This is a genomic window from Rhodococcus sp. 114MFTsu3.1, assembly GCF_000383555.1.
GTDB lineage: Bacteria > Actinomycetota > Actinomycetes > Mycobacteriales > Mycobacteriaceae > Rhodococcoides > Rhodococcoides fascians_E.
Window position 1 is genome coordinate 1 of the sequence record NZ_KB911555.1, and the last position, 56,282, is coordinate 56,282.

Genomic DNA, 56,282 nt, shown 5'->3' on the forward strand with positions numbered 1-56,282 from the left:
ACCCTTGAAGATCGTGTCCAACCGATCGATCGTCAACCCCAACTCCTGACCACGACCACTCAGACCCTGCGCCAACGCACCCAACGTGCTCGCCAGATCCTGCGGCGGAATCGCATCGAGCAACGGCAGCAAGTTGTCCAACAACTGACCGACCTCGATGGCACTGCCACTGGTGTCCTGCCTGAGCACGGTCCCGTCGGTGATCGGCGACGCCGTGTCGTTCTCGGGAATCTGCAACGCCACGTACCGCTCACCGAACAACGTCTTGGGCAACAACCGCGCCGTCGCGTTCGACGGAATCAGATCGGCCTTGTCCGGATCGATCGCCAACTTCGCCGTCACCACACCGTCGACCGACGACGCCGACCGCACTTCACCGACGATCAAACCGCGAACCTTCACATCCGCGTTGCTGGGCAACGCATTACCCACCGAATCGGTCACCAGGTCGATACTGACGACTTTCTTGAAGGTCTTGTTGTACGAGGTGACCGACCATCCGAGGAAGAGGATCAACACCAGAAAGAACGCGAGGCCGAGCAGAAGTCGCTTCAGCCGCGACGGCGAGTCGATCATCCTGCAACCCTCACTGTCGTCGTGGTTCCCCAGATTGCGAGGCTGAGGAAGAAGTCCAGTACCGCCACCGTCACGATGGCCGTTCGCACGGCGCGGCCCACGGCTACCCCGACGCCTGCAGGTCCGCCCGATGCATGGAATCCGTAGTAGCAGTGGATCATGATCAGCACGAACGCGAAGATCAACACCTTGAGGAACGAATAGAGAACATCCTCGGGCGGTAGGAACAGATTGAAGTAGTGGTCGTACGACCCACCCGACTGCCCGTTGAATATCGTGCTGATTCCGCGTGATGCGATGTACGACGCCAGGAGTCCCACGATGTAGAGCGGGATGACGGCGACGAATCCGGCGATCATGCGTGTGGTGACGAGGAACGGAACGCTGGGCACCGCCATCACTTCGAGCGCGTCGATCTCCTCGGAGATTCTCATCGCGCCGAGCTGTGCCGTGAATCCGGCCCCGACCGTCGCGGACAGGGCGAGACCTGCGACGACAGGCGCGATTTCACGCGTGTTGACGTACGCGGAGAGGAAGCCGGTGAGGACCGAGCTTCCGAGCTGCTCGAGTGCGGCGTATCCCTGCAGACCCACGACCACACCGGTGGCACCGGACATCATGACGATGACGCCGATGGTGCCGCCGATGACCGCGAGGGCTCCCGAGCCGAAGGTGACCTCGGCGAGAAGTCGCAGAACTTCCTTCTTGTAGTGAACGAGCGTGCGCGGAATCCATCCGATGGCACGCACGTAGAACGACATCTGCTCGCCCGCGTTGTCCAACACGGTGAGCGGAGCACCGGCGATGCGCTTCGCGCGCATGAGAGTACGGTCGCCGCGACCTTTGGCGATGGTCATTGCGCGTCAGCTTCCCTTCGCCGGCACGACCTGGAGGTACACCAGGGTGAGAATGAGGTTGGCGAAGAACAGCAGCAGGAAGGTGATGACCACCGTCTGGTTCACTGCCTCGCCGACGCCCTTGGGGCCGGGGTTGGGATTGAGTCCCTTGTAGGAGGCGATGATGCCTGCGATCAGCCCGAAGATCGCTGCTTTCAGTTCGGCCACATACAGATCCGGCAGCTGCGCGAGCGCCGAGAACGAGGCGAGGTAAGCGCCGGGGGTACCGCCCTGCAGCACGACGTTGAAGAAGTAGCCGCCCGCGATTCCGACGACGGACACCAATCCGTTCAAGAGCAGCGCGACGAGGATCATGGCGAGCACGCGCGGTACGACCAGACGATGAATCGGGTCGATTCCGAGTACTCGCATCGCGTCGATCTCTTCACGAATGGTTCGCGAACCGAGGTCGGCGGTCACAGCCGACCCGGCAGCACCGGCGATCAGCAGCGCCGTCACGATCGGGCTGCCTTGCTGGATCACCGCCAGGACGCTCGCCGCGCCGGTGAACGACTCGGCGCCGAGCTGCTTGATCAGAGAACCCGTCTGCAGCGAGACGACCGCGCCGAACGGAATGGCGACGAGCGCCGTCGGCAGAATCGTGACGCTGGCGATGAACCAGGCCTGTTCGATGAACTCGCGAAACTGGAAGGGCCGTCTGAACGTGTTCCGAACGACGTCGACCAGTAGTTCTACGATGTTTCCGGCTTGCGCGAGTGCTGCGCCCGCCGGAGCAAGAGCGGACTTCTTCGATCCCCCCATGGTGCTTATTGTCCCCGCCCCTGCGCAGGACCGTGGCCCTGATCGCTACGTCCTGAAGTGTCATAGCCTGAATTGTCGTACCCGGATTGGTCGTAGCCGGAGTTGCCGTAGCCGGAGTTGTCGTACGCGGCGTTGTCGTAGCCGGCGTTGTCGTAACCGGTGTGGCCGTCGTTCTCGTACGTCTGGCTCCCCGCGTACGCGGGTGTCTGGCTGCCGGGGTCCGTGGTGTCGAGGCTTTCCTGAATGGCGACCTGAGCGCTCTGCGGAAGGGTGTGCATGATCTGACGCACCCGCTCCTGACGGCGACCGACTGCCTGCCGAACCGGCGTACCGGGAGTCGCTTTCATCTGCGGCACGATACCTTCCACGTCGTCGACACCACCAGCATGATGCCCGGCGTCGACAAGAGCTTGCTCGTGCGCCATCTGCGCCTCGTCCTTCTCCTCCGACATACCGATCGGCCCGATCATCGTGCCGTTCAGGAACTGCTTGACCACAGGTTCGTCGGAGGTCAGCAGCACCTCACGCGGACCGAACATGACCAACTGACGGCGGAACAGCATCCCGATGTTGTCCGGCACCGTCCGAGCCAGGTTGATGTTGTGCGACACGATCAGAATGGTCGCATCGATCTCGGCGTTGATGTCGATCAACGTCTGCGAAATGTAGGTCGTACGTACCGGATCCAACCCCGAGTCCGGCTCGTCGACCAGGATGATCTCCGGGTCCAACACCAACGCACGGGCCAAGCCGGCGCGCTTGCGCATACCTCCGGAGATCTCGCCGGGCAGCTTGTCCTCCGCGCCGATCAGGCCCGTCAGTTCGAGCTTCTCCATGACGATCTTGCGGATGTCGGACTCGGACTTCTTGGTGTGCTCACGCAGCGGGAACGCCACGTTGTCGTACAAGTTCATCGACCCGAAGAGAGCACCGTCCTGGAACAGCACTCCGAACAGCTTGCGGATCTCGTACAGCTCCCGCGAACTGCACTGCAGAATGTCGGTCCCGTCGATGAAAATCTTGCCCTGCTCGGGGCGAAGGAGACCGATCAGCGACTTCAGGAACACCGACTTACCGGTTCCCGACGGTCCCAGCAGTGCACTGACCTCGCCCGACGGCAACGTCAAAGTGACGTCCTGCCAAATCTTCTGGACACCGAAAGACTTGGTCAATCCCTCGACCGAAACCTCGACTCCCACGCTGACCTCCACAGTTCGTTCACATCGACCCGGATGTGGGTTGGGTCACTCTATCGCACACGAGTGTCCACACCGACACCGGAGCTTACTGCCCAGTAATAACTTCCCCGAGTCGGGCTGCGGTCCTTGCATCAGTGTGGCTCATCTCACCACGACACGCGTGCGACTCGCCCGATTTGTGATGAAACCCAACGGCACAGCGTTGTGAGAACGAACAGAACCGAGGCGAAGACATAGGTAACAGACCCGAACACGACACGACGAAGGGCCACCCCCGAGTGGGGATGGCCCTTCGTGTGTACGAGCTACGCCAGAATTACTTGACGGAGATCTTCGCGCCGGCTGCTTCCAGCTTCTCCTTGGCAGCCTCGGCTGCATCCTTGGCGACCTTCTCCAGGATTGCCTTCGGAGCGCTCTCGACGAGGTCCTTGGCTTCCTTCAGGCCGAGGCCGGAGACGACCTCACGGACGACCTTGATGACCTGGATCTTCTTGTCGCCGGCCGACTCGAGGACGACGTCGAACTCGTCCTGCTCCTCGGCAGCGTCAGCGCCACCGGCAGCCGGTGCGCCAGCAGCGGCGACGGCGACGGGAGCGGCTGCGGTGACCTCGAAGGTCTCCTCGAATGCCTTCACGAACTCGCTGAGCTCGAGGAGGGTGAGCTCCTTGAACTGGTCGAGCAATTCTTCGGTGCTGAGCTTCGCCATGGTGGCGGTCCTTCCTTTAGTACCGAGTCGCTGATCCGCGACACAGGTTGGTTGTGTAGCTGTCGCTGTGAGTGCGGATCAGCTTTCGGCGGGAGCTTCTGCTTCTGCCGGTGCCTCGGCTGCAGCAGCTGCGGGAGCTGCAGAACCTTCGGTGGCCTTCTTGTCTGCCAATGCCTGAGCCAGACGTGCAACCTGCGAAGCAGGTGCATTGAACAGTCCTGCAGCCTTCGACAGGTTGCCCTTCATGGCACCTGCGAGCTTTGCAAGCAAGATTTCGCGGGACTCGAGGTCCGCGATCTTGTTGATCTCGTCCACGGACAGCGTCGCGCCGTCCATGTAGCCGCCCTTGACGACCAAGGCCTTGTTGTCCTTCGCGAAGGCCTTGATGGCCTTCGCAGCGTCGACCGGCTCGCCCTTGATGAACGCAATGGCGGTCGGTCCGACGAACAACTCGTCCAGCCCGGTGATGCCGGCTTCGGCAGCAGCGCGCTTGACCAGGGTGTTCTTGGCGACGGAGTAGGTGGCACTGTCGCCGAGCGCACGCCGCAGCTGGGTCAATCCGGATACCGACAGGCCACGGTATTCCGTGACGACGGCAGCCGTCGAACCCTTGAACTGCTCGGTGATCTCGGAAACCGCTGAGACCTTTTCGGGCTTTGCCATACTTCGCCTCCTCTCGTGGAAGTTATGTCGATCGCGAGAGGTCCTGCAGAAACGACGAACGCCCCGGTGCAGGAGGCACACGGGGCGTAGACATGATGGCGGCGTGGAGTGACCCTAACCGTCGAACAGGTCCCTTACCTCGTTCTCCTGCGTGGGCCGTCCGAGTGTCTCGGACCTTCAACCGCAATCTCGTGAAAGAAATCCCCCGAGAAGGCGGTGACCAACGGTCTTGGGTAGAACTTGTTTGGGCGGATCCGAACCGAAATCCGATTCAGAGCCGTCAACCAGACTACAGCGCTGCGCCGCAAAGTCCAAAACGCGCTGCTGTGACGACGCACCGGCGACGCTGTCATCGTGAACAACAATCGGCGCACGCAGGACAAGACGGTACTCGGGGCTGTTGAATCGAGAACATGACGGCAGCGCAGCCACGCCCACTGCTCCTACCGGACTCCGCCGGATCGAGCCCGGAGCGCGACCCGAGCGGCGGCGACGCAGCTGCCGCCTGGCGCAGCCTCGTCGAATCACCACCGTTGTACCCGCGGATCGCACGCGCACGGAACGTCCCGGTCACGATGAGCGACGGGACGGTGCTACGCGCGGATGTCATGCGTCCGGCCGACGCGGCGGGTCGGGCCGTGGAGACCGCACTGCCCGCGGTCCTCAACATCACCCCGTACAACAAGCGGTTGATCACCGGCATCGACACACTCCTCGGGGCGCCCGTCCTGGGACGTGCCCTTCGCGGTGCGTCGCGTCGATTCGACCTGAGCAACACCGCGTTCGACGGAATCACCGAGATCACGCGCATCGTCGACGGCGGTGCCGCCGATCTGCTGTCGGTCAACCGGCATCTGATTCGAAGCGGCTACGTCCAGGTCATCGTCGACGCACGTGGTACCGGCTCGTCGAACGGCACGTGGGACATCCTCGGGGATCGCGAGCAGCTCGATTCCGTCGAGATCATCGACTGGATCACCTCCCAGCCCTGGTGCAACGGCCGCGTCGGCATGACCGGTATCTCCTACTCCGCCATCAACGCATTGCAAGCAGCATCCAAGCGGCCCGACGGCCTGCACGCAGTGTTCGCCGTGGAGGGCTCCGTCGACATCGTTCGGGAGATCTTCGCGACGGGAGGTGCACCGTCACTGTTCATCCCGTTGTGGCTGACGGCGGTGAACGCGCTCAAATGGTTTCCGACGCTCCGCGGCGTCGACGCCCTGACGTGGCTTCGCGACCGAGCGGCATCCCCCGCGACCCACATGTTCGACCTTGCCAAAGGTTTCCTGACCGGTGGCGACACCCGGATCTACGACGACCCGTACTACGACAACATCGACGCGGACATCGAAGAGATCGACGTCCCCACGTTCGTGTACGGATGCTGGCACGACATCTTCGGTGGATCCGCACCCGACATCTACAACCGCCTGGCCCTCGAACGCGGCCGGAAACAACTCCTCGTCGGAGACGGCTATCACGGCAACCCCGGAATCGGCTTCGGCCGACCGGGTTTCCCGCCACGGCTGGACGTACTGGAACGAGCATGGTTCGACCGCTGGCTACGCGACGAGGACAACGGTATCGAGCGATTCGGGCCCGTCACGCTCCGCAGCCAGGGCGGATCGTGGACGGCCCACGGCCGCTTCCCCGCACCCCACGCCGTACCGCAACGGCTCTACCTGTCCGCCGCCACGTCGGGAACGGCGCGGCACGCAGCAGCCGACGGCACACTCGGCGGCCGATCCGACGGCAGCAGTGGAACATTCACCGTCCGCCCCTCGCTTCGAGCCGTCGTCTCACGGGACACGACGCAGGTGCTCGCCGGAGTCACCGCCGTCCTCGGCGGTGGCTTCACCTACGACAATCGATTCGCCGAGGGCGCCGCGGTCAGTTTCACGACGATGCCGGCCTCGGTCGACACGGTGATCTCGGGACCGATGAATCTGCATCTGCGCGTCGTATGCCGTGCACGAGAAGCACTCTGGGCCATCATGGTGTGCGACGTCGCACCCGACGGCACGTCCACCGTCGTGACCAACGGGGCCCTGCTCGCATCGCGCCGAGCCGTCGACGACGAGAAGTCCTTGTTCGCCCCCAACGGTGACTACACCCGCCCGCACCACCCATTGACCGAAGCCTCGATGCTTCCGGTACCCGTCGGTGAACCGTTGACCCTCGACATCGACTTGCTCACCACCGAAGCCGCGATCTCCGTCGGACACCGCCTGAGAGTCGACGTATTCGCCGCCGACCCGCCCCGATTCATGCCCATCCTCCCCGACCTGCTTCGAACCCGAGCCCGCAGCCAGGACATCGTCATCGATCCCGAGAACCCCAGCTTCCTCGTCGTGCCCATGCTCGACGACCCAGGCTGGTGAAGGAGAACCAATGCAGACCCGCACCGGCTTCGCACCGTCGAACGGCATCGAACTCGCCTACGAGGACATGGGCAACCCCGACGACCCGGTAGTCCTGATGATCATGGGGCTCAGTGCCCAGATGACGCTGTGGCCCAAGGAATTCTGCGAGCGAATCGTCGACCTGGGATTCCGGGTCATCCGATTCGACAACCGCGACATCGGACTGTCCACCAAGATGGACGGGCTCCGCATCGAAGGCTCCGCCTTGCTCCGGCTGATCCGCACGGGCCTCGGCGCGTCGAGCACCGTCCCGTACACCCTGAAGGACATGGCACTCGACACCAAAGGCCTACTCGACCACCTCGACATCGAACAGGTACACGTCGTCGGCGCATCCATGGGCGGAATGATCGCGCAGGTCTTCGCCGGGCTGTACCCGAATCGCGTACTCAGCACCGCGATCATCTTCTCCAGCACCAACGAGGCCTTCCTGCCGCCGCCCGACCCGCGCGCACTCCTCCCCCTCATGAAAGGCCCTGGCCCGGGCGCCACCCGCGAACAGATCGTCGCCCACTCCGCCAACACCCGACGAATCATCGGCAGCCCCGCGTATCCCACGCCCATGGAAGAACTCCTCGTCACCGCAGGCGAAATGTACGACCGCAACTACAACCCCGCCGGCGCACTTCGCCAGATGGCCGCCGTGACCGGGACAGGCAGTCTCCGCCGGATCGCCGCGCAGATCTCCGCACCCACCGTCGTCGTCCACGGCCGCGCCGACCGCCTCATGCGCCCCTCCGGTGGCAAAGCCGTCGCCCGAGCAGTCCCCGGATCCTCACTCCACCTCATCGGCGGAATGGGCCACGACCTCCCCCGTCCACTGTGGGACGAAATCCTCGGCGAACTGTCGTCCAACTTCGCGCGAGCCTGATCGGTTCCGCGAGACGCACGAAATACGAAAGAGGGCCGACCCCCGGTGGGGTCGGCCCTCTTCCGGTACTACTGCTTACGCTTCTGCGTCGTCCTCGAGGAGGTTACGCGTGCGGTTCGGGTCCACGGGGATTCCCGGTCCGGTCGTCGTCGAGACGGTGATCTTCTTGACGTAGCGGCCCTTGGCGGAGGACGGCTTCGCACGGAGGATCTCGTCGAGTGCCGCACCGTAGTTCTCTACCAGCTTGGCGTTGTCGAACGATGCCTTGCCGATGACGAAGTGCAGGTTGGCCTGCTTGTCGACGCGGAAGTTGATCTTTCCGCCCTTGATGTCGTTGACGGCCTTGGTGACGTCGTTGGTGACGGTGCCCGTCTTCGGGTTCGGCATGAGGCCACGCGGTCCGAGGACGCGGGCGATGCGGCCGACCTTGGCCATCTGGTCCGGGGTGGCGATCGCGGCGTCGAAGTCCAGGAAACCGCCCTGGATGCGCTCGATCAGATCCTCTGCGCCGACGACGTCGGCTCCTGCTGCCTCTGCTTCTGCAGCCTTCTCACCAGCGGCGAAAACGATGACCCGAGCGGTCTTGCCGGTGCCGTGGGGAAGGTTGACGGTGCCGCGCACCATCTGGTCGGCCTTACGAGGGTCGACGCCGAGACGAACGGCGACCTCGACGGTGGCGTCGAACTTGCTCGACGCGGTGTCCTTGGCCAACTGTGCTGCCTGAAGCGGCGAGTACAGGTTGTCTGCATTCACCTTTGCGGCCTGCTCGAGGTAGGCCTTGCTGCGCTTTGCCATTTCTTACTGTCCAATCATGAGTTCAGTGTGGTTGACAGGCCTGGCAGGCCCTCCCACGTGACGCTTCGTGTGTGACGAGGCCTAGGTCAGCCTTCGACCGTGATGCCCATCGAACGAGCAGTACCGGCGATGATCTTCGCGGCCTGGTCGATGTCGTTGGCGTTGAGGTCTTCTGCCTTGGTCTTGGCGATTTCGCGCACCTGGTCCATGGTCACCTTGGCGACCTTGGTCTTGTGCGGCTCGCCCGAACCCTTGGCGACGCCTGCAGCCTTGAGCAGCAGCTTGGCGGCGGGAGGAGTCTTGAGCTTGAAGTCGAACGTACGGTCTTCGTAGACCGAGATCTCGACCGGCACGACGTTTCCGCGCTGCGACTCGGTCGCTGCGTTGTACGCCTTGCAGAACTCCATGATGTTGACGCCGTGCTGACCCAGTGCGGGGCCGACGGGAGGAGCAGGGTTGGCCTGTCCTGCCTGGATCTGAAGCTTGATGATCCCGGCTAGCTTCTTCTTCTTCGGGGGCATTTCTTTTTCCTTGTATTCGCTCGGGTTTCTTGCGGTAACTACTGCAAGTTCTGTGTGGGCTCGCCCACGCGGCGCCGACTAGATCTTGGCGACCTGCGTGAAGCCCAGTTCGACCGGAGTCTCACGGCCGAAGATGGACACCAGCACCTTGAGCTTCTGCTGCTCGGCGTTGACTTCGCTGATGCTGGCCGGGAGTGTCGCGAACGGGCCGTCCATGACGGTGACGGACTCGCCGACCTCGAAGTCGACCTCGATGGCCGGCTTCGACGTGGTCTCGGTGGTAGCGCCCTCGGCTGCAGCAGCCGTGGCCTTCGCGTCCTTCTTCTGCCCGTCCTGCGGCATGAGGAACTTGACGACCTCGTTGATGGTCAGCGGCGACGGACGCGACGTGGCGCCGACGAATCCGGTGACACCGGGGGTGTTGCGCACCGCGCCCCACGACTCGTCGTTGAGTTCCATCCGGACCAGGATGTAGCCGGGCAGAACCTTGCGGTTGACCTGCTTGCGCTGGCCGTTCTTGATCTCGGTGACCTCTTCGATCGGGACCTCGACCTGGAAGATGTAGTCGCCGACGTCGAGGTTCTGCACACGAGTCTCGAGGTTGGTCTTGACCTTGTTCTCGTAGCCTGCGTACGAGTGGATGACGTACCAGTCACCGGGTGCGCGTCGGAGAGCTGCCTTGAACTCGGCGACCGGATCCTCGACCTCGGCGGGCTCGGCCTCTGCCGTCTCGTCGGCTACCGCGTCGTCACCGGCGGCAGCGGCGACGTCGGCAGCGATGGCCTCGTCGGTCTCGCGGTCCAGAGCGGCCTGCTCCGCTTCGAGGCCCTGTTTGGTCGCCTCGACATCGGCGTCGAATGCGGCCACTTCGGTGGCGTCGTTGTGCGGCGTGCTCACAGCAGGCACCCTTTCTGTCGTTTCATGCATGTCGTACTACTCATCGGACTCGGCCAGCGGATCGGTGTCAACCGAACAGCCACTCGACGCCTTGCGTGAATGCCAGGTCCAGACCGCTGATGTACGCGACCATGAACGCCACGAACACGAGCACGACGCTGGTGTAGGTGACCATTTGCTTGCGGTTCGGCCAGATGACCTTGCGCAGCTCTGCGACGACCTCGCGCAGGAACTGGATCAGACGCTTGAAGATGTTCGGGCGCTTCGCCTCGCGGGACTTCGGCGGGCGGGTGGCAACGGATGCCTTGCCTGCCGGCGCGGTGGACTTGCCGTCCGACGACTTGGAGATCGATACGGGCTCGGACGCAGCGCCTGCGGTCCGTGAACGTCGCGCGGTGCGCTTGCCGGAAGGCTTGGCGACAGCGGCGGAGGAAGTGTCGTTCTGGGATACAGAGGCATCCGGCGTCGACGAATCGGGCGTTGACGAATCCCCGGACTCGTCTTCGCGCTTGCCGCGCTCCTCGCTCACCCGTCGTTCCTCTCAGTAGCTGACACCGTCGCTCTCCTCACCGGAAATGCGGTGAGGGAGCCACATGGGCAGGGGCGACAGGACTTGAACCTGCAACCTACGGTTTTGGAGACCGTTGCTCTACCAATTGAGCTACGCCCCTTCGGTCCAACCCGATTGGAATCGGACCGTTCTGGAGTCACACACGACGTACGCGCTACCTCACACCCTCGAAAGAGAGTCTTGGCAGCGCGCAGCGCTGAACAACCCCAGAAATCTCAGTGTACTGCACAGGCTATGGAAGTTTGAAATCAGGCAGGTCAGGCCAGACGGACGGTTGCCGTCGCCCTACCGAAGATCTTCTTGCCCTCGGACTTCGCTGTGATCGCGATGACCGCGGACTTGGATTCGGGGTCGACCGACTTCACCTTGCCGGTGTACTCGACCGACGCGGCCGAATCCGCGGGCACGTACACGGAGCTGGTGAAGCGGACGTTGTACTCGGTGACCGCACCCGGGTCGCCGAGCCACGACGTCACGAACCCAGCGCCGAGACCCATCGTCAACATGCCGTGGGCGATGACGTTGTCCAATCCCGCGAGCTTGACGACCTCGTCGCTCCAGTGGATCGGATTGGGATCACCGGACACGCCGGCGTAGTTGACCAGGTCACCGCGGGTCAGCTTGACCACGCGCTCGGGCAGCTCGTCGCCGACCGCCACATCCGCAAAACTACGAAGCGCCATGCATGATCACTTCCTTGACTGCGTGGGCGATGTTCTCATCGACTTCGCCGCCGGTTCGGGCGACCAGCGTCGTCCAGGTCGTCTGGACCAGCTCGCCGTTCTGATCGGTCACGATGTTCTTGGTGGTGATGATGTCACTGCCGCTCATCTGGCGGAACGATTCGAGGTAGACCTCGCAGGACAACTCGTCACCGACCTGAATGGCCTTGTGGAATTGCAGCCTCTGATCGGTCTGCAGAATCTGACTCGGGTCGTACCCGGTGATGAATTCCTTGAACATCCGCGACTGCGCGATGATGCCGACCAACGAGATGAACGTCAGCGGGGCAAGCAGGCCGTCGTATCCGAGGCCTTTGGCTGCATCCTCGTCGTGGTGGGCGGGGTGCCAGTCCTGGACGGCACGGGCGTACTCACGCACCTTCTCACGACCGACCTCGTAGGCGTGGTCCACCTTGTAGTGGTGGCCCACCATCGCCGCCGCATGCAGAGCTGGATCTTGCACCAGCTCTGGGTCCTGCACTGACTCGGTCACGCTGAAAGAACCTTTTCTACCCAGGACGCAGATGCGGTTAGGGCACGAAAAGTAAGCCTAACGCGTGGCGTCGACTCCGAACGAGAACCAGCAGCCGATGAGGCTCGCGACTAGCGAGACTCGCGGTGCGCGCGATGCGTGCCGCAGTTCGAGCAGAACTTCTTCAGCTCGAGGCGGTCGGGATCGTTGCGGCGGTTCTTCTTCGTGATGTAGTTACGGTGCTTGCAAACCTCGCAGGCCAAGGTGATCTTGGGCCGCACATCGGTGGAGGAGGCCACTGGATGCCTACTTTCGGGTAAATCTGATCCGGTTAATCAGGACTGTGCATTCTTCTTGTGTAGCGGTGACCGGACTTGAACCGGCGACGCAACGATTATGAGTCGTTTGCTCTACCAACTGAGCTACACCGCCTCAGGTGCTCACCCCTACACCATCTCACTAACAAGGGTGTGGACGCGAACCATCCAATCCAGCGAGCCCCCTAACGGAATCGAACCGTTGACCTTTTCCTTACCATGGAAACGCTCTACCGACTGAGCTAAGGGGGCGTTCGCTTCTCTACGCGGCAAGCCGTGCGTCGAAGCCTTCAAGAGGTTACACAGTCCGAGCGTCGAGTACCAAATTGCGTGCTCGCCGCGCCTTCTGCGGATCCTCTTACAGTAGAAACCCCAGCGAGAATTTCTCTCGCCGGGGCATCTGTGTGGCAGATGTAGGATTCGAACCTACGTAGGCATAAGCCGACGGATTTACAGTCCGCTCCCATTGGCCGCTCGGGCAATCTGCCGGGTGCTCGACGAGAACTTTCGCTCTCTTCGACGCGGAGAGAAGAATACAACGAACGTCCCCCGGAAACGCAAACCGGGTGGATAGCGCGGGTGCGAACGAGCTAACGTCGTCAGGACGAGCCTCACGGATCGGCTCACAGAAGCCGATCGAAACCGATTCGAGTACAGGAGTTGCACGTGGCTGATTCTTCCTTCGACGTAGTGAGCAAGGTCGACCGTCAAGAGGTCGACAACGCTCTGGGACAGGCTGCGAAGGAGCTCGCGACGCGGTTCGACTTCCGCGGTTCCGGCACCGTGATCGAGTGGTCGGGCAGCGGCGACAACGAGGTGATCGTGATCACCTCCGAGAGCGAAGAGAAGGTGAAAGCCGCCCTCGACGTCTTCAAGGAAAAACTGATTCGCCGCGATGTGTCGCTGAAAGCGTTCGAGACCAACGAGCCGGCGGCGTCGGGCAAGGTCTACAAGGTGACCGGGAAGCTCGTTCAGGGCATCTCGAGCGAGAACGCGAAGAAGCTGACCAAGAAGATCCGCGACGACGGCCCCAAGGGCGTCAAGGCGCAGATCCAGGGCGACGAGCTACGCATCAGCAGCAAGAAGCGGGACGACCTGCAGGCTGTGCAGCAGCTGCTCAAGTCCGAGGACTTCGGCCTCGCGCTTCAGTTCGTCAACTACCGCTAGCTCTACTCCCCCCTGGCCATTCGTTCGAGGCGATCGATGCGGTCCGCCATCGGCGGGTGCGTGGAGAACAGTTTGCCGACCTTGTCTCCGGCCCGGAAAGGGCTGGCGATCATCAGGTGGGACTCGGCGGCGAGGCGCGGTTCAGGCGGCAGCGGTGCCGCCTGAACGCCTCGCTCCAGTTTGCGCAGCGCCGACGCCAGAGCAAGCGGATCGCCCGTCAGCTCGGCTCCCGACCGGTCCGCCTGATACTCGCGAGAACGCGACACCGCCAGCTTGACGACGGTGGCCGCGATGGGCCCCAGCAGCGAGACGAGCAGCAGCGCAAAGGGATTGGCGCCGCCGTTGCCGCGGCCGCCGAACATGGATGCGAACATCGCGAAGTTCGCGAGCCCGGAGATCACCGCGGCCATCGCGCCCGCCACCGACGAGATCAGAATGTCGCGGTTGTAGACGTGCGACAGTTCGTGGCCGAGAACGGCCCGCAACTCACGCTCGTCCAGGATCTGAAGAATGCCGGTGGTGCAGCACACCGCAGCGTTGCGCGGATTGCGGCCGGTGGCGAACGCATTCGGGTTGTTCGTCGGGCTGATGTACAGCGCGGGCATCGGCTGGTGCGCCGTCGTCGCCAACTCGCGCACGATGCGAAACATCGCCGGCTGTTCCACCTCGGTGACCGGCTGGGCGTGCATCGCTCGCAGTGCGAGCTTCGCGCTGTTGAAATAGGCGTAGCCGTTCATCCCGACGGCGAGCGCGATCGACACGAACAAGATCGTCGGACTGTTGAACAACGCCCCCACGAAGACGATGAGCGCGGACATACCGACCAACAGGCCGAACGTCTTTGCGTTGTTCGCGAAACCCATTGCAGCGCCTCTTCCCGAAGTTCTCTCGTTACCCACGGGAAGAACGATCAGCGCACCCCACGAAGTTCCCCGTGGGTAGCGCGCCGGAGACGAGCGGGATCTAGCCGACCCGCTCGACGGTATAGTCCACCAGTCGACCCAGCGCATCGTTGGCTGCACCCTGCGGGAGCTTCTCGAGCTCGGCGTGTGCTTTCGCGGCGAACTCTCCCAGAGTCTCCTTGGCCCGAACCATTCCCGGTGAGCGCCCCAACAGTTCGAGCGCCTCGGTGACCGACGCGTCGTCGGTCACGGGGCCGTCGAGCAGTACCCGCAATCGATCGCCGTCGGCGCCGTCCTCCCGAAGCGCGAACAGAACAGGCAGTGTGTGCACACCTTCACGAAGGTCGGTGCCCGGCGTCTTGCCCGATTGCTCCGTCGCCGACGAGATGTCGATTATGTCGTCGGAGATCTGAAACGCCGTACCGACAGCGTCGCCGAGACGTTCCAGCGACGCGACGTGATCAGCGTCTCCGCCGGAGAACGTACCGCCGAAGCGTCCACACGCCGCGATCAACGAACCGGTCTTCTCCCAGACGACGCGGAGATAGTGTGCGACGGGATCCTCGTCCTTCTTGACGCCGATGGTCTCGCGCATCTGGCCGGTGACCAACTCGGCGAACGTCTCGGCGATGATGCGGACGGCCTCGGGACCGAGCGTCGACACCAACCGCGACGCATGGGCGAACAGGTAGTCGCCGGCGAGAATGGCGATGCTGTTGCCCCAGCGCGAGTTCGCCGACTCGGCACCGCGCCGCATCGTCGCCTCGTCCATCACGTCGTCGTGGTACAGCGTCGCCAGGTGCACCAGTTCGACGACGGTCGCTGCGGTGACGATCGACTCGTCCGTCGGGTTGGGTCCGAGCTGAGCCGTCAGCACGGTGAACAGCGGACGGAATCGCTTACCGCCCGCTTTCGCCAAGTGCAGCGCGGCCTCGGTGAGAAAATCCTCGCCGTCGGACAATTCGGCGATCATCAGCTTCTCGACGCGTTCCAGCCCCGCGGCGACGGTGTCTGCAAGCTGCGGATCGACGAGGTCGACCCCGGCAACGACCGTCGATCCGGCCGCGTCGAAAGTGCTCACGATTGTTCGTCCTGTCCTCGTCGGGGGCGTCGTTTCGTCTCTACCGTAGTGAACCTGGCGCGGGCGAGCGCCGGAAGGTGCCACACACCACGCGAGAGGGGGCCGAAACCCCGCGGGAGCAGGCCCGTCGGCGCCACTGCTTTACTGGACGGGTGAGCGCTGTGCGAAGCACCGACGTCCTCGTCATCGGCGCGGGCCCTGCCGGGTCGTCCGCCGCGGCGTGGGCGGCAAGAGCAGGCCGGGATGTCGTCCTCGCGGACGCGGCGACCTTTCCGCGTGACAAGACGTGCGGCGACGGACTTACACCGCGCGCGATCGCCGAGCTGAATCGTCTGGGACTCGGCGACTGGGTTCGCGGACGAGCGGAGAATCGCGGCCTGCGGCTGTCCGGTTTCGGTCAGGAACTTCAGCTGGAATGGCCGGGCGGGTCCTTGCCGACGGTCGGGAGCGCAGTCCCGCGAACCGAACTCGACGACCGAATCCGTGTTGCGGCGGTCGATTCCGGTGCCACGATGATCGAGGGCGCGAAGGCCGTCGACGCAACCGGAGACGGCGCGAAAGTCACCTCGGTGACGTTCGCGAACGGTGAGGAGATCCGCTGCGAGAAGCTGATCGTCGCCGACGGTGTGCGTTCCACACTCGGTAAGAAACTCGGTCGACAGTGGCATCGCGACACCACGTTCGGGGTCGCTGCCCGCGCGTACATCGACTCCGACAGGTCGGACGATCCGTGGATCAGTTCCCACCTGGAACTGCGTGACGCCGCGGGCACCGTACAGCCCGGCTACGGCTGGATCTTCCCGCTCGGCACCGGTCAGGTGAACATCGGCGTCGGTACATTGGCGACAGCCAAGCGCCCCGGCCCCGGAGCGTTGCGGCCACTGCTGGATCTGTACACCTCGCAGCGTCGACAGGACTGGTCGTTGACGGGTGACCTTCGCGCAGTGGCGTCGGCTCTGCTTCCCATGGGCGGCGCGGTCTCGAACGTGGCCGGAGTCAACTGGGCGATCATCGGCGACGCCGCCGCGTGCGTGAACCCGCTCAACGGCGAAGGAATCGACTACGGCCTCGAAGGCGGCCGGTTCGTCGCCGACATGCTGAGCGAGAACGACCTCACACTGGCATGGCCGACGCTGCTGCGTGAGCACTACGGACAGGCCTTCTCCATCGCCCGACGCCTCGCCGGGCTCCTGACCGTCCCTCGCTTCCTGCCCGCGACGGGACCGATCGGTATGCGCTCGCGTGCGTTGATGACCGTCGCGGTGCGCGTCATGGGAAACCTGGTGACGGAGGCAGATTCGGACCTCGTCGCCAGGGCATGGAGAGCGTCGGGCACCGCGTCACTGAAGGTCGACAGCCGGCCGCCCTTCACCTGACGATCAGCGCACGGCGCGGTGCAGCGCGACGATTCCGCCGGTGAGATTGCGCCACTGCACTCCGGACCAGCCCGACTCGGCGATGGTGGTGGCCAACTGCTCCTGCGTCGGCCAGGCGCGGATCGATTCCGCCAGGTATACGTAGGCGTCCGGATTCGACGAGACGGCCCGCGCCACGGCAGGGAGCATCTTCATCAGATATTCCATGTACACCGTGCGGAACGGGGTGAACGTCGGCGTCGAGAATTCACAGATCACGAGGCGACCGCCGGGCTTGGTGACACGCGCGATTTCCTTCAGACCCGCCTGGAAGTCGGAGACGTTCCGCAGCCCGAAGGAGATGGTCGCGGCGTCGAAACTGGCATCGGCGTACGGCAGGTGCATGGCGTCGCCTGCCACCATCGGCACCGGCCGGGCAGCGCCCGCCTGCAGCATCCCCTTCGAGAAATCGGTTGCGACGCACCACGCGCCGCTACGCGCCAGTTCGACCGTGGAGACCCCGGTTCCAGCCGCGAGGTCCAGGACCTTCTCCCCCGGCTTCAGGTTCAACGCAGCGCGGGTCAGCTTCCGCCAACTGCGATCCTGACCGAACGACAGAACGGTGTTGGTGATGTCGTACCGACGGGCGACGCCGTCGAACATCGAGGCGACCTCGTGCGGTTCCTTCTCGAGGGTGGCACGTGAACTTGTAGGCACACGATCGAGTTTAGCCGCCGCCGGGATCAGGCCGTTCTCAGCGACCGCTCGCGCTGCCACCCGAGGACGTCGCCGTAGTGGCCGAGCAACTCGTCGCAGATCGCGGGCCAGGTGCGGTGCAGCACCGACGTGCGGGCGGCCTCACCGAACCGGGCACGCATGACAGGCGAGGCCAATGCCGCCACGGCGCTCGGCAGCAACTCGCAGAATCTGTCGACGGGCAACAGGTAGCCGTTGCGGCAGTGCGCCACCAGGTCGCGTGGGCCTCCGGCGTCGGGACCGATCACCGGGACCCCGCTGGCGAGTGCTTCCTGGACGGCTTGGCAGAACGTCTCGTGCTCGCCGGGGTGCACGAAGACGTCGAAGCTTGCGTACGCCTGCGCCAACTCGTCGCCGCCGAGCTGGCCGGTGAAGACCGCCGTCGGCATCAGCTTCTCGAGAGCGCCCCTGTCCGGACCGTCGCCGACGATCACCACCTGCACGTCGTCGGGCAGCGCGGCGAGTCGTTCGACGTGCTTCTCCGGAGCGAGACGCCCGACGAACCCGACGATCAGCCTGCCGTCGGGCGACCACTGCGTACGCAGCGCCTCCCGGCGCGACGACGGCGCGAAACGGACGGCGTCGACACCTCGGGCCCAACGGTGGACCCGCGGAACACCGTGCAGTTCGAGTGCCTCGACGGCCGAGCTCGACGGGGCCAACGTCCGTGCCGCTCCGCGGTGAACCCGACGTGTCCACCGCCATGCCGCACGGGATGTCAGACCGAGGCCGTAGCTTTCGGCGAACCCTGCGACGTCGGTCTGGTAGACCGCCACCGCGGGCACACCGAGGCGGCCGGCCGCTGCGAGTCCGCCCGCACCGAGCAGAAACGGAGACGCGAGATGAACGACGTCCGGAGCGAATTCACGGATCGTCGCCGTCAGGCCCGGGCCGGGCACGCCGACAGGAAGCGAGCTGATCCTGGGGACCATGACGGCCGGTACTCGATGGACCGGTACGCGATCGTGCTCGATCGAGGCTCGCGGTTTGCCCGCTGGATTGTCCGGAGCGACGACCATGGCGTCGTGGCCGGTGCGCTGGAGATGTTCGAGAACTCGAAGCACCGAATTCGTGACGCCGTTCATGTTGGGTAGGAACGATTCCGCAACGATGGCTACTCGCACGATCCTCAGTGTGGAGTCGCACTCGGACCATCCGGCAGCGCCGACGTTACGAGCGGGCGAAGTTCGCGCTAATGCTGCGCGGCGTCACACAAGAGTCCCGGCGCGAGACGACGATGGATCCGCGAGAGCCGTCGTCCACCGCCTGACCCACGATCGCCCATGATGCGATGAATTGCCCGATACTTTCTTCGATTGCCGCATTCCCGTCGATGCGCGGAGTATCGGACAATGCGACCCGCTCGGCCGATCAGGAAGCCGACGTCTCCCGCCGCCGGAGAAGGAACAACACTCCACCCGCAACGATCCAGGTCCCGCCGATGACCGAGCCGGCGGGAACGAGCGCGACGCTTGCGTCACGGCCGGCCACACGGACGAGATCGGGATCTTCACGCGCGTACTCCACGTCGATGCGTTGTCCTGCAATGAGATTGGTTGGGTACAGCACACCCAGTTGGGGATTGTGGGTGACACCGTCCGGGGTCACGAAGCTGACTGCGGAACGCAACTTTCCCGCCGACAGCACTTCCGCCGTCGCGCGTCCCTCGTCCGAGGTGATGGTGCGATCGTTCTGCCACGCCGCGACCACCAACAGGAACGCCAGAACGGAAATCCCGGTAGCGACGATCAGGACGGAGATCCGCGCTCGATGCGTGACTTTCGGGGTGCTCACGCCGATAAACGTTACTGTGCGCCCACCGGCTCGCCTCTTTAGGTAGCGTCTGCTGGCATGTCTCGCGACTTCGAGTTCACGATCGTCTCCGAGTACCCTCCCGCCGACGTCCACGAAGCACTGACCAGTGAAGATCAGTGGCTGGCACGGTTCGAGAAGGCCAAGAAGACCGACGGATACGAAATGATCCGCCACGAGGACGGCGCCTTCACCGTCGACATCTCCGAGGAGGTCGGCACGTCCGAGCTGCCGGGGTTCGTCAAGAAGGTCATCAAGGGCAAGTTGCTGATCACCCGCACCGACCATTGGGGGCCACTCGACGGCGATGCAGCCGACGGCACCCTCGCGGGCGGCTCGTCATCGTTGCCTGCGAAGGTCGAGGGCACGTTGGCGCTTCGACCCGACGGTGACGGGTCGATCCTGACGGTGCGCGGCCGCTCGACCGTCAAGATCCCTCTGATCGGCGGCAAGATCGAGTCGCTCATCAACGACATGATCAAGGACATGGTCGACCAGGAAACCCGCGAGACCGTCGAGTGGGCCGAAGCGAGAGACACCGACTGACCGAACTCCTACAGCCGAGCGCGAATCCCGGCGTGCAGTTCACGTAGGCCGGAGCGTTCGGTCGTCACTTCGAGTACCCGGATGCCGGCAGGAGTGGAGCCTGCGGAACGACCATGGGGAGCAGGAGTGGAGCCTGCGGAACGACCAAGAGGGGCAGGAGCGGGGCCGGCGAGCGCGTCGGCCAGTTCGGTCACGTCGACGCGGGAGTGCGGAATTCGGTAGGCCGCGCAGAGGGCAGCGAGATCCATGCCGTGCGGGGTTCCGAAGACACGCTCGAATGCACCGGCGTACTGCGGATCGCCCTGTTCGAGCAGTTCGAAGATGCCGCCGCCGTCGTCGTTGGCGACGACGATCGTCAAGTCCTCCGGCCTCGGCTCACCGGTACCGATGAGCAGGCCCGACGCGTCGTGCAGGAACGTCAGGTCACCGAGCAACGCGATGGTGCGTCCGGGGCTCGTCAGTGCCGCACCGACCGCCGTCGACACGGTGCCGTCGATTCCGGCGACGCCGCGGTTGGACCGGACCCGGACTCCCGGCGTCGGATACGCCACGAGTGCGGCGTCGCGCACCGGGTTGGATGCTCCGAGCAGCAGTTGGTCACCGTCCCGCAACGAGGACATGACCGTTGCGGCGACGTGGAGGCCGGTGGGTTTCGGGTGCGCCGCCAGCTGGTCCCGCACGGCGATGTCGGCGCGCGCGGACAGTTCGCCGCAGCGTGCGAGCCATCCCTCGCTCGGGTTTCCCGTCACCACAGCCCGCGTTCCGGTGGCCAGAACGTTGCCGGAGACGTCGGGCCACCGCGGACCCGTCGTGATCGCGAAGACGTCGACATCGGGGTTGGCGAGGAGGGCGGAGACCGGGCGATGAAGCGTCGGGCGGCCGGTGATGATCGCCTGCTTCGGCCGCAGTTGTGCCAGCGCGAGCGGATGCAGCGGCAGCCCGTGCAGCGGAGCTGTGGGTTCGGCGACGGTCGGCAACCCCGCCAACTCCGGCCGCAGGGCCGCGCCGTGCCCGGAGACGACGACGGTGTCGATCGACAGATCGATGTCGACGGGTACGTCGAGCGTCGCCTGCTGGGTCGTCGTCCAGGCGGACCCGTCCACACGGCCCGCGGGTGCGGCGGTGGCGTCGGCGAGATCGGGCACGAGGGGCTCGCGCAGTGGGATGTCGAAGTGGACGGGGCCGGCGTTTCCCGACCTGGTTCCGCGGGACGCGGCAAGGACACGGCACACGGCGCTGCGCCACTGACTGTTCTGCGAATCGGTCTCGGCGAGCCCGAGGCTGATGGTCGCGCGCACCTGACTGCCGAACAGCCCGAGTTGTTCGACGGTCTGGTTGGCGCCGGTCCCGAGCATTTCGTACGGGCGGTTCGCGCTGAGCACGATCAGCGGTAGGCGGGCGTAGTTGGCTTCGAGTACCGCGGGGCCGAGGTTGGCGACGGCGGTGCCCGACGTCATCACCACCGGTACCGGGGCACCGCTGCCGAGAATAAGGCCGATCGCGAGGAACCCTGCAGTCCGTTCGTCGATGCGCATGTGCAAGCGAAGCCGTCCGTCGGCGTCGGCTTGCTGCAGAGCGAACGCGAGCGGCGCGTTCCGCGAGCCCGGGCAGAGCACGACGTCTCGAACACCACCGCGGACGAGTTCGTCGACGACAGCTGTGGCCTGAGCACTGGACGGGTTCACCACTTCAGATTGTCAGATTCTCGCGTCGGCGCCCTAGTCGGCCCGCATGTGTCCTGTTTGACACCATGGAGCAGTGAGAACTGTCTTCGATCCGTCCGAGATGCCGCCCGGTGGCTTCTATCCCCTGCTCACAGCGTCCGTGGTGCCGCGTCCGATCGCCTGGGTCTCCACGGTGTCCGCCGACGGTGTGGCCAATCTCGCGCCGTACAGCTTCTTCTCGGTGTCCTCGTCCAACCCGCCCGTCGTGCAGTTCACGTCCGTGGGCCGCAAGGACAGCCTGCGGAACATCGAGGCGACGGGCGAGTTCGTGATCAACGTGGCCACCGACGCGATGGTGGAGCAGATCAACGCGTCCTCGGCCGGCTACGAGCACGGCGTCAGCGAGCTCGAGGAGCTCGGTATCGCGAGCGAACACAGCGAGAAGGTGGCCCCGCCCCGCGTCGCGGACTCACCCATCGCGATCGAGGCGACGCTGCACCGAATCGTCGAGGTCGGGGACTCCTTCGTCGTCATGGGCCGCGTCGTCGCCCTCGCCGTCCGGACCGATGCCCTGGCCGACGACGGGCTGCCGTCGTTCGCCGCCGTCGCCCCGGCCAGTCGACTCGGCCGCAACGAATGGGGTCTTCCTCCCGAGGTTCGTCTGCTCGATCGACCCGGGCGTCCCGCGACCACGGACTGAGGCACAGGTCATACAGTTCTAGTCATGCCCGATGCTCGAAAAGGTCATGCAGTGCTTCCCGAGATCGGCGAGATGGGTCGTCAGGCCTACGCCTCGCTCCGATCACGGCCGACGCCACGTGCCGAACGCTACGAACTCGGCAAGCAGTTGCGTGACAAGGTCTCCCGCGAGTCGATGGGCGACTGGACTCCGCCCGCGGATCGCTACGACCCGATCCGCCAGATCGAGTTCTCCCACGACGGTCGAATCGACTGGCTGATCCCGGTGCGGGCCGAACGGATGGTGGAGTCGCCGTACGGGTTCCTGCGCGGCACCGCCATCGTCATGGCCCGAGACGTGGCGCTGCTGCCGTCGACCGGCATCAATCCGGTGATCAGCGGAGACTCACATCTCGGCAACTTCGGTTTCTACGCATCTCCCGAGCGTGATCTGGTGATCGACCTCAACGATTTCGACGAGGCGCACCCCGGCGGCTGGGAATGGGATCTCCGACGCCTCGTCGCGAGCATCTGGGTGGCGGGCCGCCAGAACGGGCGCACCGAGGCCCAGTGCGAGGAAGCCGTCGCGGCATGTGTGCGGGCGTACCGCGTCGAGGTGTCACGCCTGGCCGACGAGCCGCTGATGTCGCGGTCGTTCCAGCGGCTCACTGCGGAGAAACTGCAGGCCGACGCCACCGAGGGTTCGCTGCGCAAGGAGATCAAGCGGGCCACGAAGAAGGCTCGCCGGCGCACCAGCGACCGCGTCCTTCCCCGGTTCACCGAGGAACACGAGGGCACCCGCAGGCTGGTCGAGGAGCCCCCGATCACCACCCGCATCTCGGCCCGCGACGAGGATCTCCTGGCCGAGGGGCTGGACGAGTATCTGACGACGCTCTCCCCGCACTGGCGTCGGGTGCTCGGTGGGTACACGCTCATCGACGTCGCGCATCGAGTCGTCGGCGTCGGAAGCGTCGGACTGCGGGCGTACGTGGCGCTGCTCGAGGGATCGAGCCCGGACGACGTGGTGTTCCTGCAGCTCAAGCAGGCGAGGCGTTCGGTGTTGGCGCCGTACGTGCACGGCAAGGATGCGTGGCACGCGCATCAGGGGCAGCGGGTGGTGGAGTACCAGCAGGATCTGCAGACGGTGAGCGATCCGCTGCTGGGGTGGACGACCATCGACGGCAGGCAGTACTACGTGCGGCAGTTCCGGAACATGAAGGGCACGATCGACCTGGGTTCGATCGATGCTCCGGCCCTCGTGGACTACGCGGGAGTGGTCGGTCGGCTGCTGGCCAAGGGCCATGCGCGTACCAGTGGTGCGTCGATGATCGCCGGTTACGTGGGCACGTCCGACACGCTCGATGTCGCTCTGTGCAGGTTCGCCCGGCTGTACGCCGATCAGACCGAGGCCGATCACGCGTTGCTCGTCGACGCCGTTCGCCGGGGCCGCTTCGCGTTGTGAGTGGAACTGTTCTGAGTGGAACTGTAGGCCCTGGCCTACTGGGAGCGGAGCCTGCGGAGTGACCCGCCGGTTCCGCTCCACTCACGTGAGGCTCAGGCGGCGTACTTGGTGACCAGCGCGCCCAGACGCGGGAGTGCCTCGGCAACGTTCTTCTGCGCAGAACCGCGCAGGCTGCCGTAGAACTTCTTCACGACGCTCTTGTCGGTGTCCTCGATGCGCGAGTCCGTCACCGACAGCAGCGCGTTCGACACCTGGTCCGAGTTCGCGACGAGGTAGTCGGAGAACGTCCCGGTGGGCGCGGCGTTGTAGGACTGCCAGAACGGCTCGAGCTGATCGACGAAATCGGGCCACAGTGTCTCGACGGCCTTTTCGATGTACGACGGTCCGACCTTCTTGACGGCTCCGTAGCCGCCCTTGACCGCCAGGCCACTGGCGCCCTTCTTGTCCGACACCTCGGCGTCGATCAGCGCCAGGACGTCGGGCAGCAGAACATCGCGCTTCGACTCGTCGAGCAACGATTCCCTGAGTGCAGCAACCACTTCGAATTCCTCCCGGAGGTTCAGTTTCTTCCTTCGAACCGGGGAAGACTACCGCAGGTAGGTGTATGTTCGCCGAACTCGCTCGTGCCACCACTGCACCCGCTCGGGTGCGGCGGCGAGTGCCGTCAACCTGTCCGGATCGGGTTCGACGGGCACGGCCGCGATGGTTCCGTCCACGATGTCCTGCCCGTCCGCGACGTCACCGGTGAACAGGCTTCCGGTCCCGAGGCCACACGCGAACTCCAGCCTGGGGATCGCGGCCGCAGCGGCGAGACCCGACGCCATCCCCACCGCGGAGTCGAGTGCACTCGACACCACGACGGGCACCCCGTACTCCTCGAGTTCACCGGCGAGCTCGAGGAGCGCCCGCATGCCACCGAGCGGCGCGACCTTGACGACGGCGACGTCCGCTCCGCCTGCGCGGACCACCCGCAGCGGGTCCTCGGCGCGTCGGATGCTCTCGTCGGCCGCGATGCGCACTCCGGGAAGAAGGCGTCGTAGTTCGACGAGCTCGGCGACCGTCGCGCAGGGCTGTTCCACGTACTCGAGGTCGCCGTCCTCCAGCAGCGCCGAGATGGCAGTCACCGCCTGCGGGACGGTCCACCCGCCGTTGGCGTCCACTCGGACGTGTGGAACGAGCGCGCGGACGGCTCGAACCCGTGCGACGTCGCCTGAGACGCTCGTCTCGAAACCGACCTGGCCTTTCTCGGCGACCTTGACCTTGGCGGTGTCGACGCCGGGGTACCGGGCCAGGATGCCGGGAACCTCGTCGGGGGTGACGGCGGGGACTGTTCCGTTGACGCGGACGCGTTCGCGATACGGCTGGGGAGGTCCGTCCCACGCTGCTTCGACGGCCGAGCGCAGCCAGTTCGACGATTCGGCGTCGTCGTATTCGACGAAGGGTCCGAACTCGCCCCAGCCGGCGGGCCCGCGGAACACCACCACTTCGCGTGTCGTGATGCCGCGGAACTTCGTGCGCATCGGCAGGGACAGCACGTGTGAGGACGCGAGAAGCTCCTCGAGAGGCGGTGTCACGGCTGGCCCTCGAGAAGTTGCACCATCAGGGCGTCGGAGTCCGCGAGTACGTTTCCGTCGAGGTCACGCAGGACGGCACTGATGAACGTCTTGCGGCCCTCCACTCGGTCGACGCTGCCCTCGACCACGAGTTCGGTGTTCAGTGGGGTGATCTTGCGGTAGTTGATGTGCAGGTATGCGGTTCGGCTGATCGGGCGTCCGTACGCGTGCTGGATCAGCCCGAACATCTCGTCGAACAGCAGCGGGAGTGTTCCTCCGTGCGCGGCGCCGTTCCCACCCAGGTGATAGCGGCGGAACACGCCTCGGCTGCGCACGCCTTCCGCGTCGAATTTCTCGATGCGCCACGGCAGCATCAGCAGTGATCCGCGGCCCGGCAGACGGATGGCCCGCCCCGCCGGAGATTCGCCTTCGGGAACTTGGAACGGGGCAAGTTCGGCGTTCATCGCCTCGACCTGCTCGGCGAGCTTCTCGGTCAGTTCCGGAGTGGGAGCGGTACTGACGGCGAGGTCCTGCAGCGTCCGCAGCGCCTCGACGAGGCGTCCCCACTCGGGGCCGACGTTCGCGGGGGTGAACTTCGGGAATCCGCCGTGGTGGGAGTACTCGTCCTGGCGTGCGTCTTCACTCATCTCTGCACCGTATCGTGCGGTCCGAAGCACTGGCTCTATCGTGGCCCAGGTGACCTTTACTCCTTCGCTCTGGCAGCCGGTTCCCGGGTTCGACGACCTCACCGACATCACCTATCACCGCCACGTCACCGACGACACCGTGCGGATCGCGTTCGACCGTCCCGAGGTCCGAAACGCGTTCCGGCCCCACACCGTCGACGAGCTGTATCGCACGTTGGAACACGCGCGCGTCAGCTCGGACGTCGGCACGGTGCTCCTCACCGGCAACGGACCGAGCCCGAAGGACGGTGGCTGGGCGTTCTGCTCGGGCGGAGATCAGCGCATCCGTGGACGCAGCGGCTACCAGTACGCCGAGGGAGACACGGCGGACACCGTCGACAAGGCCCGGGCCGGACGGTTGCACATCCTCGAGGTGCAGCGCCTGATCCGGTTCATGCCCAAGGTCGTCATCTGTCTGGTCAACGGCTGGGCTGCGGGCGGAGGCCACAGCCTGCACGTCGTCTGCGACCTGACGCTCGCGAGCCGCGAGCACGCGCGGTTCAAGCAGACCGACGCCGACGTCGGCAGTTTCGACGGAGGTTACGGCAGTGCGTACCTCGCGAAGATGGTGGGACAGAAGTTCGCTCGCGAGATATTCTTCCTCGGCGACACGTACACGGCCGAGGAGATGCATCGAATGGGCGCAGTCAACCGCGTCGTCGATCACGACGAACTCGAGAACGTGGCCATCGAGTGGGCCGCGAAGATCAACGCCAAGTCTCCGCAGGCGCAGCGGATGTTGAAGTACGCGTTCAACCTTCAGGACGACGGCCTGGTCGGCCAGCAGCTCTTCGCCGGTGAGGCGACGCGTCTGGCGTACATGACCGACGAAGCCGTCGAGGGCCGCGATTCGTTCCTTCAGAAGAGGGATCCGGACTGGTCGCCGTTCCCCCGCTACTTCTAAAGGTTTCATGTCCGTTTCTCGAAATCCCCTCACGCATCGACGCCGCGCACCGGACAGTGCGTGGTCGTCGGTGACGTCGTGGTTTCTGCAGAAGCACGACTACGAGTGGATGCGCGAGTTCCAGAACTCGCGGCCGTCGGGAAAGATCGTTCGGATCATCGTCGCCCTGTCGATGATCAACATCAGTGCGATGTCGTTCACGTCGCTGTTCGCGATCGGCGGCCCGACGGGTACTGCGGCGACTGCGCTGACGTTGACGCTGTGCACCGTCAACCTGATCATCGCTGCACTGTGGGTACTGCGGCCGTTCCCCGGGCGTCTCGGCGTGGTGTCGTTCGCGATCTACTCCGACCTGGGCGTCGCCGCCGCGCTGTCGGTCCTCGATCTCCGTAACGCGCTGCTCGGCTGTGTCCTGTACGCAGTGATCGGTGCGTTCGTGACGTTCTTCCTCAGCCCGCGCTGGGTGGTGGCGCACCTGATCTTCGCCTCCGGAATCGCCATCGGCTTCGCAGTCGCGATCTACGTGCGCGGCGACATGGACACGATCACCCTGCTCGTCCAGACCGACGTGGTGCTGCTCGGCATCATGAGTGTGCCCGTCACCTCGCACATCTTCCTGACGACGCTGTCCGCCGACGCGCGGAGTTCCAAGCTCGACCCACTGACGGGCCTGCTCAACCGTCGGGGTCTCGACGCCGCCCTCGAGGACCTGTGGCCGCGGGGACGCCGCGAAGGTCAGTGCGCTGCGGTGATCGTCGTCGACATCGACAACTTCAAGTCGGTCAACGACATCCACGGCCACGACGAGGGTGACGCGGTGATCTGCCGCGTCGCCGAGCGCCTCACCATGCACGTGTCGCGGTACGGAGCGCTGGGACGCACGGGCGGTGAGGAGTATCTGGCTGCGGTGGTGACGTCGAGACTGCACATCGACGCGCTTATCCACGGAATCAGGCGTGCCCTGCACGGTGAGGGCGATTCCGTTCCGGTCACCGTCAGCGTCGGCGCCGCGATTCTGTACGCCGAGTCCCCGCTGTGGACGACGAGCACGGACACGGTGAACACTGCGTCGAGAGTGGCCGACTCGATGATGTACGAGGCCAAAGCGTCCGGGGGCAACCGAGTGGTCACCACCCTCATCTGACCGTGTGCCGATCGACACCGTGCTTGATTGACACCGTGCCTGATTGAAACCTGACGAAGCGGCAATACACCGATCATGACGACCGACCGCCAGACCCCGTCTCCCGAACACCGACGACCGGACGGACTGTCCGACGACACCGTCGCTGCCGTCGGCAAGGTCTCCGAGGCACTCGAGACGATCGAACGCGCCCGCGGTCACCTGTACTCGTTCCACCAGCTGATGGGACACGCGGACCTGCAGCTCGGCGAGGCCGTCGATGCGCTGCGAGATGCCGGCAACACGTCGGCAGCCGACCGACTGTCGGAGGAGATGATCGGTCGCAACGCGATCGACGGCAGGTGGTCGTTCCAGATCGTGGAGGAGTTCGACGATCTCTACTGGTCGGCGTTCCGGCAGCACGAGAAGCAGACGAGGGACGAACTGCAGGAAGGGAAGCGACACGTCTTCGAGGCGGAAATGAAGGAGTCGCGGCGCACACACGAAAAATCGGGCCACGAAGCAACGCCCTGATGCTCACACACGTCGTGCAGGCTGTGGTATCGATGAGGCTGTGGTATCGATGAGGCGTGGAGATACTCAGCGGCCGAACGATCCTGCGTCCAGTCGACTACGAGAAGACTCTCGCGTTCTACCGAGACGGCCTCGGGCTCGCCGTGCATCGCGAGTACGGGGCGGGGACGGTGTTCTTCGCCGGGCAGTCGCTGATCGAGATCGCGGCTCACGGTAGTTCGGGCTCGGCGCAGGTGTTCGACGGGGCGCTGTGGCTGCAGGTCCGCGACGCAGAGGCCGCTGCCGACGAGCTTCGAGGTCGGGGCGTCCCGATCGAGCGTGACGCGAAGCAGGAGTCGTGGGGCCTGATCGAGATGTGGCTTCGTGATCCGGACGGGGTGCCGATCGTTCTGGTGGAAATTCCCGCGGACCATCCGCTCAGGCGGGACACGCGGGGCTGACGCCGGGAAGATCGCCGGTTCTCACGACCGTGTCGCGGCGACGACCCTGCGCACGGCTGCTGCCGACTGGGGCCGCGACCACAGAAACCCCTGTGCCAGAGTGCAACCCAGCTCCAGTGCGACGTCTGCCTGAGCTCGCGTCTCGATGCCTTCGATGATCATGACCAGACCGAGGTCGAGGGCGACGGTGGACAGGGCACGCAGCAGTGCCCGCCCGCGGGGAGTGTCGATGTACTTCGTCAGGTGTCCGTCGATCTTGATTCCGTCGGGCTCGAACGTGACGAGGCGTTCCAACGAAGACCAGCCGGAGCCGAAATCGTCGAGCAGCACCCGGAATCCGAGCGCGTGCACATCGTCGATGTGTCTGCGGATGAGCGGTCCGTCGCTGACGGACGACGTCTCGGTCAGTTCCAGCGAGATCGAGCTCGGCGCGACGGAAGACATGGCGACGGCGCTCTGCAACTGAGCGACGGCGTCGGGGTGCGCGAGGTGGCGACCGGACAGGTTGACGCTCAACCTCAGGTCCGGTCGTGTCGTATGCCAGGCTTCCGCTTCTTTCACCGCGAGGCGCAGTACTTCGAGATCGATGTCGATGATCAGTTCACTCGACTCCGCGAACGGCACGAAGTCGGCGGGCGAGACGAGGCCTTTCCGCGGGTGGTGCCAGCGTGCCAGTGCCTCGAACCCGATGATCTCCCCGGTGCGCAGATCCACGACGGACTGAAACCACGGCACGATCTGGCCCGCATACAGCGCACCTGCAAGGTCGTGGTCGTTGTCGAGCTTCGCGGCCGTCGACCCGACTCTGCGATGCAGATCCAGCTGTTCTTCCAGGACGGACCCGTACTGCTCGAGCTCCTGCAGCTGACTGTCGCTGAGCTCGCGGGGCATCCTGTCGAGCAGACACAAGGTGCCGATGACCAATCCTTCACGCCCGCGCAGCGGAACCGACGCGTAGGACGCGACCCCGTTCTGGTCGAGAATGTTGCGTTGCCGCACCGTGGCGTCGACGCGATTGCGGGTGAACACGGCGGCCTTCTCACTGCGGACGACGTCGTCGCACAGGGTGTCCGAGCGTTCGACCGTCGACACCGGCGGCCCGCCGATGTTGACGAGCGTGTACTGGGTTGTCTCGTCGAGGACGTTGAGCTGGGCGATGGCGAAGCCGACACTGCGTGCCGCGAGCTCCACCGTCGACCGCAACGCCGGGGTGGTCGCCTCGAGATCGAGATACCGGCGGGCGGAATCGCTCTGCCTGCGAGCCTGCGGCCGACGGGCAGCCGAGGACGGATCGTGCTCCATCGTCGTCTCCTGTCCCGCAGTCCCGGCCCTGCTGTTCGAGCCTTCTCGAAATCCGGCCGCACGTCAGCTTAGCGTCGGATTCCGGTCACACCGCCCGAACCCTGCCGATCACACCGACGGAATTCGGGTGTGAAGCAGTCTCCGCCGCAGAACAGCGGCCGCGAGACGCATCCCATCGGGCGTGGGAGCGGGATCGTCGCCGTAGACGAGGAGGCCGAGCGCCGCCAGATCCTGCAGAACGTCGTCGCCGAGGGGTAGATCCTTGTCGGCAGCGTCGGGGCCGCAGACGTGCGACCACCCCTCGGCGGCCAACAGCTCGGTCACCAGAGGAGACGGATCGTCCGAGCAACTGCCTCGAGCGACGTCCGCCAACACGACCTCGGCCGCGATGGACTCCGGGTGGTACTCGGCGCCGACGAGCCGTTCGACGAGCGTCGACCACAACCGATCCGCGCTCATCTCCTTGGCGCGTGCCGTCGGCAGCAGGCGACCGTGGCGTTTCCGGACCAGACCCAACCGGAGCAGGAGTCGTCGGACACGGAGGACGGGCTCGGTTCCTCGTTCGTCGCCGACGGGAAACGGCCATTCCCGCGGTGTCCACAGTGTCCCGAGTGCCTGTTCGACGACCGGAGCGGGGAGATACCCCTTGTCGGTCAACGTGATTCCGTCGCCGACGATGGCGAGCATGCCTTCGAGTCGCCGGACGCAGCCGTAGGCCGGGGCGATCGCGTCGTGCAGCGCGGTGTTCAGGTCTCGGTAGAGCTCGACGCGCGGCGGGCTGTACCTCGTCCAGAGTGCGATCCGATGGTCGAGCAGTTGCTCGAGCAGAACACCACCGGCACGCTCGGATCGGAGGACCGAGTCGGTGATCCGTCGACGTTTCGCGGCGACCGCCGAGTCCCGCAGAGGCTTGCCGTCGATACCGGAGGACTGGAATTCTCCTGCGACGGAAGCGACTTCGAGGGTTTCTCCGATGAGGTCGACCATGGCGCGTTCGGCCCCTTCCGGAACGTCCTGCCAGGTGATCAGGTCGCTGTCCTCGGGTGCGACACCCGAGGCGTTCACGGCGCGTTCGACGCGTTCCTGCCGACTGCCTTCGTCGGTGGTCGTCAGTAGCTCGCGCGTCCGTTCGCTGCGCGCGATGTCGGCGTACCGGGCGTGCCCGAGCCGATCGAGAAGTTCTGCGAGCGCTTCCGCGATGTCCCACGCACGATCCGGGTCCCCCACCGATTCGCCGAGGTAGGACCACAGAAACGTCTGCACCGAGATCTGCGTCGGACCGCCGGGTGGCGAGACCGCACGCAGCCCCTCCCATCCCAGCGCCGCATCCGCTGCCGACGCAGGGTCGACGGAGTCCAGATACGACAGGGCTGCGGCCACTGCGTCGTCGATCTGCATGCCGTCCACTGTCCCACAATCGCGCGGTCCGACCCGCCCTCGGAGCCGAGTGACGCACGCCTCTCACAAATCGGGCAATTAGTGCAAAAAGGTGAACGGAAGATGAACCAGAGGCGTCGTCGAAGAACCCGAGAAGAACACTCTGAGCAAAATTATCCGAACGGGCACTCGGTACCCCACACTTTCAAGACGTGAGCGCAGAATTCCTCGTACTTCTCGTGGTGGTCGTAACGGCACTGGCCTTCGACTTCACCAACGGTTTCCACGACACCGCCAACGCCATGGCGACGTCCATCGCGACCGGGGCACTCAAGCCCAAGGTTGCCGTCACGTTGTCCGCCGTCCTCAATCTCGTCGGCGCCTTCCTGTCCGTCGAGGTGGCCGCCACCGTGGCCAAGGGCATCGTCAACCTCGGCGACACCGGCGGACAATCCCTCCTGACCATCATCTTCGCCGGCCTCGTCGGCGGCATCCTGTGGAACCTCGCGACGTGGCTCCTCGGAATCCCCTCGAGCAGTTCCCACGCTCTGTTCGGCGGCCTCATCGGCGCCACCATCGCCGGCCTCGGCACCTCCGGTGTCGTGTGGGACGGAGTCTGGAGCAAGATCGTCCTTCCGGCCGTCCTCGCGCCGGTCGTCGCAGGCCTCGTCGCCGCCGTCGGAACCTGGGGTGTCTACCGCATCACGAACGCCATCCCGGAGAAGAACAAGGAACGTGGATTCCGTTGGGGCCAGATCGGTTCCGCCTCACTCGTGTCGCTGGCCCACGGAACCAACGACGCACAGAAGACCATGGGGGTCATCTTCCTGGCGCTCGTCGCCTACGGAACCGTGACGCCGGACTCGGAGATGCCCCTGTGGGTCAAGGTCACCTGCGCACTCGCCATCGCGCTCGGTACTTATCTGGGCGGCTGGCGTGTCATTCGCACGCTCGGCAAGGGACTCGTCGAGATCGCGTCACCGCAGGGCATGGCGGCGGAGTCGTCCTCGGCAGCAATCATCCTGACCTCCAGCCACCTCGGACTTCCTCTGTCGACGACGCAGGTCGCGACCGGATCGATTCTCGGATCCGGCATCGGCAAGCCGGGAGCTCAGGTCCGCTGGGGTGTCGCCGGCCGCATGGCCGTCGCCTGGGTCATCACCCTTCCTTCAGCGGGCATCGTCGGAGCCGTCTGCTGGTTCCTCGCTCACATCGTCGGCGGCCTGCCCGGAATTCTGCTGGTGTTCGCCATCCTCGTCGCACTGTCGGCGCTGATGTACATCCGCTCGCGCCGCCAGCCCGTCGACCCCGACAACGTCAACGCCGAGTGGGACGGCGGCCTGATCCCGGCCGACGAGAACACCCCGAGCAAGGTTTAGGACTGACATGGAAACCCTCACCCACACCCTCGATTCGCTCTGGCAGGTAGTACTCGTCGGACTGCTGCTCGGTGCAGGACTGCCCGCCATCTTCGCTCTGGGGCTCAGAGCACTCTCCACCGGCGACATCGCCGAGGACGGCACCGTCCGCGCTCGCCCGGCCGCGGCCACCGCAGCCGGCATCCTGTGCTTCGCCGTCGTCGTCGTCGCCATCGTCGCGGGAATCCTCTTCATCATGAAGAACTTCCTGGACAGCACCTTCGGCATCTCCGTCTTCTGAGAGGCATGACCATGACCGAGACAGCAACCTTCCCGGCGTCGGTGCTTCAGTGGCTGCGCGCGGGCTACCCGGAGGGCGTTCCACCGAAGGATCGTTTTCCTCTGGTGGCGCTGCTTCGCAAGGCGGCACTGACCGATGCTCAGGTCCACGAAGTCGTGCTCGGCCTCGTCGCACCCAACGGCGGCGCGCTCGAGGACGGTGCCATCACCAACTCCGAGATCACCGACTACATCCGCGAACTCGTCGACCACGAGCCGACGGCAGACGACATCGCCCGCGTCTCGGCGAAGTTGGCGTCGGGCGGTTGGCCTCTCGCGGAACGCCCCGGGTTCACCCCAGAGTGACGGACGGTGGGGTGTGATGGCTGTGCCCTCGTTTCTCCAGTCGATTCTGGAGTGGCTTCGAGCGGGGTATCCGGAAGGTGTGCCGGATGCGGATTACGTTCCGCTACTGGCTCTTCTGACTCGACGGTTGACCGAGGACGAGATCCAGGCCGTCGTGGATGCGCTCATCGCGGGAGGTCAGTTGCCCGCCGACAAAGCGGGTATCGCCGTCGTCATCACGAAGGTCACCAACGAGATGCCTCGCGAGGAGGACATCTCGCGAGTTCGATCGAAGCTGGCTGCGGGTGGTTGGCCATTGGCGGATCCGTTCACGATCTAGAATTTCGCCTGTGAGCGTGCTCGAAGAACTGAAGATCCCCACCGGCGACGCCGCGGCAGCTATCCTGCCGCGGCTTGTCGACGTTCTGGATGGCTCGTCGCCCGCGGTGCTCCCGGTTCCCGCTTCGGATCCACGCGAGACGCAGAGGCTGCGCGACGCTCTGGCCCCGGGAACCGAGATCGAGGACGGCGCAGCGCTCGTCGTCGCCACTTCGGGTACGACGGGCACGCCGAAGGGAGCGATGCTGTCGGCGTCGGCGCTGCGCGCGAGCGGTGAGGCCACGGCGGTTCGGCTCGGTGGTCACGGATCGTGGCTTCTGGCGCTGCCTGCGCATCACATCGCTGGGCTCCAGGTCCTGATGCGCAGTGTGTTGGCGGGCACCGATCCGGAGATCGTGGATGTCACAGGCGGGTTCGACACGTCGTTGCTGCCCGACGCGATCGGGCGGATGCGCGGTCCTCGATACACCTCACTGGTGCCGACGCAGTTGGTCAAGGTTCTCGACGATGCGGCGGCGACCGAGGCGGTCGCCTCTCTCGACGCAGTACTGCTCGGCGGTGCGGCGACACCGATTCCGTTGCGCGAGCGCGCTGTTGCCGCGGGTATTCGGCTGATCCGAACGTACGGGATGAGCGAGACCGCAGGCGGATGCGTCTACGACGGAGTTCCGTTGGACGGCACTCTGCTTCGTATCGACTCGGGACGAGTGGTGCTGGGTGGGAGCACGATCGCTCTGGGGTATCGAGGCATGCCGGATCACCCTGCGTTCGCCGAGGCCGGTTGGTTCCGAACCGACGACGCCGGGGCGGTCTCCGGCGGCGTGCTGTCCATTTCCGGGCGTCTCGACGAGGCGATCTCCACCGGTGGGCTCACCGTCGTACCTCAGGTGGTCGAGGCGGCTCTCGCGACGCATCCGCTGGTACGCGAGTGCGCAGTTCTCGGATTGCCGGACGAGCGACTCGGCCAGAAGGTCGTGGTGGCAGTGGTAGCCGATGGGCCACTGACACTCCACGATCTGCGTACGCACGTTGCCCCGACCCTGGATGCCACAGCCGCACCGCGGGAGCTGTATCTCGTGGACGCCCTCCCCACCCGCGGACCGGGCAAGCTCGATCGTGCCCGCCTGCGCGAGATACTGACCGCGTCGAGCCCGAGCCGGTGAAGTCGACCGCCCGGCGCACGGTGTGCAAGCATTTCCGGTCATGAGCACATTGGTTTGCTTTCACGCCCATCCCGACGACGAGGTCTTCACGACCGGTGGCGTCATGCGTCTCGCGGCGAACGCCGGCCACCGCGTCGTACTGGTGACGGCGACGGACGGAGCACTGGGCGAGTTCCCGGACGGCATTCTGTCCGACGGCGAGTCGCTCGCGGAACGCAGGAGGACCGAGTTGCAGAAGTCGGCCGACGCTCTCGGTGTCAGCCGAATCGTGCTGCTGCACTATGCGGATTCCGGCATGGCGGGCACTCCGCAGAACGATCTGGGCACGGCGTTCTGCAACGCCGACGTCGACGAGGCGGCAGGCCAGCTCGCGGCCGTGTTGGAGGAGGAGCGGGCGGATGTGTTGACCATCTACGACCCTCACGGTGGTTACGGGCACCCGGACCACATCAAGGTGCACGTCGTCGGGCTCCGGGCGGGCGAGCTGGCCGGCACGACGCACATCTACGAAACGACCACCAACCGCGATCACATGAAGCGGCTGATGGAGGCCAACCCCAATTGGTCGGACGACAGCACCCCGCCGGACGTGGAGAGCTTCGGTCTGCCGGAATCGGAGATCACGACCGTCGTCGACGTCAGCTCGGTGATGGATGCGAAGCGACGAGCAATGGAAGCGCACGAGACCCAGGTCGGCGATTTCGGCCCGTTCCTGCAGATGCCACCGGAAATACTGGCGAGTGTGTTCGGACGCGAGTGGTTCCGACGCGTCGGCGGTGGCCCGGGGCTGACGGAGACGGCACTACCGCTCTGACCGCGCGCACGGTGCAAGCGTCGTGCATGCACCGTGCAAGCGGCTGGGTTCACGCTGGTCGACATGAACCCAGCCATCGAGGCAGACGGCCTCGTCAAATCGTTCGGCGCACACCGCGCAGTCGACGGTGTGTCCCTCACCGTCCCCACCGGCTCCGTGTACGGAGTCCTCGGCCCCAACGGAGCAGGCAAGACCACCACCGTCCGAATGCTCGCGACTCTCCTGCGTCCCGACGCAGGTTCGGCGCGCATCTTCGGCCACGACGTCACCCGCGAGTCGACGGCTGTCCGGTCCCTCGTCGGTGTGACCGGGCAGTATGCGTCCGTCGACGAGGATCTTTCGGCGACGGAGAATCTGATCGTCTTCGCGAGGCTGCTCGGTCGTAGCCGGAGGGACAGCCGACTGAAGGCAGCCGAGCTGCTCGAGGAATTCGGTCTGACCGAGGCCGCGACCAAGCCGCTGAAGAACTTCTCCGGCGGTATGCGTCGACGCCTGGACTTGGCGGCGAGCCTCATCTCCTCCCCTCCACTGCTGTTTCTCGACGAACCGACCACCGGGCTCGATCCCCGCACCCGCGCCCAGATGTGGGACACGATCCGACGCCTCGTCGCCCAGGGATCGACGGTCCTGCTCACCACGCAGTACCTCGACGAGGCCGATCAGTTGTGCGACCGCATCGCGGTCATCGACCACGGCAAGGTCATCGCCGACGGCACGGCGGACGAATTGAAGTCCTCCGTCGGATCGTCGTCGTTGCAGTTGACGTTGCGTGAGCCGACACGGTTCGCCGAGGCGCGGTCCATCGTCGCCCAGCAGTTGGGAGTCGAAGTTCAGATCACCCCGGAATCGGGTCGTCTGACCGCACCCATGACCGATGCGTCGCAGACACCGGACATTCTGATTCGTCTGCGCGACAACGGTATCGATGTCGACGAGATCACCGTCACCAAACCCAGCCTGGACGAGGTCTTCATGACCATCACCGGCCGCGACGAGAACGAGGCAGCATGACCACGACAATCGACCGACCAGCCGCGGTACAACCGGACCTGAATCCGACGCGCCACATCTCGCTACGCCAGTCCTTCGCCAATTCGTTCACGATGGCGTACCGAGGACTGCTCAAGTTCAAGCACAACCCGGAGCAACTGTTCGACGTGGTGTTCCAACCCGTCATCTTCACGTTGATGTTCAGCTACATCTTCGGCGGCGCGATCAGCGGCGACGTGTCGAGCTACCTCCCGTTGATCATTCCCGGCATCCTCGCGCAAACGGTCATCACCACATCCGTCGTCACCGGTACGCAGTTGCGAGAAGACATGGACAAGGGCGTGTTCGACCGTTTCAAATCGCTTCCCATCGCGCGCATCTCACCGTTGGCCGGTGCGTTGACCGCCGATGTGGTGCGGTACTTCATCGCCACCGTCATCACGTTCGCGACGGGTTTCGCGATGGGCTACCGACCGGAAGGCGGTGCACTGGGCCTCGTCGCCGCGGGGGCTCTCGTGATCTTCTGCGCCTGGGCCATCAGCTGGATCTTCGCCCTGATGGGTGTCCTGATGAACAAGGCGTCGTCGGTGCAGGGCATCTCGATGCTCATCCTGTTCCCGCTGACATTTCTGTCCAACGCATTCGTTCCCGTGGACACGATGCCGGGCTGGCTGCAGGCATTCGTCAAGGTCAACCCCGTCTCGCACCTGGTCACCGCGGTGCGTGACCTGGCGAACAACGGCACCGTCGGCATGGACCTGGTGTGGTCGCTCGTCGGCGCGGCGGCTGTCGTCGTGATCGTCGCCCCGCTGACGGTCAAGGCCTACATGCGCAAGGCGTGAGCCTCAGAGCCGGAGCAGTTCGCACACTTCCGCGAGCGCTCCGGCTCGGCTCGTCGACTCGGTTCGTGTCAGTTCGGCATCGACGACGTCCGCGCCGAGCATGGCTCGGGCTGCGTCCAGGTGCCGATCGATCCGCATGGACGGGTAGTCCTGCCTCGCTCGAAGCTTGCGGGACAGCGCGATCAGCGAGACACCGCCACCGGCGTCGCGCCCGGATTGCACCAGGTACGAGCCGAGCGCACACGCCACCGCACCCAGTTGCGGCAGATCCTGAAAACCCACCGGCCCCAACCGCAGCGAGGCCGCGGCGCCCAGATCGGCTGCCTGCGAGTCGATCTCACCGGTGGCGCCGTGCAGGGCGTGGGCGGCGACGGACGCGCTGGCGAGCATCGTGATGTACGGGTCGCCGCGTCGTTCCTCCTCGAACCGTGCACCGTCGATCGCCCGCCGGTACAGCAGTAGCCCGCTGGCGATCTTCCCCTCTGCCAGATCGGCTTCCGCCCGCGTCGCGCCGAGGGATACTGCCCGCTGATCCGCGTACTCGGCATCCGAGGACAACGCCGAGCCGGATCCGGAGCCCAACTCGGTGATTCGATCGAGCACGGCCCGCCCCTCGTCTACACGTCCGGCCGCGATCATCGACGCACCGGCGAATCCTCGGGTCTGCACCGATTCGTCGTAGGCGTGCATGTCCCACAGCAGATCCGCGGCGAGAGTGTAGTTCTCGATTGCGTCGTCCGCCGCTCCCGCCTGGCCGTGGATGCTGCCGAGAGCCTGCGCCGACGACGCGACACTCCACAGGTCTCCGCGTTCGGCAGCCAGTAGTTTGGCTGCCTCGGCGTCGGATGCCGCCTCGTGGAGGTGGCCGTAGTTCTCGTGCAGCGACGCTCTGATCATGAAGGCTGCGTTGCGCACTGCCGGATCCGCCGACCGCGTGCCGTGCGCGAGCATCCGAGCGAGCCCACGTCCGTCGGATCGTCCGAGCAGCGCCGCGGCGACGAACCTCAGGCTCGCGTCGATGCCGTTCCTGGACCCGACAATTCGACGCAGCCGCACACGCATTCGAGCCGATGACCTAACGTCGGCGTTGTACCCGACGTGCGCAAGCAACACCAGGTGGGCGAGCACCATCGAATTGTCGTCGACATCGCGCACGCCGTCACCGTCGAACGGGGCCTCCGTCATCCGCGGCGCCCAGTTCAACACCTCGGTGTGCGCGCCGCGCATGGACCACGAGCAGGCCAGTATCGCGAAGACCGAGTACGCTGCGGCCCAACGCTTCTCCTGCAACGCACTGCGCAGCACGTCGACGATGTTGTCGTGCTCCGCCTCGATGGAGGCGGTCGCCACCATCTGCCTCGACGCCCGGAAGTCGACCTCGGCGACACCGGCAACGTGCACGCCCCACTCGATCAGCCGGTCGGTCACCAGCGCCGAATCGGCGGCCGAGAGATGCTCCTCGCCGAACTCCCGCACGGTCTCGAGCATGTGGTACCGAACTCGACCGTCCCGGTCCTCGACCGTCAGCAACGATTGTCCGACGAGCCCGTCCACCGCGTCGGCGACATCGGCGATGTCGATGTCGCCGAACCCGGCCACGCGAGCCGCAGCGTCGGCGGTGAAGCCCGCCGGGAAACGGCACAACCGGCTGAGCACCGCACGATGCGCGGGGAGCAGGAGGTCCCAACTCCAGTCGATCACCGCGCGCAATGTGCGATGCCGCTCGGGCCTCGTCCGATCACTGCTGCGCAGCAACGAGAATCGGTGCTCCAGACCGGCGCCGATGTCCGCGACACTCATGGTGCGGACCCGAGCCGCGGCAAGTTCGATCGCGAGCGGCAACCCGTCGAGCGACCGGCACAGGCTCGCGACGTCACCCCGGTCGAACGTCACGCCGGGACGCACGGCCCGAGCACGCGCGACGAACAACTGCGTCGCGGCCGAGTCGTTCCCGTCCGTCTCGAGTGCAGGCAGTTGGTACGTCGCCTCCGCGGTGATCGCCAACGGTGATCGCGACGTCGTCAGGACCGTGACGTACTCACTGGCGGCGACCAACTCGTCGACGACCTGCGCGACGTCGTCGACGACGTGCTCACAGTTGTCCAGGACCAACAGGCCGGGCGCGACGGACAGCGCGTCACGCAGACGTTCACCCGCGGTCTGCACCCGCGTGATCGGAAAACCGGTCATCTTGAGGTCGGATTCGCTCAGGCCGAGGGTTCCGGTGATCGCCGACGCGACGTCCTCCCCTCGCCTCAGGGACGCCAGTTCGACGAAGGCGACCGGCATGCTCGCGGCGGCACGCCGACCCAGTTCGTGTGCGATGCGCGTCTTACCCGCGCCGCCGGGCCCGACGATGGTCGTCACGCGCGCCTCTCGCATCGTCGCTTCGATGGCATCGATGTCCGCACCGCGGCCGATCAGGGCGTTCGGCGATGCTCTGAGCCCGACCGCGGCTTGGCTCCTCGGCGCAGGAGCAGGAGCCTGCAGGAGCTCTACGTTCAACTCCACCAGCGCGGGCGACGGATCCGCACCCAGGGTGTCCACGAGGAGGCGTCGAACACGGGCGAACACGGCCAGGGCCTCGTTGGTCCGATCGAGCGCGCGAAGGCAGCGCATCAACTCCGCAGCGACCCCCTCGTCCAGTGGATCGTTCTCGTGCGACGCGGTCAGCAACGGCAATGCGGCCCGGTGGTCACCTCTCCCGAGGTGGGCCGCGATCTCGACCGAGGTGAGGTCCACGGAAAGAGCGTCGGACCGACGGCGGAGATCCTCGACGATCGGGAGATCACCGAGGTCGGCGCCCGGCTCACCGCGCCACAGTTCGCGGGCGTCGGCGACGGATGTCAGCGCCTCCGTGTGGTCACCGCGTTCGACGTGGCGTCGGGCAGCCGACAACAGCGACGTCGCCTGCGTCAGGTCGACGCTGTCGACGCCGAGAACGAGCGCATAGCCGCTCGGGCCCACATCGAGCGCCCCGGAGGGAAGCAGTGACCGAAGCCGCGAGATCTGGGTCTGCAGGGCGTTCTTCGGTGAGCGGGGCGGCTCACCCGGCCAGACGTCGTCGACCAGCGCAGCAACGGACCGTCGGCGACCGGGATCGAGAGCCAGCGCCACCAGCAGAGCCCTCGCCCGAGCGCCCGGCACCGACACGAGCACACCGTCGGTCCGTGTCACGACAGCACCGAGCAACCCCACCTCGACGTCGGGACGTGGGGTCGGCCTGATGTCGGCCGCGCGCTGGTCGACGGGTTGCGTGTGCACTGCGGGCAATCGTAGTCACCGGTCGACATCACCTGCATTTTCACCTTTCAGTCGGTTATGAGTCGGAAAACAAACCGATTGACGGTATGGTGTGACGGGTCGGGGATCGGAACGCTCACTGGACGGGAGGCCACGAGCAACGATGGGTTCGTCAGTCGGCATGTCCATGGGTGCGAGCGGCATCCGCGCGGTCCGGACGTCGGACGGGCATTCGTTCACCGTCGAGACCTTCCCGTCGGCGCGGTCCGTCCCGGACGCCGAGGACGTCGCGCACGCAATTCGCGCCATCGTCGATCGGCCGGATGCACCGACGTCGCTCGGTGTCGCCTTCCCGGACCCGGATTACAGTTCCGCCCTCAAGACCGCGCTGGTCGAGGAGTACGTCTCCGAGGTGCACATCATCTCGGAGATCTCCGGCACCATCGAGAAGCTGCGGGCCGATCCGGAGTTCCGATATCGCACGGTCGCGTTGTACGACCTGGGCGCCACCGGCTTGGAAATGACCATCGCGGACATCGACAGCGGGACGATCTACGCGGCCACCCGATCCAACGAGCTCAGTGGCTCGTCCATCGACTGGACCGTTCGCGAACACCTGCTGACGCTCGACATCCTCGCGGAACCTCGCAACCACGAGGAAGAAGCCTCACTGCTGGATTTCAGCCGGGAGATCAAGGAAGCCCTCACCACCCACGAGGCGACGCAGACCTCCGACGGTCAGTTCCGATTGATGGATCGGCGCATGTTCGACCTCCAGATCATCCGCCCCGCCGAGCGCACGGCCATCGCGCTGCGCGATCTGGCCGAGATGTCGGAGATACCACCCGAGGTCGTCGTCGCCATCGGCGGCGGCGCACGAATTCCGCTCATCCGGGACGTCCTGAGTCGCTACCTTCGCATTCCCGTCGTGGTGCCCGACGCCCCGGAACTCATGGCCGCCGAGGGTGCTGCGCTGTACGCGACGAGGGTGGACGGTGCCAGACCGCCCGCGCCGACGGTCGCGAAACGCAGTGCTCGCACGTTGTTGACGCCGTTGCTCAGGTTCGGCCTGCCGTCGATCGTCGCCATCGGCTTTCTGTCCTGGATGGTGTGGCCCGACGACGGCACCGACCGCACTGTGGCGGGTACCCCGGTGACCACCATCGCCGACACCGCGTCGACGACGAAGGTGACCGCGTCCGACGAGCCGACGGCGTCTGCAGCCGACAAGTCCGCACCGCCGGTCGCGCCGACTGTCACGGCAACGACCACCGCGGCGCCGCAACCGGACCCCGAAGCACCTGCGCCGCACTCCGGCAACGGTGGCGGTAGTTACGGCGGTGGTAGCTACGGTGGCGGTAGCTACGGCGGCGGTTACGTGGCTCCTCCGCCGCCTCCCCCGCCACCGCCTGCCCCGTTCGGGCTTCCGCGTATCGAGCTGCCTCAGATCCAACTACCCCCGATTCCGCGCCTACCGTTCCCGTGATCGGCGTGCTCGGTACCTCACCGACACGCGCTCGGAGTCGATAGGCAAGGATCGAGCCATGGCCACCACAGCACATTGGATCGAGGGCGCACGCCCGCGGACCCTCCCGAACGCCATTGCACCGGTTCTCGTCGGCACAGGCGCGGCGGCGTCGATCGATGGGGCCGTGTGGTGGAAAGCAGTGTTGGCGCTCGTCGTATCTCTCGCGTTGATCATCGGCGTCAACTTCGCCAACGACTATTCCGACGGCATCCGTGGGACCGACGACGAGCGAGTCGGGCCGTTGCGTCTCGTGGGCTCCGGTGTCGCGTCGCCGAGGGCAGTGAAGTCCGCTGCCATCGGATGCTTCGCCGTCGGCGCCGTCGCCGGGCTCGTCCTCGCGGCGACATCCGCGTGGTGGCTCGTGGTCATCGGCGTCGTCTGCATCGCAGGCGCATGGTTCTACACCGGCGGCAGCAAACCCTACGGCTACAGCGGGTTCGGCGAGATCGCAGTGTTCGTGTTCTTCGGTCTGGTGGCGGTGCTGGGAACTCAGTTCGTTCAGGCCGGCCGGATCGACTGGGCCGGTGTTGTCTCGGCGGTGGCCGTCGGCTCGTTCTCGAGCGCAGTTCTGGTAGCCAACAATCTGAGGGACATCGACACCGACCCGGATTCCGGCAAGAACACACTCGCGGTCCGGTTGGGAGACACCCGGACTCGCCTCGTGCACCTGGCGTTGGTCGTCGCTCCGTTCGCGGTCACCGTAGCGCTCGTCGCGCGCACACCGTGGGCCCTGATCGCTCTGATCGCACTGCCGCTCGCCGCTCGGGCGAACAAGCCGGTCCGGTCCGGAGCAACGGGCCTCGCGCTGATCCCCGCCCTACGTGACTCCGGGCTCGCGATGCTGGTGTGGGGACTCACGACCGGCATCGCACTCGCCGTCGCCTAGCCTGCCTGTCTGTCTCCCAGCCTGCTGGGGCTCAGCGCTTCTCGGGAACGAACGCACCGAGCAGGAAGTTGACGATCGAGATGATCAACGCGCCCCAGAACGCTGCGCCGAATCCGCTGATGAGCAGACCGTAATCGGTGGCGGTGGAGATCCACGCGCTGAGCATCAGCATGAGGGCATTGATGACCAGGGTGAACAACCCGAGCGTCAGAATCAGCAGCGGTAGCGACAGCAGCTTGACCACTGGCTTGATGAATGCGTTCACGATCGTGAACACCGCGGCGATGCCCGCGAGGACCACCAGATCCCATCCGGTGCCGCGCCCGGAGCTGGCCAGGTCGATGCCGTCGACCCACTGCGCCGCGAGCCAGATCGCAATTGCATTGATGACGAGCCGTACCAGGAATGTCATGCCCACACCCTATGCGAGCACACATCCTCGCCCCAGGACTCGAATCCGGTCACGACGCGAGACGCGCGCGCAATCCGTCCGGGTCGTCGAGGACTCCGTTCCGCTCGAGATCTCCGGCTCTGATCAACCCGAGCAGGACGTGCTTGCAGCGAATTTCGGAGTCCTTGGCGGCAAGTGCCTCAACCAACGACAGTTTCAGTGCCTTCTTCGATGCCGACGCGAACGCGAGGTGCCCCGTCCTGCGCCCGAGCCATCCTCGTTTCTCGCTCCGTGGTCGATCGAGTGCCCCTGCACCGAACGACGCTTCCAGGCTTGCCCGCACTGCATCGAGATCGATCCCGATCGAACCGAGCGCTTCGGCATCGCTCGCGCCGAGGGCGCCGCCGTCGGGTAACGACGTACGCACCGAATCGCGGGTGTATCCCTCGTCTTCGAGTACGGCCTTCAGATCGCGGTCGGCAGAGGAAAGCACGCCCAGGAACACGTGCACGGGTTCGATCCGCGTCGCGTGCAGTTCGCGGGCCTCCGTCTGCGCGGCGAGGACTGCCATCCGCGCCTCGTCGGTGAATTTCTCGAACATCGCCGTCCTCCCTACGTGTCGTGCGTCAGATGTTGTTGTGCTTCTTGTGCACTGCTTGTTTGCTCACTTCGAGCGAGTCGGCGATCGCCTGCCACGACCAGCCTTGCTTGCGTGCGTTCGTGACCTGAATCGCTTCGAGCCGCTCGAGGAGTCGCCGTAGGGCCAGTACCGCCCGGAGCCCTTCCTTCGGATCGGCGCTACCTGCCGCAGCCGCCAGAGTCGTTGCTTCCGTCATGTCGTCAACTTAAGTTGACATTGCCCTGTTGTCAACCCTGGTTGACGACAATGCCACTCCCTTAGGGTGGAACCCATGACCGCGAACCTGACCCGAACCGAGACCAGACGCCGCGCCCGCCACATCACCGGCGTGTCGTATCGGGTCGAGCTGGACCTGCGGGAAGCATCCGAATCCGGGGCGACCACCTTCGGCACCCGCACGACCCTCGAGTTCGACGCCACCACCGAAGCGACATGGTTGGACTTCATCGGTCCCGAGGTCCGTTCCGTGACCGTCGACGGCACACCCGTCCCCGTCGACCACGACGGTTCGCGCATCGGACTCATCGGCCTCGGTGGCCACCATGTAGTCGTCGTCGACGCAGTGGGTCGGTACAGCCGATCCGGCGAGGGGCTGCACCGGTTCGTGGATCCCGCCGACGACGAGGTCTACCTCTACACGCAGTACGAGCCCGCCGACGCCAGGCGAGTCTTCGCGAACTTCGAGCAGCCGGACATCAAGGCGCCGTTCGTGTTCGAGGTACAGGCGCCCGAGAATTGGGAAGTGCTGTCGAACCGCACCGGCACCAGGTCCGGCGCCACCGTGACGTTCGAACCCACGTTGCCGATCTCCACGTACATCACGGCCGTCGCCGCCGGGCCGTACCACCGCGTCGACTCTTCCTGGCAGCGAGGAGAACTCACGGTACCGTTGGCTACGCTGTGCCGCGCGTCCCTTGCCGAGCACTTCGACCCCGACGACATCTTCGAGATCACCAAACAGGGCCTCGACTTCTATCACGATGCGTTCGACTTCCCGTATCCGTTCGGGAAGTACGACCAGATCTTCGTCCCGGAGTACAACCTGGGCGCAATGGAGAATCCTGGCCTCGTCACGTTCACCGAGTCCTACGTGTTCCGTTCCGCGGCAACGGAAGCGCAGTACGAACAACGCGCCAACACCATCCTGCACGAGATGGCGCACATGTGGTTCGGCGACTTGGTGACCATGGAGTGGTGGGACGATCTGTGGTTGAAGGAATCGTTCGCCGACTTCATGGGTGCGTTCACCTCGGCTCGCGCAACGCGATTCTCCGACGCCTGGGTGAGCTTCGCCAACCGCCGGAAAGCCTGGGCCTACCTTCAGGACCAACTGCCGACGACGCACCCCGTCGTCGCCGACATTCCGGACCTCGAAGCAGCGAAGCTCAATTTCGACGGCATCACGTACGCCAAGGGGGCCAGCGTCCTCAAACAACTTGCCGCATACGTCGGCGAGGACGCGTTCTTCGAGGCCTCGCGGCGTTACTTCGCGGAATTCGCCTACGGAAACACCACGCTCGCGGATCTTTTGACCCACGCTTCGGCGGCGTCGGGACGAAACCTCGACGAATGGGCGTCGGCCTGGCTCCGAACGACGGGCGTGTCGACGCTGTCCTACACCGGATCCGCCGTCGAACAGACCGATCCACGTCCGCACCGCCTCGCCATAGGACTGTACGACGAGGACTCCGACGGGCACCTCGTGCGGACCGGCCGTCACGAGATCGACATCACCGATGCAACCACACCCGTCGATCTACCCAGCGCTGCACTGACTTTGCTGAACGACGACGATCTCACCTATGCGAAGATCCGCTTCGACGACCGCTCGCTGGAGACGATCAGAACATCGCTCGGGCGTCTGATCGATCCCCTGGCGCGCGGGTTGGTGTGGTCGGCACTGTGGAATGCGACGCGCGACGCCGAGCTGGACCCCGCGATCTACCTCGACATCGCGTCGAGATTCGCGGGATCGGAGCCGAAGGTAGGCATCGCGGGCGCGGTGGTGGCGAACAGCCAGTACGCAGTCGATCATTATCTGCCCGAAACCGGCTCGGCGGCCGCGGATTGGCTCGCAACGTGCTGGAGCAGGCTCGAAACCGCGGACCCGGGCAGTGACGCACAGATCGTCTGGTTCCGAGCGGTGGCGTCGGCGTCGCAGAGGTCGGATGTTCGGGCCGGGCAGATCGAGCGCGTAGTCGACGGCACCTTGCCGATCGAGGGAATCGATCTCGATTCCGAGCAGCGATGGCTGTTGCTGCGTTCGCTCAGCGCCCTCGGCCGTACCACCGTGGCGCGCCTCGATGCCGAGCTGGACACGGACGCGACGTCCTCCGGCCGAAACTCCTACCGTGCCGCCGTCGCCGCGCAACCGACGCCCGAGGCGAAGGCACGGGCCTGGGCCGACGTGATCGACTCCGACGAACTGTCCAACGACGCCGTCGACGCCACACTTGCCGGTTTCCGTGCCGGCGGCCGTGAGCTGTTGTCCGCGTTCGACGATCGCTACTTCGACGTCATAGCCGACCTGTGGTCGACCCGCAGCATCGAGATCGCCCGCCGACTCGTCGTAGGCCTGTTTCCGCAGCAGGATTCGACCGACGCCGCCGACGCGTGGCTCACGGCCCACGAGTGGGCACCGGCCGCGTTGCGCAGGCTCGTCGTCGAGCAGCGTGATCACTTGGCCCGGAGTATTCGCGTGCGTCGGGCGTTCAACCGGTAGGTTTCTGCCAGACCGACACGTGCTTGACGCTGTCCGATGTGAAATCCGACCGATCCCAACCGGCCCACCGACTCTCGAGCCTCATCCCGGCTATCCGGGCCATGAGGTCGAGCTCGGCGGGCCAGACGTATCGAAAGGGAATGCGGCGGAAAGACCCTGAGCCGTCACATGAGACCGTCACATGAGTCGAGGTGAACTGTTGCGTGGCGACGTCGTACCGATCGAACCCGACATATCCACCGCCGTCGCCCGCATCGTTCACCGCGAACGGGACCGTGTCTTGACCGGGCGGTAGCCGGCGCACGTCCGGCACCCCGACTTCGACGAGGAATCGTCCACCCGGACGTAGGTGGGATGCGGCGTTCTCGAACACGGCCACCTGCCCGTCCTGAGTGGTCACATTTCCGATCGTGTTGAACACCAGACACACCAGGGCGAACTCACCGTCGACCCGTGTCGAGGTCATGTCTCCGATGTGCACCTCGACCGACTCTCCACCAGGTTTGGCTGCAATTCTCGACGCCATGGCACCGCTCAGTTCGATGCCGCTCACCCGTAGCCCGCGCAACGCCAGCGGTGCAGCGATCCGTCCGGTCCCCACGGCGAACTCCAGGACCGGACCATCCGCCAACTGCGCCAGCAGCTCCACCGCCGGATCGATTGCCGCAGAATCGTTCTCGCCTCCCGGATCGTCGTATCGCGCGGCCACACTTTCCGGAAACCACCCGTCCATCGGATCGTCGGTGGAATCGTTGTTCACTGTCATAGTGGCCGGACGCTACACCCGTGGCGCGGTGCACTTCCAGCGCTTTTCGAGGGAAACCGCAGGTCGAACCGGCTTTCTGCGGTTCGTGTCGGACCCTCTCGGTATATTCGAAAGTATGTTCGATACGGGGGTTTCGGCGGGATCGAGTACAGCATGCGTGGCCGGGTTGGCAGGCTCGGCCGCAGACGGAACACGAGCATCTAGTCTGGAGGTATGGCTCGGACGAACTCGACGACCTCATCACTCGCTACCTCGGCTCTGGCGGCCGCAGGCCTGCTGGGCGGCTTCGCTGTTGCGCAGCAGACCAAGAATCGACAACTCGGCGGCGCTGTGTTGGCAGCTGTGGGTGTGGCGAGCACCGCGTCATGGAATGCGGCTGCCGGTCCCAAGGTCGCGGGTGCGCTGTTGACGACGTACCTCGTCGGCTTCGGCGCATCGCACCCCTTGGCCAAGAAAATCGGAGCGTGGCCGGCGGTGAGCGTCGCAGCCGGAGCCACCGCGGCAGCGTCACTGGTGCTGACGCGTCAGGGCTGAAACTCGCCCGTTCGTACGAAGCGTTCCAACACCTCGGTCGGCCCGGCCAGATCCATGCCCTGCGACGCAACCCAGGCGTCGTCGAAGTACGTATTGGCGTAACGCTCACCGCCGTCGCACAGCAGGGTGACGACGCTGCCGGATCTGCCGGCCGCAATCATCTCCGCGATGACGCCGAATGCACCCCAGATGTTGGTGCCGGTAGAGCCTCCGACGCTTTTCCCGAGGGCCGTCGATGCGTGCCGCGCAGCGGCTACCGAGGCGGCGTCGGGTACCGCGATCATTCTGTCGATGACCTGTCCGACGAAGGACGGCTCGACGATGGGACGGCCGATGCCCTCGATGCGCGACGGCTTTCCGGTGGAGAAGTCGGCACGGCCGGTCTCGTAGCCACCGATGAAGGCGGAGTTCTCGGGATCGACGACGGCCAGTCGGGTGGAGTGGCGTCGGTATCGGATGTACCGACCGATCGTTGCGCTGGTTCCGCCTGTGCCCGCCCCGACGACGATCCACGTCGGGATCGGCGATTCCTCGTGGGTGAGTTGATCGAAGATCGATTCCGCGATGTTGTTGTTTCCGCGCCAGTCGGTTGCGCGCTCCGCGTGGGTGAACTGGTCCATGTAGTGGCAGTCCGGCTCCGCTGCGAGTCGGTGCGCCTCGGTGTACATGGCGGAAGGATCGTCGACGAAATGGCAACGACCCCCGTGTGATTCGATCAGTGCAACCTTCGTCGGCGACGTACTGCGCGGCATTACTGCGACGAACTCGAGGCCGAGCAGGCGCGCGAAATACGCTTCGCTGACGGCGGTGGATCCCGACGAGGCTTCGATGACCGTGGTGTTCTCGGTGACCCATCCGTTGCAGATCGCGTACAGGAACAGCGAGCGCGCCAGGCGATGCTTGAGGCTGCCGGTGATGTGCGTCGACTCGTCCTTGAGGTAGAGCTGCACTCCCCATGCCGCGGGAAGTGGGTACCGCAGCAGATGTGTGTCGGCCGATCGTTGAGCGTCGGCGTCGATGAGGCGTACCGCGTTGTCGACCCAGTCGCGGGCCTCGGAACGGTCGACGACCTTGGTCACTACTTGCCGTCCTCGCCGCGCAGCTTCGCCTGAAGGTCGGCCCGGGCACGGCGACGGCCCTCGTCGACGCCGGCGATCGACTCGTTGACGCGGATCCGCAGGGACTTGAACAGCACGAGCGAGAGGGGCAGCGAGATCAATACGGCGAACACCGCGGCGACCAGTACGGGGATCTCGACGCCCACGAGCAGCCCGACTCCGACGATCACGGCGGCGATCACGAGGACCAGAAGCAGACGCGCTCCGCTGTAGATCGCGACGTCTCGCAGGAGGCGTCCTTTGGTCGCGGTGGGCTCGGGTGGTGTGTTGCGTTCGTTCACGGCCTTCAGGCTACCCGCCCTTCGACCTGCGGTTGGACCCGCTGCAACGTCGCATATCGGACAGCCGGACTTGACCGATTTGTCTATTACCTCCCCTTTACCTTCTTTAGATCAGTCGAGTACCTAGGGGTTCGAGTGCCACCATGGTGCTCGAACACGAATTTGCTCCATCCACTGTCCGGTTCGTGACCCGCCTTCGGGCCGGGCCTACCGGACACCGCACGCAGGAGGACACGACCAAGATGAGCGCACCAACACTGCACAAGGCTCAGGATTCACTGCTCACACCGGGGCAGGTAGCGGCGCTCTTCCATGTGGATCCGAAGACGGTCACCCGTTGGGCGCATGCCGGTCGTCTGGGATCGTTGCGTACGCCGGGCGGTCACCGCCGGTTCCGCGAGGCCGAGGTCATGCAGCTTCTGTCGTCTCTGACCACCGAGGCCGCTCACCACTGACCCCGTAGACCGACTACCGACGCCAGGTCGAACACAAGTGCATATTCTCAGGAACTTGCGAACCGCGTTGGGGTGCACACCGCATCCCAACGCGGTTACGCTGGTCTGAGGAGGTGCGTCGTGATCTATCTTTTGGCGTTGATCGGTTTGGTGGCAGTCATCGTCCTGTTCTGGAAGGCCTTCGGTCCGACTGCGCAGGCTCCGGCTGGACGGACCGTCGGTCCGGATGACGACCCGGAGTTCCTGTGGCGTATGAACCGAGATGTTCGACGGTCGGGCACGGACAGTCAGGACACGGGCAAAACCGAACCTACAGAATGAAGTACAGCAGCCCGCCTCACGAGGCGGGCTGTTCCGTTCGCCCCTTCGGGTGCGCCTAGCGCGTCCTCGACTCGTTCGCGCGCTGAAGATCTTCCGGCCGGTTGCTGGGAAATCCCGACGCCACCGCCGCCGCCAATTCCAGCAGCGCGGCGCGAGTTCCGCTTTTCAACCTGTTCAAGTCGATCTCGGCGCCTTCCTCGAGGTGTGGGTCGAACGGGATCAACACAACCTGACGGCAGCGTTGCTCGAAGTGCTCGACGACCTTGCCCAGATCTACTTTGCCTGCTCGCGGCCGAACTGCGTTGACCACCGCGACAGATGAGCGGACCAACTCGCTGTGACCGTGCGCGTCGAGCCAGTCGAGTGTCGCCGACGCGCTGCGGGCGCCGTCCACGGACCCGGAGCTGACCACGACCAGCGCGTCCGAGCCGGCGAGGATGCTGTTCATTGCCGAATGCATGAGCCCGGTACCGCAGTCGGTGAGCACGATGCTGTAGAACTTCTCGAGCAGTTCCACCGCGGTGTCGTAGTCCTGGCCGCTGAACGCCTCGGACACGGCGGGGTCGGTGTCCGACGCGAGCACCTCGAGACGGTGCGCATTCTGTGAGGTGTATGCCCGTACGTCGCTGTAGCGACTCAAATCGTCGATGTCCCGCAGCATGTTTCGAACCGTCGCGGGCGTCTCCAGCGGTACCTTCTGGCTGAGTGTTCCGCGGTCCGGGTTGGCGTCGACGGCAATGACGCGGTCCCCGCGAATGGATGCGAACGTCGACCCGAGCGATGCCGTCGTCGTCGTTTTGCCGACGCCGCCCTTGAGGCTGAGTACCGAAATGCGATAGCAGCCGACGAGATGGCGCTCCGCCTGCCGAGAGAGCCGGGCCAGACGCTCGTCGCGATGGCTGTTGCCGAGATTGACCCGCCGCAGCGTCACGTCGTAGACCCACTTCCGCCACCCGGATACAGGCGGCGGCGAAACCTGTCTCACGAGAAGGGCATTGGTGAGATCCGACGCCGACGCCGACGCGACCGGTGGCAACTGCCCCTGCGTTCCGAGGTCCGGTGGAGTCGGCCTGGGTTCTGCAGTGGCACGGCCTTCTGTGCTCACACGGCCGTAGGTGGTCGATTCGGGCGGCATCGGGACCGGGGTCGAGCGAAATCCCCCGGTTCTGGGCCCACTACTAGCAGGCTCGACAGACGACCCAGCCTCGTCGGCCGAACTGGACTTCGCCGCCGGCTCTGCTTTCGCTGGGGCCGCTGATTTTTCCGGAGCTGCTGTTGTCGCCTTCTCGGTCGGAGCTTCGGCGCGTCGCTGCCAGGGCGAGGCGTCCGGTACGTCAGGTTTCGGGGATGCCCCGGTCCCAGCCTCCGGCGGTGGCGCGGCGGGTGCGCCGTCGTCCTCCCCCTGCTCTGCCGGACGTACCGGCTGCCACGAACTCATCTGCCACTCGGCCATGGCGTTTCCCCCCCATCATCCGACTCCCCAGTCGGAGGGTGCGCGCCCCCGGCGCACCCGTCACCGCCGGACGTTACCAGCTGAGCCTGCGACCTCTCGCCCGCGACCGATGCGCCCTATCGGCTAGTTGAGCCCTGCGTAGGAGTGCAGTCCCGAGACCACCATGTTGATGATGAAGAGGTTGAACAGCATGGCTGCGAACCCGGTGATGTTGATCCAGGCAGCGCGGGTGTTGCGCCATCCCGATGTTGCGCGGGCGTGCAGGTATGCGGCGTAGATGATCCAGGTGATGAAGGACATCGTCTCCTTGGGGTCCCAACCCCAGAAACGGCCCCAGGCTGCTTCGGCCCAGATGGCGCCCAGGATGACGCCTGCACCGAAGAGTGGGAACGCGACGATGGTGGTCTTGTACGCGAGTCGGTCGAGCGCCTGGGCGTCGGGGAGCCTGGACGCGAAGCGACCCCAGAAGCTGCTGCTCTCGTCGCCCGCGGGTTGCTTCATGCGGAGCAGGAACAGCAGGCTGGCGACGCCGGAGACCAGGAAGATACCGCTGCCGACGCTGACGATGGTGACGTGGATGGGCAGCCAGAACGAGCGAAGCGCAGGCACGACAGGTGCTGCGTCGGCGTACAACTTGGTCGCGGCCATGAACATGAGGACGATGATCGGCGCGAGGACGAACACGAGCATCGGTCGCATCGTCTTCTTGCGCAGCAACAGGATCGAGGTGAGCGCTGCGGCGGCGGTCGCCATGGTCACGAACTCGTACATGTTGCCGAGTGGGAACCGGTGTGTGGCGAAGCCGCGCAGTACGACGGATGCCACGTGGAGCACGAGCGCCAGGATCAGCAGAGCGAAGCCCATGCCTGCCAGACGCTCCGACAGTGGACGCTTGGGGGTCTCGACGACACGTCCCGGTACGCCCGCCCCGAGCGGAGTGGGGGCACCGCTGCCGACGAGCTCGCGTGCCTGGACCTTGGTGGCCCGCTGCGAGGCGTACTGCGCGATGAGCAGAACGAACGCGAGGACGTAGATGGTGAACGCGGATTCGAAGGACCAGTCGCTGTACTGCGAGAGCGTCTCGTTGATCGGCATCGGTCAGTTCTCCTGCTTGTCTGTGTTCACTGTCTTGACTTCGCCGATCAGCCGCTCACACAACCGGTCGAATTCTTCTCCCCAGCCCGCCTGATCGGTTCGGGCGAGTCCACCGAGTTCTACTACAGTACGTCGTGAGTCCGGATCCGTGTGCAGCCGGACCCAGACTCGGCGTCGTTTGATCACCAACGACACGAGCAGTCCGCCCATCATCGTCAGTGCGAAGACCAGCACCCAGTTCTGTGCTGGATCATGCGATACCTGCAGGTTGACGAACTCTTCTGCGCCGTCGAAGCGGACGTTGGTGCCGTCGGACAGGGTCGAGGACTCCCCTGGCTTCAAGTTGACCCGGTCCTGCTTGACGAGCCTGCCCTGGTTGACCATTTCCTGGTTGAGGGAGAACAACGACTGCGGGTATCCGGTGTCGAGGCCGGTGTCACCTTTGTAGATGTCGATCGCGACGGCGGGATCCGTCATCGCCGGGTAGCTCGACGACAGCAGGTTTCCGTGGAAGAACGCCGTCGGCGCGAACAGACCTTCGATTGCGATCTGATTCTTGCGACGCTCGGTTGCTTCCGGGTACAGGCCGCCGGGAGGGTCGATTCGCAGGACTCCGCTGGAGAGGAACGTGGTGGCGTCGGTCGGTTGCCACTGGATCGTCTCGGTGCGTGTCTCGCCGTTCGGGAACGTCACGGTGAACGTCGGTGCGTATCCGTGGCCCTGCAGGTAGACACGGTCGCCTGCGACGCGGAGCGGGTGGTTGACCTGGAGGATGTCGTCGCGCCAGGTGTTGCTCGCCAGGTCTTCGCCTGCCTGGTACTCGATGTTCGACGTGAACATCTCGGCCTGACCGTTCTCGAGGTAGTCGGCCTTGAAGTCCTTGACGCGGATGCACAGGGGCTCGAGGCCGGTGCCGTCGACGAGTTGGCCGGCGCGGAAACCGTCGTAGATGGCGGGCGTCGTACTGCAGAAGCCCGGTCCGTCGTTGGCGATGACGACGACGTTGCCTTCGTATCCGAGCAGCTTTCCCAGGGCGATGGCGGCGAGAAGTCCGACGAGCGAAAGGTGGAAGACGAGGTTGCCGAACTCGCGGAAGTATCCCTTCTCGGCGGACAGCGTCACCTCGCCGGTGCCACCGGTGCGCTGCGCGACGCGCCACCCACGCAACTGCGCCTTCACCTTCGCCGCGGTGTCCTCGGCGGATTCGTCGGACACGTACCGGCGGTGGTGAGGCAGACGCGACAGGTTGCGCGGCGTCGGGACGGGCTTGGTGCGGAGAGCTTTGGCGTGTTCGACGCATCGCGGCACGATGCAGCCGATCAGCGAGATGAACAGCAGCGCGTAGACCGCGGTGAACCAGAAACTGGAGAAGACGTCGAACAGTTCGAGCCTGTCCATCCACGGACCGAGCGTCGGCCTGGCTGCGATGTACTCGTCGACCTTGCCGGAGTTGAGGCTGCGCTGCGGAACCAGAGCGCCGGGGATCGCGGCGAAGGCCAGCAGGAACAGCAGCACCAGGGCGGTGCGCATGCTCGTCAGCGATCTCCAGGTGTTGCGCACCAACGCGAGCGCACGCCCGGGTAGCGACTGCTTCTGCGGTGCGACGCGAGTGTCGAGGTCGGTCATATCGGCAGCACCACGTCGGACACGAAGGCGTCGCGAACCCAGCTCACGAACACGTCCCACGCACCCGTGACGAGTGCAATTCCTACTGCTATCAACATGATTCCGCCGAACACCTGTATCTGTCGTGCATGGGTGCGAAGCCAGCCGACTCCGCGTAGAGCGCTTGCCGAGCCGAACGCGAGGATCACGAACGGCAGGCCGAGGCCGAGGCAGTAGGCGACGATCAGCGCGACACCGCGCACTGCCGTCGCACCTTCGGTTCCCGCGGCCAGGGAGATGACGCTCGCCAACGTCGGTCCGAGGCACGGCGTCCATCCGAGGGCGAACACTCCGCCCAGCAATGGAGCGCCGAACAGGCTGCCGACCCGGCGTGGTTCGAATCTGACGTCGCGTTGCAGTGCCGGTACCAGACCGATGAACACCAGGCCCATCGCGATGGTGACGACCCCGCCGATGCGCATCAGCAGTTCACGGTTGACCGACAACACCGAGATCGCCCCGAACACCGTGGCCGTCGCGAGGACGAAGACGACGGTGAAACCGAGGACGAACAAGCCCGCGGCGCCCGCGACCCGCAGCTTGCTGGCCGTGCGCACCTTCGTCGTCGACGCTTCCGCCGCGGTGACGGCAGGCGCATCGGCACCGACCACGCCCGCCAGGTAGGACAGGTAACCGGGAACGAGAGGTACGACGCACGGCGACGCAAACGAGACGAGGCCGGCGAGGATGCAGACACCGAACGCGAGAACGAGCGGCCCGGAAGCCGCCGTGGTCTGGAACGTCTCGCCTATGCCTGCGGCGTACAACTCGATCACTGGCTTTCCGTCTCCTCGCCTGCAATCCGCTCGACGACGGGTTGCAGGTCCTCGGCGAGCAGCTCACGCAGGTACACCGCCGCCACGCGGTGCTGCTTGTCCAACACGATGGTCGTCGGGACGACCGATGTGGGGATGCCGCCGAGGGCGGTGAGGGTGCGCATCGGAGGGTCGTAGATGGACGGGTAGGTCACCTTGTTGTCGATGACGAAGTCCTGCGCCTTGTCCTGCGCGTTGTCGCGGACGTTGATGCCGAGGAACTGGACGCCGAGGTCCTTGGTGTTCTCGAACACCTCTTCGAGATCGTCGGCTTCACCGCGACACGGTCCGCACCACTGGCCCCACACGTTCAGTACGACGGCCTGGCCCTCGAAGTCCGCGAGCGACGTCGTCTTTCCGTCTTCCATCAGGTCGGGGCCGGACAGTTCGCCGATGGTGCCGCGATCCGACGGGGGGTCGTAGAAGATCTCGGTCTGGCCGCCGGGTGAGACGAAGTCGAAGGTTCCGCCGGTCGCGACCGCGTCGGTACCCGTCGCGCAGCCTGC

Annotated in this window: 61 protein-coding genes and 4 tRNA genes (1 of these 65 running past the window's edge); 25 read left to right on the plus strand and 40 right to left on the minus strand. The window is 65.3% G+C overall.

Annotation, left to right across the window (positions count from 1 at the left end; genetic code table 11):
- From H292_RS0119395 to rplJ, 6 genes are all read right to left on the minus strand, one after another.
- Positions 1-576 (minus strand): MlaD family protein (locus H292_RS0119395; RefSeq protein ID WP_020112487.1); only part of this gene is annotated, 576 nt, incomplete at its 3' end.
- Positions 573-1,433, minus strand: a complete 861-nt coding sequence (locus H292_RS0119400) for an MlaE family ABC transporter permease (RefSeq protein ID WP_019666423.1) — start codon at positions 1,431-1,433, stop codon at positions 573-575. The genes H292_RS0119400 and H292_RS0119395, both read right to left, overlap by 4 nt.
- Positions 1,434-1,439: 6 nt before the next feature.
- Positions 1,440-2,234, minus strand: coding sequence for an MlaE family ABC transporter permease (locus tag H292_RS0119405; RefSeq protein ID WP_019666424.1), 795 nt, complete (start codon positions 2,232-2,234; stop codon positions 1,440-1,442).
- Between the two features lie 5 nt (positions 2,235-2,239).
- On the minus strand, positions 2,240-3,433 hold the full coding sequence (locus H292_RS0119410) for an ABC transporter ATP-binding protein (RefSeq protein WP_176458781.1): 1,194 nt from the start codon (positions 3,431-3,433) through the stop codon (positions 2,240-2,242).
- Between the two features lie 316 nt (positions 3,434-3,749).
- The gene (gene rplL, locus H292_RS0119415; protein WP_019666426.1) at positions 3,750-4,139 is read right to left on the minus strand and encodes a 50S ribosomal protein L7/L12; all 390 of its coding nucleotides are present in this window, start codon (positions 4,137-4,139) and stop codon (positions 3,750-3,752) included.
- Positions 4,140-4,217: 78 nt separating this feature from the next.
- Positions 4,218-4,802, minus strand: a complete 585-nt coding sequence (gene rplJ / locus H292_RS0119420) for a 50S ribosomal protein L10 (protein ID WP_019666427.1) — start codon at positions 4,800-4,802, stop codon at positions 4,218-4,220.
- A gap of 413 nt (positions 4,803-5,215) precedes the next feature.
- On the opposite strand from rplJ, the gene H292_RS0119425 reads away from it, so the two are divergent.
- Both H292_RS0119425 and H292_RS0119430 read left to right on the plus strand, forming a co-directional pair.
- Positions 5,216-7,183, plus strand: coding sequence for a CocE/NonD family hydrolase (locus H292_RS0119425; protein ID WP_020112489.1), 1,968 nt, complete (start codon positions 5,216-5,218; stop codon positions 7,181-7,183).
- Between the two features lie 10 nt (positions 7,184-7,193).
- Complete coding sequence (locus H292_RS0119430; protein WP_019666429.1) at positions 7,194-8,096, plus strand: alpha/beta fold hydrolase; 903 nt, start codon at positions 7,194-7,196, stop codon at positions 8,094-8,096.
- 75 nt (positions 8,097-8,171) lie between these two features.
- On the opposite strand, the gene rplA is transcribed toward H292_RS0119430, so the two are convergent.
- The 11 genes from rplA to H292_RS0119485 all read right to left on the minus strand — a co-directional run bounded on the left by rplA (position 8,172) and on the right by H292_RS0119485 (position 12,879).
- Positions 8,172-8,891 carry a 50S ribosomal protein L1 gene (gene rplA / locus H292_RS0119435; protein WP_019666430.1) on the minus strand — a complete coding sequence of 240 codons (720 nt, stop codon included), beginning with the start codon at positions 8,889-8,891 and terminating at the stop codon, positions 8,172-8,174.
- A gap of 86 nt (positions 8,892-8,977) precedes the next feature.
- Positions 8,978-9,412: a 50S ribosomal protein L11 gene (gene rplK / locus H292_RS0119440; RefSeq protein WP_019666431.1), complete on the minus strand. Its 435-nt coding sequence runs from the start codon at positions 9,410-9,412 to the stop codon at positions 8,978-8,980.
- Positions 9,413-9,490: 78 nt separating this feature from the next.
- Positions 9,491-10,309, minus strand: coding sequence for a transcription termination/antitermination protein NusG (nusG, locus tag H292_RS0119445; protein ID WP_019666432.1), 819 nt, complete (start codon positions 10,307-10,309; stop codon positions 9,491-9,493).
- Between the two features lie 67 nt (positions 10,310-10,376).
- A complete protein-coding gene (gene secE, locus H292_RS0119450) occupies positions 10,377-10,838 on the minus strand; it encodes a preprotein translocase subunit SecE (protein ID WP_020112490.1) in 462 nt (153 codons plus the stop codon).
- Between the two features lie 69 nt (positions 10,839-10,907).
- Positions 10,908-10,980, minus strand: a tRNA-Trp gene (locus H292_RS0119455).
- Between the two features lie 157 nt (positions 10,981-11,137).
- Positions 11,138-11,563, minus strand: coding sequence for a (3R)-hydroxyacyl-ACP dehydratase subunit HadB (gene hadB / locus H292_RS0119460; RefSeq protein ID WP_026348024.1), 426 nt, complete (start codon positions 11,561-11,563; stop codon positions 11,138-11,140).
- On the minus strand, positions 11,550-12,035 hold the full coding sequence (gene hadA, locus H292_RS0119465) for a (3R)-hydroxyacyl-ACP dehydratase subunit HadA (RefSeq protein ID WP_196248810.1): 486 nt from the start codon (positions 12,033-12,035) through the stop codon (positions 11,550-11,552). Before hadA ends, hadB begins: the two co-directional genes overlap by 14 nt.
- A gap of 170 nt (positions 12,036-12,205) precedes the next feature.
- Positions 12,206-12,373: a 50S ribosomal protein L33 gene (gene rpmG / locus H292_RS0119470; RefSeq protein WP_019666436.1), complete on the minus strand. Its 168-nt coding sequence runs from the start codon at positions 12,371-12,373 to the stop codon at positions 12,206-12,208.
- A 60-nt stretch (positions 12,374-12,433) separates the two neighbouring features.
- Positions 12,434-12,506 (minus strand) — tRNA-Met (locus H292_RS0119475).
- A gap of 64 nt (positions 12,507-12,570) precedes the next feature.
- Positions 12,571-12,643 (minus strand) — tRNA-Thr (locus H292_RS0119480).
- Positions 12,644-12,796: 153 nt separating this feature from the next.
- Positions 12,797-12,879: transfer RNA gene (locus H292_RS0119485), tRNA-Tyr, on the minus strand.
- A gap of 178 nt (positions 12,880-13,057) precedes the next feature.
- Between H292_RS0119485 and H292_RS0119490 the strand changes: the two genes are divergently transcribed.
- Positions 13,058-13,558, plus strand: coding sequence for a YajQ family cyclic di-GMP-binding protein (locus H292_RS0119490; protein WP_019666437.1), 501 nt, complete (start codon positions 13,058-13,060; stop codon positions 13,556-13,558).
- A 2-nt stretch (positions 13,559-13,560) separates the two neighbouring features.
- Here the strand turns inward: H292_RS0119490 and htpX are convergent, their stop codons facing one another.
- Entirely contained in the window at positions 13,561-14,421 is an 861-nt protein-coding gene (gene htpX / locus H292_RS0119495) for a zinc metalloprotease HtpX (protein WP_019666438.1), read from the minus strand.
- Positions 14,422-14,521: 100 nt separating this feature from the next.
- The gene (locus tag H292_RS0119500) at positions 14,522-15,541 is read right to left on the minus strand and encodes a polyprenyl synthetase family protein (protein WP_019666439.1); all 1,020 of its coding nucleotides are present in this window, start codon (positions 15,539-15,541) and stop codon (positions 14,522-14,524) included.
- A gap of 77 nt (positions 15,542-15,618) precedes the next feature.
- On the opposite strand from H292_RS0119500, the gene H292_RS0119505 reads away from it, so the two are divergent.
- Positions 15,619-16,917: a geranylgeranyl reductase family protein gene (locus H292_RS0119505; protein WP_141216230.1), complete on the plus strand. Its 1,299-nt coding sequence runs from the start codon at positions 15,619-15,621 to the stop codon at positions 16,915-16,917.
- 3 nt (positions 16,918-16,920) lie between these two features.
- Here H292_RS0119505 and H292_RS0119510 read toward each other — a convergent pair whose 3' ends face one another.
- From H292_RS0119510 to H292_RS0119520, 3 genes are all read right to left on the minus strand, one after another.
- Entirely contained in the window at positions 16,921-17,613 is a 693-nt protein-coding gene (locus tag H292_RS0119510) for a demethylmenaquinone methyltransferase (protein WP_026348028.1), read from the minus strand.
- Positions 17,614-17,639: 26 nt separating this feature from the next.
- The gene (locus H292_RS0119515) at positions 17,640-18,776 is read right to left on the minus strand and encodes a glycosyltransferase family 4 protein (RefSeq protein WP_027498936.1); all 1,137 of its coding nucleotides are present in this window, start codon (positions 18,774-18,776) and stop codon (positions 17,640-17,642) included.
- 247 nt (positions 18,777-19,023) lie between these two features.
- Complete coding sequence (locus H292_RS0119520; protein WP_019666443.1) at positions 19,024-19,446, minus strand: DUF3592 domain-containing protein; 423 nt, start codon at positions 19,444-19,446, stop codon at positions 19,024-19,026.
- Positions 19,447-19,503: 57 nt separating this feature from the next.
- Here H292_RS0119520 and H292_RS0119525 point away from each other — a divergent pair, with 57 nt between their 5' ends.
- Positions 19,504-20,010, plus strand: a complete 507-nt coding sequence (locus H292_RS0119525; protein ID WP_019666444.1) for a DUF2505 domain-containing protein — start codon at positions 19,504-19,506, stop codon at positions 20,008-20,010.
- An 8-nt stretch (positions 20,011-20,018) separates the two neighbouring features.
- Here H292_RS0119525 and menD read toward each other — a convergent pair whose 3' ends face one another.
- A complete protein-coding gene (gene menD, locus H292_RS0119530; protein ID WP_027498937.1) occupies positions 20,019-21,695 on the minus strand; it encodes a 2-succinyl-5-enolpyruvyl-6-hydroxy-3-cyclohexene-1-carboxylic-acid synthase in 1,677 nt (558 codons plus the stop codon).
- Between the two features lie 73 nt (positions 21,696-21,768).
- Here menD and H292_RS0119535 point away from each other — a divergent pair, with 73 nt between their 5' ends.
- Together H292_RS0119535 and H292_RS0119540 are read left to right on the plus strand one after the other, a co-directional pair.
- Positions 21,769-22,374 (plus strand): flavin reductase family protein, encoded by a 606-nt coding sequence (locus tag H292_RS0119535; RefSeq protein ID WP_020112493.1) that lies wholly within the window; start codon positions 21,769-21,771, stop codon positions 22,372-22,374.
- A gap of 24 nt (positions 22,375-22,398) precedes the next feature.
- Positions 22,399-23,814 (plus strand): DUF2252 domain-containing protein, encoded by a 1,416-nt coding sequence (locus H292_RS0119540; protein ID WP_051127777.1) that lies wholly within the window; start codon positions 22,399-22,401, stop codon positions 23,812-23,814.
- A 92-nt stretch (positions 23,815-23,906) separates the two neighbouring features.
- Here H292_RS0119540 and H292_RS0119545 read toward each other — a convergent pair whose 3' ends face one another.
- From H292_RS0119545 to H292_RS0119555, 3 genes are read right to left on the minus strand one after another with little or no spacing between them, the layout of a single operon-like run.
- Positions 23,907-24,353: a DUF6918 family protein gene (locus H292_RS0119545; protein WP_019666448.1), complete on the minus strand. Its 447-nt coding sequence runs from the start codon at positions 24,351-24,353 to the stop codon at positions 23,907-23,909.
- Positions 24,354-24,401: 48 nt separating this feature from the next.
- Positions 24,402-25,388: an o-succinylbenzoate synthase gene (locus H292_RS0119550; RefSeq protein ID WP_020112495.1), complete on the minus strand. Its 987-nt coding sequence runs from the start codon at positions 25,386-25,388 to the stop codon at positions 24,402-24,404.
- The gene (locus H292_RS0119555) at positions 25,385-26,014 is read right to left on the minus strand and encodes a PaaI family thioesterase (RefSeq protein ID WP_026348031.1); all 630 of its coding nucleotides are present in this window, start codon (positions 26,012-26,014) and stop codon (positions 25,385-25,387) included. Before H292_RS0119555 ends, H292_RS0119550 begins: the two co-directional genes overlap by 4 nt.
- Before the next feature lie 49 nt (positions 26,015-26,063).
- Between H292_RS0119555 and H292_RS0119560 the strand changes: the two genes are divergently transcribed.
- The 4 genes from H292_RS0119560 (at position 26,064) to H292_RS0119575 (ending at position 29,054) form a co-directional block, all read left to right on the plus strand.
- Positions 26,064-26,957 carry a 1,4-dihydroxy-2-naphthoyl-CoA synthase gene (locus tag H292_RS0119560; RefSeq protein WP_027498938.1) on the plus strand — a complete coding sequence of 298 codons (894 nt, stop codon included), beginning with the start codon at positions 26,064-26,066 and terminating at the stop codon, positions 26,955-26,957.
- Positions 26,958-26,964: 7 nt separating this feature from the next.
- Entirely contained in the window at positions 26,965-28,101 is a 1,137-nt protein-coding gene (locus H292_RS0119565; RefSeq protein WP_230594282.1) for a GGDEF domain-containing protein, read from the plus strand.
- Positions 28,102-28,176: 75 nt separating this feature from the next.
- Positions 28,177-28,614, plus strand: a complete 438-nt coding sequence (locus H292_RS0119570) for a hypothetical protein (RefSeq protein ID WP_019666453.1) — start codon at positions 28,177-28,179, stop codon at positions 28,612-28,614.
- 56 nt (positions 28,615-28,670) lie between these two features.
- Entirely contained in the window at positions 28,671-29,054 is a 384-nt protein-coding gene (locus H292_RS0119575; RefSeq protein ID WP_019666454.1) for a VOC family protein, read from the plus strand.
- Positions 29,055-29,075: 21 nt separating this feature from the next.
- Here H292_RS0119575 and H292_RS0119580 read toward each other — a convergent pair whose 3' ends face one another.
- Both H292_RS0119580 and H292_RS0119585 read right to left on the minus strand, forming a co-directional pair.
- Positions 29,076-30,356 (minus strand): sensor domain-containing phosphodiesterase, encoded by a 1,281-nt coding sequence (locus tag H292_RS0119580; protein ID WP_019666455.1) that lies wholly within the window; start codon positions 30,354-30,356, stop codon positions 29,076-29,078.
- A 108-nt stretch (positions 30,357-30,464) separates the two neighbouring features.
- Positions 30,465-31,754, minus strand: coding sequence for a hypothetical protein (locus H292_RS0119585; RefSeq protein ID WP_230620909.1), 1,290 nt, complete (start codon positions 31,752-31,754; stop codon positions 30,465-30,467).
- Positions 31,755-31,945: 191 nt separating this feature from the next.
- Between H292_RS0119585 and H292_RS0119590 the strand changes: the two genes are divergently transcribed.
- The 8 genes from H292_RS0119590 (at position 31,946) to H292_RS0119625 (ending at position 37,863) form a co-directional block, all read left to right on the plus strand.
- Positions 31,946-33,112, plus strand: a complete 1,167-nt coding sequence (locus tag H292_RS0119590) for an inorganic phosphate transporter (protein WP_019666457.1) — start codon at positions 31,946-31,948, stop codon at positions 33,110-33,112.
- 7 nt (positions 33,113-33,119) lie between these two features.
- Positions 33,120-33,392: a hypothetical protein gene (locus tag H292_RS0119595; RefSeq protein ID WP_019666458.1), complete on the plus strand. Its 273-nt coding sequence runs from the start codon at positions 33,120-33,122 to the stop codon at positions 33,390-33,392.
- An 11-nt stretch (positions 33,393-33,403) separates the two neighbouring features.
- Complete coding sequence (locus tag H292_RS0119600) at positions 33,404-33,736, plus strand: DUF3349 domain-containing protein (protein ID WP_026348033.1); 333 nt, start codon at positions 33,404-33,406, stop codon at positions 33,734-33,736.
- Between the two features lie 16 nt (positions 33,737-33,752).
- Positions 33,753-34,055 (plus strand): DUF3349 domain-containing protein, encoded by a 303-nt coding sequence (locus tag H292_RS0119605; RefSeq protein ID WP_019666460.1) that lies wholly within the window; start codon positions 33,753-33,755, stop codon positions 34,053-34,055.
- Positions 34,056-34,065: 10 nt separating this feature from the next.
- On the plus strand, positions 34,066-35,217 hold the full coding sequence (gene menE, locus H292_RS0119610) for an o-succinylbenzoate--CoA ligase (RefSeq protein ID WP_020112498.1): 1,152 nt from the start codon (positions 34,066-34,068) through the stop codon (positions 35,215-35,217).
- Positions 35,218-35,257: 40 nt separating this feature from the next.
- Positions 35,258-36,031 (plus strand): PIG-L family deacetylase, encoded by a 774-nt coding sequence (locus H292_RS0119615; RefSeq protein ID WP_020112499.1) that lies wholly within the window; start codon positions 35,258-35,260, stop codon positions 36,029-36,031.
- A gap of 63 nt (positions 36,032-36,094) precedes the next feature.
- Complete coding sequence (locus H292_RS0119620) at positions 36,095-37,042, plus strand: daunorubicin resistance protein DrrA family ABC transporter ATP-binding protein (RefSeq protein WP_019666463.1); 948 nt, start codon at positions 36,095-36,097, stop codon at positions 37,040-37,042.
- Positions 37,039-37,863, plus strand: coding sequence for an ABC transporter permease (locus tag H292_RS0119625; protein ID WP_019666464.1), 825 nt, complete (start codon positions 37,039-37,041; stop codon positions 37,861-37,863). Before H292_RS0119620 ends, H292_RS0119625 begins: the two co-directional genes overlap by 4 nt.
- A 3-nt stretch (positions 37,864-37,866) precedes the next feature.
- Here H292_RS0119625 and H292_RS0119630 read toward each other — a convergent pair whose 3' ends face one another.
- Positions 37,867-41,127 (minus strand): ATP-binding protein, encoded by a 3,261-nt coding sequence (locus H292_RS0119630; RefSeq protein WP_020112500.1) that lies wholly within the window; start codon positions 41,125-41,127, stop codon positions 37,867-37,869.
- Between the two features lie 142 nt (positions 41,128-41,269).
- Here H292_RS0119630 and H292_RS0119635 point away from each other — a divergent pair, with 142 nt between their 5' ends.
- The gene (locus H292_RS0119635) at positions 41,270-42,592 is read left to right on the plus strand and encodes a hypothetical protein (protein WP_020112501.1); all 1,323 of its coding nucleotides are present in this window, start codon (positions 41,270-41,272) and stop codon (positions 42,590-42,592) included.
- A 58-nt stretch (positions 42,593-42,650) separates the two neighbouring features.
- On the plus strand, positions 42,651-43,520 hold the full coding sequence (locus H292_RS0119640; protein ID WP_020112502.1) for a 1,4-dihydroxy-2-naphthoate polyprenyltransferase: 870 nt from the start codon (positions 42,651-42,653) through the stop codon (positions 43,518-43,520).
- Positions 43,521-43,551: 31 nt separating this feature from the next.
- Here H292_RS0119640 and H292_RS0119645 read toward each other — a convergent pair whose 3' ends face one another.
- Genes H292_RS0119645 through H292_RS0119655 form a run of 3 tightly spaced genes read right to left on the minus strand, consistent with a single transcriptional unit; the run spans position 43,552 to position 44,747 of the window.
- Complete coding sequence (locus H292_RS0119645; RefSeq protein ID WP_026348034.1) at positions 43,552-43,932, minus strand: phage holin family protein; 381 nt, start codon at positions 43,930-43,932, stop codon at positions 43,552-43,554.
- A 49-nt stretch (positions 43,933-43,981) separates the two neighbouring features.
- Entirely contained in the window at positions 43,982-44,512 is a 531-nt protein-coding gene (locus H292_RS0119650) for a Clp protease N-terminal domain-containing protein (RefSeq protein ID WP_020112503.1), read from the minus strand.
- A 25-nt stretch (positions 44,513-44,537) separates the two neighbouring features.
- A complete protein-coding gene (locus H292_RS0119655) occupies positions 44,538-44,747 on the minus strand; it encodes a hypothetical protein (protein WP_020112504.1) in 210 nt (69 codons plus the stop codon).
- Between the two features lie 75 nt (positions 44,748-44,822).
- On the opposite strand from H292_RS0119655, the gene pepN reads away from it, so the two are divergent.
- The gene (pepN, locus tag H292_RS0119660) at positions 44,823-47,273 is read left to right on the plus strand and encodes an aminopeptidase N (protein ID WP_020112505.1); all 2,451 of its coding nucleotides are present in this window, start codon (positions 44,823-44,825) and stop codon (positions 47,271-47,273) included.
- On the opposite strand, the gene H292_RS0119665 is transcribed toward pepN, so the two are convergent.
- Positions 47,263-48,039, minus strand: a complete 777-nt coding sequence (locus H292_RS0119665) for a class I SAM-dependent DNA methyltransferase (protein ID WP_020112506.1) — start codon at positions 48,037-48,039, stop codon at positions 47,263-47,265. The genes pepN and H292_RS0119665 overlap by 11 nt on opposite strands.
- Positions 48,040-48,252: 213 nt before the next feature.
- On the opposite strand from H292_RS0119665, the gene H292_RS0119670 reads away from it, so the two are divergent.
- Complete coding sequence (locus tag H292_RS0119670) at positions 48,253-48,573, plus strand: hypothetical protein (protein ID WP_020112507.1); 321 nt, start codon at positions 48,253-48,255, stop codon at positions 48,571-48,573.
- On the opposite strand, the gene H292_RS0119675 is transcribed toward H292_RS0119670, so the two are convergent.
- The gene (locus H292_RS0119675; RefSeq protein ID WP_020112508.1) at positions 48,564-49,652 is read right to left on the minus strand and encodes a PLP-dependent cysteine synthase family protein; all 1,089 of its coding nucleotides are present in this window, start codon (positions 49,650-49,652) and stop codon (positions 48,564-48,566) included. The two genes, H292_RS0119670 and H292_RS0119675, sit on opposite strands and share 10 nt — an antisense overlap.
- Positions 49,652-49,972 carry a DUF4229 domain-containing protein gene (locus H292_RS0119680; protein ID WP_019666475.1) on the minus strand — a complete coding sequence of 107 codons (321 nt, stop codon included), beginning with the start codon at positions 49,970-49,972 and terminating at the stop codon, positions 49,652-49,654. The genes H292_RS0119675 and H292_RS0119680 overlap by 1 nt, the downstream gene beginning before the upstream one ends.
- A gap of 242 nt (positions 49,973-50,214) precedes the next feature.
- Between H292_RS0119680 and H292_RS0119685 the strand changes: the two genes are divergently transcribed.
- Both H292_RS0119685 and H292_RS0119690 read left to right on the plus strand, forming a co-directional pair.
- The gene (locus H292_RS0119685; RefSeq protein ID WP_026348035.1) at positions 50,215-50,427 is read left to right on the plus strand and encodes a BldC family transcriptional regulator; all 213 of its coding nucleotides are present in this window, start codon (positions 50,215-50,217) and stop codon (positions 50,425-50,427) included.
- Positions 50,428-50,547: 120 nt separating this feature from the next.
- Positions 50,548-50,748: a hypothetical protein gene (locus H292_RS0119690; RefSeq protein WP_019666477.1), complete on the plus strand. Its 201-nt coding sequence runs from the start codon at positions 50,548-50,550 to the stop codon at positions 50,746-50,748.
- A gap of 55 nt (positions 50,749-50,803) precedes the next feature.
- Here H292_RS0119690 and H292_RS0119695 read toward each other — a convergent pair whose 3' ends face one another.
- The 5 genes from H292_RS0119695 to H292_RS0119715 all read right to left on the minus strand — a co-directional run.
- Positions 50,804-52,201 (minus strand): MinD/ParA family ATP-binding protein, encoded by a 1,398-nt coding sequence (locus H292_RS0119695; protein ID WP_231383879.1) that lies wholly within the window; start codon positions 52,199-52,201, stop codon positions 50,804-50,806.
- Positions 52,202-52,324: 123 nt separating this feature from the next.
- A complete protein-coding gene (ccsB, locus tag H292_RS0119700) occupies positions 52,325-53,296 on the minus strand; it encodes a c-type cytochrome biogenesis protein CcsB (RefSeq protein ID WP_019666479.1) in 972 nt (323 codons plus the stop codon).
- Between the two features lie 3 nt (positions 53,297-53,299).
- Positions 53,300-54,922 (minus strand): cytochrome c biogenesis protein ResB, encoded by a 1,623-nt coding sequence (gene resB, locus H292_RS0119705; RefSeq protein WP_020112510.1) that lies wholly within the window; start codon positions 54,920-54,922, stop codon positions 53,300-53,302.
- Positions 54,919-55,737 (minus strand): cytochrome c biogenesis CcdA family protein, encoded by an 819-nt coding sequence (locus H292_RS0119710; RefSeq protein ID WP_019666481.1) that lies wholly within the window; start codon positions 55,735-55,737, stop codon positions 54,919-54,921. The genes resB and H292_RS0119710 overlap by 4 nt, the downstream gene beginning before the upstream one ends.
- Positions 55,734-56,282: the 3' portion of a TlpA disulfide reductase family protein gene (locus H292_RS0119715; protein WP_019666482.1), read on the minus strand. It continues 45 nt past the right edge of the window; the window shows 549 of its 594 coding nt (coding positions 46-594); its start codon lies off the right edge, out of view — the gene reads right to left on this strand; its stop codon occupies positions 55,734-55,736. Before H292_RS0119715 ends, H292_RS0119710 begins: the two co-directional genes overlap by 4 nt.

Bases quoted from the DNA above. Each gene is read 5' to 3' on its own strand.
- H292_RS0119645 (WP_026348034.1), bottom strand. From the start codon at position 43,932: ATGACATTCCTGGTACGGCTCGTCATCAATGCAATTGCGATCTGGCTC.
- H292_RS0119430 (WP_019666429.1), top strand. From the start codon at position 7,194: ATGCAGACCCGCACCGGCTTCGCACCGTCGAACGGCATCGAACTCGCC.
- H292_RS0119405 (WP_019666424.1), bottom strand. From the start codon at position 2,234: ATGGGGGGATCGAAGAAGTCCGCTCTTGCTCCGGCGGGCGCAGCACTC.
- H292_RS0119570 (WP_019666453.1), top strand. From the start codon at position 28,177: ATGACGACCGACCGCCAGACCCCGTCTCCCGAACACCGACGACCGGAC.
- H292_RS0119585 (WP_230620909.1), bottom strand. From the start codon at position 31,754: ATGCAGATCGACGACGCAGTGGCCGCAGCCCTGTCGTATCTGGACTCC.
- H292_RS0119425 (WP_020112489.1), top strand. From the start codon at position 5,216: ATGACGGCAGCGCAGCCACGCCCACTGCTCCTACCGGACTCCGCCGGA.
- H292_RS0119655 (WP_020112504.1), bottom strand. From the start codon at position 44,747: ATGACGGAAGCAACGACTCTGGCGGCTGCGGCAGGTAGCGCCGATCCG.
- hadB (WP_026348024.1), bottom strand. From the start codon at position 11,563: ATGGCGCTTCGTAGTTTTGCGGATGTGGCGGTCGGCGACGAGCTGCCC.
- H292_RS0119620 (WP_019666463.1), top strand. From the start codon at position 36,095: ATGAACCCAGCCATCGAGGCAGACGGCCTCGTCAAATCGTTCGGCGCA.
- H292_RS0119605 (WP_019666460.1), top strand. From the start codon at position 33,753: ATGGCTGTGCCCTCGTTTCTCCAGTCGATTCTGGAGTGGCTTCGAGCG.
- H292_RS0119580 (WP_019666455.1), bottom strand. From the start codon at position 30,356: ATGGAGCACGATCCGTCCTCGGCTGCCCGTCGGCCGCAGGCTCGCAGG.
- ccsB (WP_019666479.1), bottom strand. From the start codon at position 53,296: ATGCCGATCAACGAGACGCTCTCGCAGTACAGCGACTGGTCCTTCGAA.
- H292_RS0119565 (WP_230594282.1), top strand. From the start codon at position 26,965: ATGTCCGTTTCTCGAAATCCCCTCACGCATCGACGCCGCGCACCGGAC.
- H292_RS0119615 (WP_020112499.1), top strand. From the start codon at position 35,258: ATGAGCACATTGGTTTGCTTTCACGCCCATCCCGACGACGAGGTCTTC.
- H292_RS0119665 (WP_020112506.1), bottom strand. From the start codon at position 48,039: ATGACAGTGAACAACGATTCCACCGACGATCCGATGGACGGGTGGTTT.
- H292_RS0119635 (WP_020112501.1), top strand. From the start codon at position 41,270: ATGGGTTCGTCAGTCGGCATGTCCATGGGTGCGAGCGGCATCCGCGCG.
- H292_RS0119685 (WP_026348035.1), top strand. From the start codon at position 50,215: ATGAGCGCACCAACACTGCACAAGGCTCAGGATTCACTGCTCACACCG.
- rplJ (WP_019666427.1), bottom strand. From the start codon at position 4,802: ATGGCAAAGCCCGAAAAGGTCTCAGCGGTTTCCGAGATCACCGAGCAG.
- H292_RS0119640 (WP_020112502.1), top strand. From the start codon at position 42,651: ATGGCCACCACAGCACATTGGATCGAGGGCGCACGCCCGCGGACCCTC.
- htpX (WP_019666438.1), bottom strand. From the start codon at position 14,421: ATGGGTTTCGCGAACAACGCAAAGACGTTCGGCCTGTTGGTCGGTATG.
- H292_RS0119525 (WP_019666444.1), top strand. From the start codon at position 19,504: ATGTCTCGCGACTTCGAGTTCACGATCGTCTCCGAGTACCCTCCCGCC.
- hadA (WP_196248810.1), bottom strand. From the start codon at position 12,035: ATGGTGGGCCACCACTACAAGGTGGACCACGCCTACGAGGTCGGTCGT.
- H292_RS0119555 (WP_026348031.1), bottom strand. From the start codon at position 26,014: ATGAGTGAAGACGCACGCCAGGACGAGTACTCCCACCACGGCGGATTC.
- H292_RS0119695 (WP_231383879.1), bottom strand. From the start codon at position 52,201: ATGGCCGAGTGGCAGATGAGTTCGTGGCAGCCGGTACGTCCGGCAGAG.
- H292_RS0119595 (WP_019666458.1), top strand. From the start codon at position 33,120: ATGGAAACCCTCACCCACACCCTCGATTCGCTCTGGCAGGTAGTACTC.
- rplK (WP_019666431.1), bottom strand. From the start codon at position 9,412: ATGCCCCCGAAGAAGAAGAAGCTAGCCGGGATCATCAAGCTTCAGATC.
- H292_RS0119625 (WP_019666464.1), top strand. From the start codon at position 37,039: ATGACCACGACAATCGACCGACCAGCCGCGGTACAACCGGACCTGAAT.
- H292_RS0119400 (WP_019666423.1), bottom strand. From the start codon at position 1,433: ATGACCATCGCCAAAGGTCGCGGCGACCGTACTCTCATGCGCGCGAAG.
- pepN (WP_020112505.1), top strand. From the start codon at position 44,823: ATGACCGCGAACCTGACCCGAACCGAGACCAGACGCCGCGCCCGCCAC.
- H292_RS0119650 (WP_020112503.1), bottom strand. From the start codon at position 44,512: ATGTTCGAGAAATTCACCGACGAGGCGCGGATGGCAGTCCTCGCCGCG.
- rplA (WP_019666430.1), bottom strand. From the start codon at position 8,891: ATGGCAAAGCGCAGCAAGGCCTACCTCGAGCAGGCCGCAAAGGTGAAT.
- H292_RS0119670 (WP_020112507.1), top strand. From the start codon at position 48,253: ATGGCTCGGACGAACTCGACGACCTCATCACTCGCTACCTCGGCTCTG.
- rplL (WP_019666426.1), bottom strand. From the start codon at position 4,139: ATGGCGAAGCTCAGCACCGAAGAATTGCTCGACCAGTTCAAGGAGCTC.
- resB (WP_020112510.1), bottom strand. From the start codon at position 54,922: ATGACCGACCTCGACACTCGCGTCGCACCGCAGAAGCAGTCGCTACCC.
- H292_RS0119600 (WP_026348033.1), top strand. From the start codon at position 33,404: ATGACCGAGACAGCAACCTTCCCGGCGTCGGTGCTTCAGTGGCTGCGC.
- H292_RS0119540 (WP_051127777.1), top strand. From the start codon at position 22,399: ATGCCCGATGCTCGAAAAGGTCATGCAGTGCTTCCCGAGATCGGCGAG.